Genomic DNA, 54877 nt, shown 5'->3' on the forward strand with positions numbered 1-54877 from the left:
GATTCAAGGCGGCTGACGTGTACGCCCGTTGCATCATACACCTCCTGAAGGGTAAGGTGGCGTTCCTCCCGGACGGCTTTTAGGCGACGGGCTAGCTCGCGCAAAAAAGGAGACTGTTGCTGTACCGGCATGCCGTGACAAAGGCCGGTATTGCCGAGACGGGGCGCAAGGACCGATCGGTCCTTATTCTGCCTCCTGTTGTATATTTGCTCTCTCTTGCTATGGCTTACCTAGTCTAGGCTACTTTTTTATAGTTGCTGAACCTGCTCAGCGTATGAATTCCTGCCATCGCCTTTGTGTCCCCTTCTCTTCCATACCCACATGAGCAACGTACAGATTCAGAAAATAAAAGTGATAATTGAAGTGGAACTGCGTGAGCATGTGCCAAGTATTCCTGTGCTGCCTGCTTCAGATGCGGATGTTAAAGGCCACGAATATGAGCAAGCCTTGTTTGCTGCACTCCGGGCGGATCCCGAGCGCTACGCCGAGTTCGTCAGAACGCTTATTCTTACCAGCGTGGAAGCGTATGGACTCAACCGCATGCTCCCCGAGCTAGCCCAAATTAACGATACGTATACAGCTAGTCTTGAGGTGTTAGAAAGCCTGTTACCACGCTTTTCTCAGCCTGCCCAATTGTATTTACAAGAAGGCATTGACAAAGGCTGGATTACAGAAGGCAAGGATAGCCTTTTCAATACGATCGAAGCTACCCCGGTTCTGTTGACGGTTGAATATCCTTCCAAGGCATCCTGAGAAGAGTCTTACTGGTTCTAAGCAGAGGAGCATAGTCCACTGCGGAATCATTAAAACTACATTCACTTGTACGTGTTAAGAACGAGCAGCAATTTGGATAAGCAAATCGTTCATATTGGCTAGAAGCTGCCGCTCAGCTGACGTCACGTCAACATTCCGTAACAAGTCAGCTAGGCCTTGTTGCGTGCTCAACACAAAGCCTTGACTGGACATTTTGGGCAAGTTATATAAATGAGCTAGGTAGTTGCCTGGGCCTATTTCTTCTTCTTGTTCAACAAATTCGGGTTCCTGACCAGAGTTAAGCAAATGCGGCGCGTTAGGATTACTAAGCAATACATCAGGCGCAGCTGTCCTGCTATCACAAACTGCCTCAGCATGCCGTTGGATAAGCCAATTATCATCTAAATCAAGGTAATTATTAATACTCACTTGGTTCCCGTGACCAAGCCACCGACGCAATTCTTCTATTCCTAGGCCCGCTTTATAGTAGCGAGTGGCTAATGTTGCGCGGACACGGTGACAGTGAATGCGCCCCTTCGTGTCATATTCATTTACCTGTGCTTTACGGCACAGCATAGGAATTAACACCTGGTTGATATAGGTGGCACTAATGCTTCGGCCACGCCATTCGAAGATGAAATGGACAAATTCTCTGGACGTTTTATCTTGGCGCCGACGCCCCGTGGGCCGTAAGGCTTCCCATGCGTCGACTGGCGCTTTCAAGCGATAGTCAATTGGTTTTCTAAATTCACCGCAGGACTTATTCGCTGGTATTTTTAAAATACATATGTTGGTTAATGTGTTCTTTCGGGCCGCTGAGTCATGGTCATAATGAGGAGGTGGTTGGACACACCCACTTTCTAACCGCAAGATTTCGTCTCGCCGTAAACCGCCAAAAATCAAGACACAAGCCAGTGCCTGCACCAGTTCCGAAGGATAAGAAGCCTCATGTTCACTGATTTTCAAGCCGTCGCTTAAAACTCTTATATCTTCCTTGGTAAGGGATATTGCGGCTTGCGTCAGGTTTTCCCAAATCGAATCCTCGATAGCCTTCGGATTAGGCGTAATTTCAGCAATGATTTCCGCTGGAGTTCTTAATTCTATATCTGGATTAAAACGAAGCTTAAACCATTTCTCCCTCTGACCATAGTTGAAGAAACAGCGAATGGCATTGATAAGCTGCGCTTTACCCCTGGGCTTCAGTTCCTCACCAGCACGAGTGATACTTCGCTTATGAGAGGGATTGTTCCACTGGCCTACCTGCATCTTGTCGGCGGTTTTCACTACATTTTGAGCGATACCGGCAGTCCATTGATGCGGCAGATGTTTCGTCGGGTACTTGTCGACAACGTAACGGATGATCTTGGCGATGCGCGAGCGTTGCGACTCAACTGTACGTGGCTGTTTACCACAGTCCTTGCACCACTGGTCGAGACGCTCTCCCCACTCAGGTGGCAAGAGATCCTTGCGCCTTTTAGGAGTGGGTACTTTTGCTTTTCGAGCCGCCAGCTGGAAAGCGCCAGTTAGCGGTGGCAATACTTGGGTAAGTATTCCTTGGCTATAGAGCGCTTCTGAAATTGTCACGCAAGCGTTCCCTAACGCTTTATACAGGTTAGGCTTCGCCGATACCTGTTGCAAAATGTCTATTGTGAGCTTTTCAAGCTCTGGCTTCCGGTTCAATAGCAATGCCAAGCAAATGCAATTCGTCAGGCCCGGAACGTTAAAATAGGCAGATCGTCCTGTCCGATTCATTTCCGCGCGTATCGTCTCAATTGCGACCTCGACGGCTTGGTCCCCCAAAATGCGCCGGGCTGAGGTGCCTATTTGGTAACCCGTGATAAATTGATGAATCGCAACACCTTTGATCAGATAAGCACAGTTCACCAAGATAGGGCGCAAACAAAACGAATTAGGTAGCATAGGCAGCCAATCGGTCTGAAAGTCGCTGTACCGGTCGCGAAAGTCCAGTTGAGTAACACCAACGATTTCCAGCCACGTGGCCTCGTCCCACGCCCACATGGCCGTTTGTCGTTCATGCATTTCCTTCAGCAATAAGGCGCAACAGCCAAAAATGTATTTTTGGCTAGGGTCCGCATACTCACAACCCGCAAAAATTGCTTCGATGGGTTGGATCAGCCGTTGCACCTGTTGCAATTCCTGTTGCCGGTTCCGGTGCGCTATCTTCTTGTCTGCTGGAGCCTGACTAACCCAAGTGGCCAGAAAGGCCTTTTCACGGGTAGTCAAGCCTGCTGCACGGTTAAAGTGCGCAAGTTGGGAGGGCCATTCAATTATCAGCATATCGGTGAATAGCGTTACTGTGGCCTGGGAACAATGGTTTCACCAATAACCCGAGCAAATCCGACAAGCAACTGCTCTGGCATCTGCTGCCGATAGCGTCCCGTGCTATTTTTATTGAAGTGGCCTAGATGGCGTGACACGCGTTCTGGACTATACCCCTGGTCGGCAAAGTGATTGGCGGATAAGCGCCTGATCGTATGCGGCGTAAAACGCGGTAGTTCCGCTCGTTCAGCTACCCGGTCAATAACTTTCCGCCATGCGGAATCAGTAATTGGTTGGCCCCGATTTTGAGTTGCTTCTGATACAAAGAGAGTTTCACCGCCTCTACCGGAAATGTGGGGACGTGTTTTTAAATACAGATCCAACAATTGGCGCGTACGAGTTGAAAATTGTGAGCGCCGGTCGCGCTTCATTTTCGTCTTCTTGGCTCTCAACGTGAGTAAGGTCCCCACTATATCGGTGACTTGCAGAGTACAGAGCTCATTTTTGCGTAAAGCGCATTCGTAGCTCAGCGCTAACATCAGACAGTTGCGTAACGACTCCCCTCTCATGCAATTAAGAAAGTGATGCCACTCCTCATGAGTAGGAATCCACGTTAGTTTACGTTCCACCTGAACTACCCCTCGGCGAGGGTTACCGTGCCGATTCAGGAGAGTATGCTCATCTTGAGTTAATGGTAAGGTATCGCGTATACCTGCCTTTACTAAATGGCGGTAATACATCTTTAATGCTTCCCAATATTTGTGCCGTGTTGCGCTGGATAATCCCACACGATGAACAATAGCACCTTCCACAATTGGGCGTTTCTTAAGATTTGCTAGATAGCGTAGAACATCAGCTTCAGTTGCCGCGATGTAATCGATCTTGCGAGGTTCACAAAACCTGAGGTAGTCCTGTAATGCATATGCGTAAGCTTCTACAGTACTCGCGCACAGGTCACAAATGAGGACCTTTCGAAGCCACTGTTGGATGGTAGGGTGAGCAGCAAGAGCAGTACTAAGGCCAGGGGGAAGGGTTAGCTGATGCATATGGAGAAGCGTAGTACTGGTTACTGAACTCCAAGCAAATGTATATACCTTTTTTATTGGAATTTTGCCAATAAATTTAGTGGCAAAGATTTTCTTTATTTTTTTATATTCATCATTATCATAAAAAGATTTGATGTTATTGACATAATGAAACTATTCCAATCATGGTGCTGTGCCTACATGCCTTAGGCTTAATGGTAGGCTGGGCACAGAACTCTATATTCTGAGCCCAGTTTATAAATACTTGATTTTAAATTGTTTGGTGCATAAATTTGCACTTTTCAATTCGAACTTAACTTATCGCATAAGCAACCATTTTTGCAAACATAGTTTGCCTGAATAATTATAGTTTTTATAGTGGAATTTTATTCGCTTTCGAAAAGCTTGCTCCTGTAAAATCACAGCAAAGCTGCAACGCTTTCTATTTTTCATCAACCACCCACTGATGCTTTTTGTCATCAAGCATTATTTCTAGGTGGTTTATACCTGATATGTCCACGTTTTGTAACGAAATAAGATTTTATGTACAAGCACACCTATTAATGTAGATTACACTTTAATAAGTTTTGCGCCATGTGTTTAAAGAATTTTACTTATATAGTGGCACGACGTAGCAGCCGTTGAACCGACATTTTCCAAAAGGTCTGCCCGCGACGGGTGCGAAACTCAGCCTCATTCAATTCGGTAGCTATTTGCTGCAAGGAAAGTCCTTGCTTGTGCAGTGAGACGGCCAGGCGCTTAGCCTGCCGGTTCTGCGGATTCTCGACCGCATTAACCTGACGCACCTGCAAGCTCTTAGCAATGGCTGCCATCGTCAAATTCTGCGGATTCCCCAACGTCTCTCCTCTCGCCTTCTTAGCTGCGAGGGCATCCTTCGTGCGTTTGGAAATGGTTTCACGTTCGTGCTGGGCGATGATAGCAAAAATGCCCACCGTTAAGGTATTGGCATCGGGCATATCGCAGCAGACGAAATCCACCCCGCTGTCGCGCAAGGCCAGGATAAAGCCGGCATTGCGAGAGAGCCGATCCAGCTTGGCGATGAGCAGGGTGGCCCCGTACTGACGGGCGGCAGCGATTGCGGCCAACAGTTGCGGGCGCTGATTCTTTTTGCCGCTTTCGACCTCGACAAACTCGGTGAGCAGCTGGCCCGGTTGAGGGGCGAAGGCGTGTACAGCCGCGCGCTGGGCTTCGAGGCCTAGACCAGACTGGCCTTGGCGAATGGTGGAGACGCGGTAGTAGGGAACGTAGCGACGCGGAAGCATGCGAGGGAACAGGCTGTTAGAGGCGGCAAGATAGGCAGCGTAACGTTTATTGAAGGAACGTTCAATAAACGTTACGTCCCTCCCCTTTTGCGTAATTTCCTCTCTTTACTTGATGCAACGACTTCCTTTTTTACCGAGACTACTTGGTATAAAACCTGCTAATTCAGTTTTTATACTAGAGTTGATCAGACGGCCACGGCAAGGCGGCTAAGCGACCGCCTTCGACTATACCTTATGCCTCAAACACCCGCTACTGCTAGCTGCTTGGTTGTTGTGGAGAGGCGGATTTCATTTTGCTCTCATCTTAAAAAAGACCGTCGAGTTCCAGTTAAGTCCAGGCTTCTTTGCCTAAGTAGTATTGAGGCCAACAGGTTTCGCTGGTCTACAAATTGCTTTGATACCCTTGTCAGCGTTGTTAACAGACAACCCCACGGACCGCTATTTCGACTTGAAATTACTTCGATCAATTCTTTTGCTAAAGAACACAAATTTAACTTTTCAAATATCGCTTTCCCTGACCTAAATGTGACTTGGTTTTGGGATCACTCCTTATTGTATGGTACTGGTTACAATTAGGGTGTAGCACGTCAACTGTTATTCTGTCCTTCTATGCTTGGTTGTGATGCTGAGAGCAAAGCCATTTAACCGCCTGGTTTAGCACCATGTAAGACTGTCGCAGGTTAGTTAACAACTCGCGGTGAGTAAGCGTTGCCATACATGCGTTGGACCAGCATACGGGAATTGATTGTCTCTTTAACATTGGTGCAAGCAGTGTTCGACCCTACTCTCACCTTACAAGAATTCATTTGCGTTCTTCGCGAAATGGTTACAAACATCGTTCTGATAACAGGTAAAAGATTGGGTTGACAAAGTTAAAACAGGTCAATCCCAACTTCATTTAAGGTAAATTTCTCTGTTGAATGCGGGAACACTACGGCTGATTGCCAATTAATTATACCGCCTCTCCTGCTACTAGCTTGGCTAAGTGGATCTATTTTTCAATGACTTATAAAGCTCTACGCACAGCTATATGATAGCAGTATATCATATAAACTTCATGTGCCAGGTATACTAGATATTCTTGGAAAGTACAGCTAACTCGATAAACCGCGTATGTTCGATATAATCAGTATACTGAGAATTTTTAGAATACCCACCATACTCAATATGGTGCGTGTATTCAATAAGTCGAACCTATTCAGTATGTTTGGCTGAACCAAGATCCTACCATTATGCGCATCCTCACCTTTGCCAACCATAAGGGGGGCGTAGGCAAAACCACTAGCACGCTCAATGTCGGCCAGCAGTTGGCCGAACGTGGCAACCGGGTTCTCTTCGTGGACTGTGATCCGCAGCACAACCTGACTATGAGTTTTGCTACCCCGGTACCTTATCATCTAGGTCACGTTATTCGGGGTGACCGTACGCTCGCTCAAGTAGTCACGCCAGTGAACAGCCAGCAAGCGCTGGTAGGAGCGGCATTGGAATTAACCCAGATGGAGAAGATTCTAGGCCAGCAGCCCGCTTACCAGTTCTTTCTGCGTGACGCCCTGCAGGAGGTAGAAGGCCTCTTCGATTTCGTGCTTATTGATACCCCACCGGCACTCACCAGCCTTACCTATGCGGCCTTAGTTGCGTCGGAAGCCGTATTCATTCCCGTCCAGCCCGAGTATTACGGCTATGAAGGGCTCAACACCTTGCTCGAAGCGTGTAAAGTAATGAGCAAGAATTTCAATGCTAAGCTGAAAGTGGGGGGCTTGTTCCTGACTAAGTACTCCTCGGCCTATCGGTTAACGCTGCACCACGACGTTGTGGCTACCATGCGCGAGAACCCGGTGTTAGGGCAATTAATGATGGCTACCAGCATACGCCAGAACGGGAAGCTCTCGGAAGCACAAATCGAAAAGCAAAACCTGTACGAGTATGCCCCTACCAGCAACGGGGCTGTTGACTACGATCACCTTACCACTGAAATTCTTTCCCGGCTATGAGTCGTCCCCCCAAAAAACGTTTCGGCGCCAATCTCTCCCAGCCTAGCAGCCCCACGCCGGACCAGTTGATGTTTCCGGCTTTGAATGCGACAGCCTCCTCCGTGCCCCCTGAGCCGGCATCAGTCGACGCTAACGAAGAGGAAGACCGGTGGGTACCATTTGGCAGCTACACGCGCCTGAGCACCTATCTACAGCTCAAACAAGCGGAGTTCTGGGAACCTGGCTTCGAAATCCGTGAGTTTGTTGAGCAAGCACTGCACGCCGCCTTGGCTCAATTACCAGCTGCTCAACGGGAACTGCCGCCGCATGTGCTTGAGAAGCTGCGCAAGACTAATCGCAAACTGAACTCTAAGTAGTATATTTTAGCACAACCCGCAATTTCCATTTTGTACTTTTTTATATCATTTCGGTTCTGTCTCAGTTTCACCTTTAATCCTTCAAAAAAAATAAACTACTAGCTAGTTTTATTTGATTAGTAACTTATAGTATTACAGCCGCTATATCTATCTATTAATCAATTGTTTATGGGCTTAGGTTGCTACAAGATTGACGTGAGGTTGCTACAATTATGACGTGAGGTTACTACAGTTATGACGTGAGGGTGTAACAAGATTGACGTCACTAATTATAGGCTGCTACAATTATGACGTGAAGTTGCTACAAGATTGACGTCAGGTTGCTACAGAATTGACGTGAGGTTACTACAACTATGACGTGAGTCGTGAGTAAGCCTAGGTTGCTACAAAATTGACGTTGCCATGAACAAGCCCGAGAAAGCCGACAAAATTGTCACTCAACACAATGCTCTAATCAACGCCCGCTTCAGCTTTGTGCCCCTGCAGATGCGGCTGTTTTTAGCTCTACTAGCCCGCATTGAATTTGACGACACCGACTTTCGGGAACACTTTGTCCCTTTCTCCGAGATTGGCTTTACCGATCGGGGAGGCTCATCTTACCAGTTGCTGGAAGAAGTTTGCGAAAAGCTAACTTCTTTCACCCTTTATATTGAGGAACTGGAGCCCGGTACTCGGCGGCGCCGTAAGCGGCCTAACTACAAGTTTATTTCCCTAATGGATACGGTGGAGTACCAGGGTGACCGGGGTGGGGTACTGGCTTCGTTCAACCCTAGTATCATGCCTTATCTATTGCAGTTGCGGGAGAGCGGCAACTTCACCACCGCTGCCTTGGCCGAACTGCGTAAATTAAAGAGTCCCTACGCACTGCGCATTTATTGGCTGCTGAAGGAATATGCGGATTTCGGGCAGCGCACGCTCAGCTTAGAGCAACTGCGGTTTATGCTCGATATTGCCGAGAATGAGTATCCCCGGTTTTCTAATTTCAAAGCCCGGGTGCTGGATAAGGCGCAAAGCGAGTTAGCCGCTACGGATATGCCCTTTACCTTTGAATTGGAGCGGCAGAATCAAATAGTACAGAAGATCAGGTTTTTAATTGAGCTTTCTGGAAAACCTCAAGATCCTGTGATAAACGAAAATACTGAGGTAACCGAGAATGCCGAAACAACTGAAAATATTCAGCATACTAAAAAATCTGAGAATATTGAACATACTGATATTCCAGCCTGGCATCAGGAGCTTTTGAAGGCTGGCGTCAGCAAACGCAGTGTGCAACAGATCAGCAAACAGTTACAAGCGGGTGAATACCCTCTTGGTTACGTAGACTTCGTGTTAGCTCGCATTACCAAGCAACTGCGACTAGGCAAGGTGAAGAAGCCTGCCGGAGCCATTTACAAGGCTTTAGTTGACAAATATTTGCTAGCGGAATACTTGGAAGCCCAAGCCAAGTCAGCAGCTCGTCCTGTGGCGGTGCAACCAATAGAAACTCTAGAGGAAGTCGCCATGCCCTTGGCAGAAGTTGAACAGATGTATCAGAACCCTGGACCATTCCTGAAAAAGATGATAGGAGAGGAGACGTTCGAGCAACACCTACAACGGCTGTATTTAAATGAAGGCTTCGTAATCGAGCAACGGACTGGGGTTGACTGGTTGGTTAAACGCTAAAAAGAGTAGTACCTCTATACTCACCCAATTGCCTTCTAGTGGCACCTTACGAAGTGAGCTAAGAAGCCGACCGACCTCCGGCAGTTGCAACTCAGATCCCAGAAAGCTTCTACTCAGACGATAGCGTGACCAGTGCTTGAAAAAGCAAAACCGCCGCGTCAAGCGGCAGGATATGGAGAAGAAAATGCGGGAGAAGCTAAAGCTGCTTGGCATTGACTATCGTTTAGCGCAACTAAGTGCTCTGCCTCGCCATTGTGGCTGGACAGTTACGGCGTTGCCCTAGCTATATTGTCACCCGGTTAATGCCGATGGGATAAACAATCTCTAAAACGGAAGAAGCCAAGCCTGGACGCCAGCAGCAGGGCGTCCTCTTTCAGACAATGGGAAGCAAAGGCAACATAAGCAGGGGGGCAGTAGGGAGTAAGGCCGATGGAGAACAGCACAAATGAGCGGAACCAAAACGGCATGTGGGGCCCCACACCAGAATATGGCTGCCTCTGCGTGGGCTTAGCCGCCAATCGTTTTTCAGCTTTCCAAACCGCCGTCTCATGACGTCCGCTGATCACCAAGGTTCTCTTCGCCTTCGGCAACGACATCATATGGGACGAGCGAGTAAAGTTCTGCTGGTAACGGCCTTGCTATGGGCCCTACTTGGGGGCTACATCTGCTTCAGCCCCGTGCCCGGTGAATTCACTTACAGCTTTCCCGGCGTATACTGCATGCTCTTGTACGGCCTGTTGATGCTGGCGGCGTTTCGGGCGCAACGCAATGCTTTTCTCAAGCCTGTCAAACCGTTAGCGACTACTGGGAAGCCCCAAGAACAGGACAGGAATTTGAATCCTTTTTAGGCCCTGCGCCTAACTCATACCGCAGGTTAAGTACTCTCTATGACCATCCGCTTCTACTTACTACTCCTGCTACTCAGTGGGCCGATTCAACCTTCCAGGGCGCAAACGACAATGGCAGCAACTACATCCGCCCCGGCCGGCTCGGAATTCGATCTTGCCAAGCCTACAGCTCAACAAGTCGAGAATTTAACCGTGCTGGGGCAGGTATGGGGCTTTCTCAAGTACTACCACCCGGCCGTAGCCGCTGGGAAGCGGGATTGGGATGCCGAGTTATTCAAGGTACTGCCTACGGTGCTAGCCAGCCGAAACACTACCGAGCGTAGCGCCACGCTCAGTTCCTGGATCACCGAGCTTGGGCCGGTGCCCGCCTGCGCTACATGTGCCGATAAGCCAAGCCAACCGGTTCGGGTGGCCCCGGACTTGCGCTGGCTCGCTGATAAAAAGAACTTTAGTCCCGCCTTATCGCAGCTCTTGACGAACGTAGCAGCGAACCGCTACCAGGGGGAGCCGTATTACGTGGGCCGGGGCAATGCCGCCTCTCCCGCCTTTCCCCATGAGGAAGCGTATGCGGCGCAACTCTACCCCAACACCGGCCTGCGCCTGCTGGCCTTGTACCGGTACTGGAACATAGTAGCCTATTTCTTTCCCTACAAGTACGCCGTGGACACCGACTGGCAACAGATCCTGCCCAAGTACATTCCGCGCTTCCTGGGGGCTGGAAATGCGCTCGAATACCGGCAAACGGCGCTGGCATTGTTTACCGACCTGCACGATAGCCACGCCACGGTCACACAAGACCCAGTATTGAGTCCGCTGGAAGGAGACTACATCGTGGCCGCGGCCGTGCAGTTTATCCAGGCTAAAGCGCTGGTGATCCGCGTGCGCCACGATGGCCAAGTGGTACAACCGCCCCTGGAGCCCGGCGATAGGATAACCGAGGTCGATGGGGTTTCGGTGGACGAATGGGTTACGCAACGCCTGCCCCGAACGCCGGGCTCCAACAAAGTAGCGCAACTGCGCTCGCTAGCCATAGATTTACTACGGGGCAGCACGCCGGAAATGCAAGTGAAAGTGACGCGCGCCGGCAAGTCGTTAACGCTGACCGCGCCGCGCTTCAAGCTCGGGACGGTGCCGCCGGTTAAGCCCGCCGTCGGGGACAGCACCTACCAGTTTTTAACCCCGAAAGTGGGCTACGTGAACCTGGCCACCATCACCCGCGCCAAACTGCCGACGATCATGCAGGCTTTTCAGCAAACGGACGGTATCGTATTCGACTTACGCAACTACCCTGGCGAGTTTGTGACCAACCAACTCCTGTCGTATTTCATCAGCCAACCTACCGTCTTCGCTAAGTTTGCCGCCTTTGATGCGCGGTATCCTGGCCGCTTTGTAGAGTACCAGCCGAAACCAATTGAGCCGGCCGGTTCCACGCCGTACGCGGGGCGGGTAGCGGTCCTAGTGAATGAAGCAACGCTCAGCCAAGGCGAGTACACCGCAATGGCTTTGCGCGCCGCCCCGCGTGCTACCATTCTAGGCAGTCAGACCGGGGGCGCGGATGGCGATATTTCCCGCATCGTATTGCCGGGTAATCTGGTTACCCGCATTTCGGGTACGGGCGTGTACTACCCGGATGGGCGCGAAACCCAACGCGTCGGCATCGTGCCCGATATTGAGGTCCATCCGACGGCCGAGGGCCTAAGGAACGGGAAAGATGAGGTACGGGATAAAGCCGTACAACTAGTAACCGCGACCAAGTAGAAGGTAAGCTCTTACAAGCAGAAATGCCGCTCTTTTCCAAAGGGCGGCATTTCTGCTTGTAAAGAGAAGATCGGTTTAGGTACAGCCTAGTATTGCTTTAACTGCACATCCTGCTTTTTGGTGCACACCCAAATACCTCGGTACGCATAGCCTGCGTCCTGAATAACTTTAGGTTCAATCAACAGGCGGGGGTAATTACCTTCTAGGTTGCCTAATTGCATCAGCGGGGTAACATCCGCTACTCGCTGGTGGTCAGTGGTTAGAAAGACGTGAAAAACCTTGCGCGTCTGTTCATTATAGGTGACAAAAAGAGTTAGCGTGTCCTGCCGAAACGAGCGCTCCCTAGTCGTATAGCCATTCGCCAACACAATAGCGGGTAAGGGAATGTCTTGTTGCGTTGAGGTACTTAAGAGAGCGTTTAATTGATCGATGTTTTTATGAACTAGCTCGGGTACATCGAAAATGGGCTTTAGTGGCTTGCTTGTACCAAATGCTTGACGGCGACTGCAGCCAGTATGCAACAGGACGAAGGCCACAAGAAGGACCCGAATCAATTGGAAAGAACGTACCATACTCTTCTCAGGAATCAAAGAAAATCAATGGGCACAAAGTTGCCATTTGGGCTACTTAGCCTACAGGCCCATTACTTGAGCTTACTATAATCCAACAGTTGCTGAATGGAGCACCGCAGACGCAAGTTGTACACAGCTGGTCTAAACCGCCGCATCAAGCTACTATATAATTCTCTTTCACTAGGAGCTCCAGTGCAATAGATTCCTGAGCTCTATGATCTTACTGAGTGATAAAAGATAGCTTATATACGTTATTGCCCTTAATTCCTGACGTCTTATGGAGGGTATTCTACCGATATAAATAGCCTCTAATTCTGTATTTGGTAAAAAATTTCTGTATTTGGTAAAAATGTATATCTTTGCATTACTGCTCTAACACCAACACATCTTGGATTGCCACCCAAGATGATCCCCATTCCTTTTCCTAAGTCATGTTTCACCTTGCTCAACACAAGGTGGAGTCAACCCCCATGAAAAAACAAACCCTTCATTTCGCTCCGCCCAACACATGCAAGTTTTTGCGAAACGCGTTTTCCGTGAGTATGCCGCACAATACCCTACTGTAGCCGCTGAACTATTCGAAATTTACAATGAGATGCTGGCCTCCTCTTGGGAGATGGGAGCCGATGTACGTGCTTGGGACCCCAAAGCCGACTACGTTGGTAACGACCGTTGGGTCATTAACGTGGGACGAAATCGGCACCGCTTGGTTGTCCGTATTTTCTTTCCAGCTAAACAGGTGTACGTGCGTTTCCTTGGTACCCATGCCGAGTATGACGCCATACCCGACATCACGACCGTATAAGCCTGTGTTCGGTGCTACGGTCAAGAAACTTCTTTCTTAACCGTGAATGAAAATCAATAATGAATCCGAGTACCAAGCGGCAATGCAGCGCTTGGATTACCTCGTTGAAAATGACCCAAACAACCTTGCCGAAATTGTAGCTCTTGGCAATGAGGTCAACGACTATGAAAACGACAACGGTCATGCCCCGGTGCATCCTGATTCGCTCATTGCCCGCATTGAACGCGAAATGTATAAGCGGCACTTGAGCAAAGGACAGTTGGCAGAGCTACTGGAAGTGCCAGCTAGTCGGTTGAGCGAGATTCTGCATGGAAAGCGGAGCGTCAACTTAGACTTTGCTAAGAGGCTCTACAAGAAGCTTGGTATACCTGCTGAATTCATACTGGAGGCGGTATGATTTGTTTATCCGCCTGATACAGCCCTGCCATTGGTGGGGCTTTTTTGTTTTCAGACAGATAAGTTATTTAATAAGCCCCCTGATTTACATTAACTTATGATGCCCAATAATTAAATGATTACCAACCTACCTAACAACCAAGAATTTGAGAACCTTGCCAAAAATTGCTTGGTACAAGCATTCGACCTTGTCTTTCAAACTGACAAAGTCATTTTTGACATTGGTGAGAAATCCTTGAAGGAAGACGTATGGAAGTACTCCCAAGGCAAGCTGAATACCGCTGTAGTTTTAATCCATCAAGCTATAGAATCCTTTATGAAGGCTAGTGTTTGCCTCACTAGCCCATTGTTATTACTAGAAGGTAGACGCAAGGATTGGCCGGTGCTTCCTGACCAAGAGGACAAGGATTTCAACGAGTTCTACACTACTCCTGCGGAGGCGTTACTTCGCACTTATGCAGCCACAGTTAAATCCCCGCTAAGTCCAGAAATTGTTGCGCACATAGAAGCTATGCGGACTTTGCGCAATCAGATTGTACATGGAATTTCACGAACCGAGTTAAATCCAAAGAAGCTAATTGATAGCATTTTAGATACTTTTTTGTTCTTTTTGGGTAAAGATGAATGGTGGCAGGCACTATTAGATGAATTCGTCAACCATCCTTTTGGTAACCACGAAGCGTATCCCTTTGGAATAGAGTTAGCCCGTTTTGCTGAGCGACTAGACTATGTCGAAGCTGTTATTGGGAAAGCAAAATTTGCCAAGCAGTTTACCCAAAATACGAGGGCGAGAAGGTATATCTGTCCCTTCTGCAAAACTCTATGGCTTCACGAAGTAGATGATAATTACCCTTATCGTTGGGCTTTGCTGGACAACTCTAAGACGGACGAGCCTGTGGTTCACTGCGTTAATTGCAGAATAGAATCCCCTGTAACGAGGGAGAGCTGCTACTACACTAATTGCAAAGGAAGTGTACGATTCTATGGTCCTTCTACGGATGAAATCTTTTGCCTAACCTGTGGAGAGCAGCAATACTCAGGTACTCAAGCAGAAGATGAAGCAGCAGAAAAGAAAGAAGCAGAGCAACTTAGAAAACGACTACTTGGCCTTCCTTGATTGCCAGTGTCCAACAGGCAAATCCTTGATAGAACAAAAGAAGCCCTGCTATATGGTAGGGCTTTTTGCTTGCTTAAGTACATGGATAGTAGATGAGGTGGTCGGCTTAGGTGAGACAGATTTAGGCGTTGGTTAGAAGAGGTTGTTCAAAGCTATGCGGGCATTCATAGCCCAAGGCGGAGTGCCGCCGTTGGTGATTGTAATAGTCAAAATACGTCGCCAGTTCTACCTGCGCTTCCGCAACAGAAGCAAAAGCGGACCGACCAAGTAACACTTCGGTTTTCACCCGCGACCAGAGGCTTTCGGCTTGGGCGTTGTCATAGCATTCGCCTCGGCGGCTCATGCTGCGCACCAAGTGCCGCTCCAGGAGCAAGCGTCGGTAAGCCTTGCCGCAGTACTGCCCGCCCCGATCGGAGTGAACCACTAGCCCGGCCGCGGGCTGCCGGCTTACTAAAGCGCGGCGCAAGGCCGTGGTGACCAACGCTTCGGGCATCGTGCCGAGCACCTGCCAGCCCACGACGCGCTTGGTATAGACATCCTGAAACGCGGCTAGATACGCCCAATTGCCATTTTGCAGGGGTAAATAGGTAATGTCTCCTACCCAGATTTGGTCGGGCGCCATGGGCGCTGGCCGCGCCAGCACGTGGTTGGTCGCCACCCGTGGCCCTTGTTCGCTACAGGTGGTGCGCGGCACGAAAGCCCGCGGCTGCAGGGCCACGAGCTCGCGCCGACGTAGTGCCTGTCGGATGCGATGACGTCCTATCCGATGACCTTGGGCGCGCAACTCGGCCCGTAGTCGCCGCGTGCCATAGCGTCGTTTGTGCTGGCCAAAGGTCTGACATAGGGCCTGTTCCCAAGCAGGCACGAGGAGCCGCGAGGCCGATTTCTTCTGCCAGCGGTAGTAGCTGGCCACCTCTACGCCCAGCACCTGGCAGAGCCGACGCACAGGATAGTGCGGCGCTTGCGTCCGGACAAAGCGGAAGCGGCTCACGAGGTCGGTGGCATAAGCCTGCGCCTAGAGCAGGCAACTGGCCAAGGCTTTTTTTAGGATGTCGCGCTCCTGCTGCAACCGCCGGACCTCAGCCTGTAGCTGGCGCATCGCGGCACTTTCCCTTTCCCCACTGCCCACTTCTAGCACAGGTTGCGCGGCTTTTTGCCACTTATAGAGCAGTTTGGCGCTGATGCCGAGCTGCCGGGCAGCGGCTTGCGTGCTGCGACTTTCCGCGGCTAGCCGCAACGCTTCCGCCCGGAAAGCGTCATCCTAGTGGCGACGCTTTCGGGCGCGCTCGTGTTCATTTTCTGAGTCATGACAGAAGGAAGGTAACGCCCTTTTCTGTCTCACTTGGTTAGACCCTCTCAGTATGCCCCCAGAAAGAGTGGGCTTACGAAGAGCTATGGCTGCCCGAACCCTTCCCGCCACCCAGCCGCAAGGTCAAGTGGTCGTTACTGCTTGACGAGTTTGCTGGTACTGCCGGTTAGTTCATTGCGCAGCAGGTAGAGGCCCGCCGGCAGTCCCTGTACATCCAGCCGCTGGGAAGAGACGCGCCCCCTGCGCACGATCTGGCCGAGCTGGTTGAGCAACTGGTAGGGCGTGCCAGCAGGACCGTGCACGATGAAGGCGGTAGTGGTCGGATTGGGGTAGGCCGCGAGAGCGAGGCGGGAAGGGGCTGGGGTGGTGGCGAGCGGCGTAGCGCTAAGCTTGAGGACCCAATAATCCTCGCCGCCCTGACTGGGCTGGGCTTTGTCGCCGCTGATGCCGGAGTTAGAGATCCCCCCCAGAAGGTAGCCCCCGTCACTGGTTTGCTGTAGCGTGGTAGCGTAATCCGCGCCGCTGCCGCCGAAGCTGCGGTCCCACTGCTTGGTGCCGTCGGCACCGAGCTTGACCACCCAATAATCCTCGCCGCCCTGACTGGGCTGGGTTTTGTCACCGCTGGCGTTTGAAGTAGAGTGGCCGCCGAGGATATAGCCCCCGTCACTGGTTTGTTGTAGCGCGTTAGGGTGATCAAAGTTATTGCCGCCGAAGGTGCGGTCCCATTGTTTCGTACCGCTGGCATCGAGCTTGACCACCCAATAGTCAGCGGAACCCTGACTAGGCTGGGTTTTGTCACCGCTGGCGTTTGAAGTAGAGTGGCCGCCGAGGATGTAGCCCCCATCACTGGTTTGTTGGGCATCTGCCAGCCGTTCATCGCTAGTGCCCCCAAACGTTTTGTCCCATTGTCTGGCGGGAACAAGTTGGGCCGCGGCCTGGTGGGGCAGACTGGTGAGAAGCAGGCCCGAGGCTACTAATAAAGAAGGTAGTAGTTTTGTCATATAGTAAGGGGAAAATCAAATATAATGGATAGCATGCAGCTGCCTTGCTACTGCCCGACCAACTACTCGAGCCGTTGAAGTAAGGGAAAGGTTAAAACGCGTGAAATAGCCCCTGCGTCGGCGTCAATAGCCACTTGAGCGCCTAGTACCGTGTTAAAGTTGGTCGCCGGATGGCCGCTAGGGGTTACGACGTTTGAGCAGGTAGTAGTGCCGGCTAGCTTCTATGCCGTGGGGTAGTACTTCCCAGCCCAGCGAGTAGAGATAGTTAAGAGCGGCCGCTTCATCGGCAAAGCGGCGCGCTTTCCCGTTTTCCTGCACGTAGTCCAACTAGCCCGCGGGCTGCACGCCATCGGCCAGGGAGAGCTGACACGAGGAATTGATGAGCAAGATGCGGGCCACCCCGTACATGGGTTGCGGGGCGGCAGACCCGGGTGCTTGCTGGACATAGGCCCGGGGCAGGGCGGCGCCGGTGCAGAGAACGAGCAGCAGAAGTAGATACTTCATATAGTAAGTAGTATGGTGACCCCGGCTAGCCTCCCAGCAGCAGCAACGGGAGGTAGGGAAGTATAGCCTAGTTAAAACGACTGTATTTAGAAGGGGCCGATAACCGCCTGAACGAGTCTGTAGAACAGCTAGGCGCTGGCCCCGACGAGGACGGCCTTCACCGAAGGCGGGATCGCTCTTGATTTCCACAATCCGTAGAAATCCAACGGAAACACCGCCAAGTACAGCACCACCAGCCACGTCTGGCTGTCCCATTTGGCAGCTTCTGGTCGATAGCCGGGGGCCATAGGAGACTAGAGTGCTAAGTCTAGGGAGTGAACTGCAAGGGCAGTGCCTTCGCTGGAAAAGGGGTCTTGCCCATGAGTTTGGAGCGAATGATGGAGGCCTGCCACGTCGTGAAGTTCTCGGGCGCCGCGTGTGGCCACGTCCCAACCGCTTGCTCGATCAGGAGCGGAAATGCCGTAAATCAGGCCGGCCTAAAAGAATCGAAAAGCCCCAGCAGACGCTGAGGCTTTTACTTTACTCAAAACTCTTGGCAAAGCAGTGATACAACTCGTAACCGAGAGTCAATGGCACCCACTGCGCCATTTCGATGTGCGCTTCGCCGTCCTTTAGCTCCAGCGTATAGCACGAGTCAATCACCGTGGCCTCTTCGTCGAGGTAGGCTTGGTGCCGGTCAGCTACTACCCCGACAAGCGTTGTAAACAGTTGGTGGCGTTTAGTGGTAGCAAGGTCTAAGGTAGGAGTAACGAGCGTATTCATAAGAATGGTATAAGTAATACAGATGGATAACAGGTCAGCAAAAACACAGCCAGTTCCTTGGCTACAAGTGGTAGTAAGCTTGACTTGGCCGCTTGTATTCTCGCTGGCAATCCCGGCCCAGCACTTGCATTTTAAATTGATGAAGTCTAGTATGAACTGACGAGCGGCCACGATGCCCGAAGAGCTGCTTACCATTGCTTTGCAACGGGCTTTGCTCGCTCAGCAGCCAACGCCGGGTCTGCTCGTGCACTCGGATCGGGGTGGACCGTACTTCGGCAACCAGTACCGCGCTCTGCTGCACCGCCCCCAGGCCGTACGCTCGCAAAGTCGCCGCGGCGAGTGTTACGACAACGCGCAAGCCGAAAGCCGCTGGTCCCGACTCAAAACGGAGGAATTAGAACGCCGGGAGTGGCCCGTTTTCGCTGACTTAGCCGACGCGCAGGCCAGTGTCGCCGACTATTTTGATTACTATAATTACGAGCGGCTGCACTCCAGTATTGGCTATCAACGGCCGTATCTCGCTCACCAACAGCTGCTTTCATTAACGACCCTAAACTGTCCTGCCTAACTGGACCACCTCATGCCTTGCCCAATCATGAGTCTTAGATCCTCCACTGTGTAGTTTTTAAGAGGCTTTTTCCTGAGCTCAAGACATCTGCTTACTAAAGGATAATCGTGCTGATCTGAATCGAGCATGGGTTCTGCTCCCTCCAACTCATTGATCGATTTATTCAGGGTATCTTTCATTGTGATTGGCAATCTAGCGCAGCAGCCGGCGCTTCTGCTCCTCAAACTCGGCTGCTGTGAGCACGCCTTGCTCAAGCAACCGTTGCAACTTGAACAGCTCGTCGGCCACGGACATGGGCGAACTTGGCTGCTGTACTACGACCGTCTGTTTGGCGGGCCGCAACAACCGCCAGATCGCGGCCGAGATGAGGGTTAGATGTAGGCCCATGATGATGAGCATCTCAGTCACGCTGATACCACCCATGAATAGAAGAAGGGAAGCGAGCGCAAAAGCCTCTGGAGATTACCGAGCGCCAGCAGACGCGGAAGGCATCCTAATTTCAAGATGTTCCGTTGTTGCTACCGCTTGCCCCTGGGCGTTGCGCGCAGGGGCCCAGGCAGGCATGGCTTGAAGTAGCCGCAGTGCTTCCGCGTCACAGCTGGTGCACAACCCTCGGACAATCTGTGGGGTGCGGACGCGGCCATCCGCACCGACCACGAACTTCGCTGTTACATAGCCGCTCAGCTTCTCTTGCTGCATAACAGCAGGTGCACGCTGCTTCTCGCTTAGGTAGGTATAAACGGCCTCCTTGCCTCCAGGGAAGACGGCTCGTTGCGGCACTTCGTATGATTCAAACACGTGAGCGGGTCCAAAGAAGGGAAGCGCTACTGTAAAGCTGACGGCAACAGCACGGCCGCTTTGTTGGCCCGGAATAAAGCGAGGAAGTTTAGCCACAGCCGCTAAGGCTGCTGCATCACAGGCCGGGCTTAGGCTTTTGTGAATTTGATGATTGTAATGAGCCCCACTGGGACCGACGGTAAAGGAAACTTGCACCACTCCGTCTACTTTACCTTGCGCTACTTCCGCCGGCACGACGAGTCGGCGCCGTAGTTCACTCACTAGCTTACTCTCCTTGATGCCGGTAGCCGACACAACGCCATTGCCTACGGGTTCCTCTTCCTTGCCTGGCAAAGCCGGCATTCGCTCCACGTAGAGGTAGACCTTGGTGGAATCATAAGGAGGCAATGGCTGCTGGATACCAGTGGGCAGCTCAGCATTCTGCGGGAAGGTTATGGCCTGGTACATGAGCGTCGGCACGGCTTGGTCGTTAACGCGGCCTGGCTCAAAAGTAGGGAGCAAACTCATGGCCTGTAAGATGGCCCGCTCGTAGCGTTCCCCCATGCTCTTGGTAAAGAAAACGTCCTCGATTTTCCCCTTCTCCGTGACAATAAAGAAGAATTGCTGCGCGGGCGCTTTCCCGCCCGCCGGCAACGGCAACAACCGGCGCTCGATGGCTTGATCCAAGCGCTGCCCGCTGGTCAGATATGCCGGGCTGGTAAGTTGCTGCATAAACACGGGCCAGCCAGGCGCAACACGTTCCTTGGTCGGGGTAGCTGCTGGAGCCGGTGCCTTGTATGGCGCGCTGTAGCCGACCCCCATGGAGATGAATACCGCGACGGGTTTCCCTTCCTGCTTTCCCGGCTCAAAACGGGGGAGTTTGTTCACGGCGGCCAGTAGCGCCTGATCGTAGGCTGGTCCTAACTCGGAACGTACCTTGACTTTGCCTACGCGCCCATCCGGGCCAATGATGAACATCACCAGCCCCCGGTCGAAGCGGCAATCGTCGGGCTTCCAGCAGCGGGGCGGTAGGTCATCCGTTGCCGAATCGCGGCTTCAATTGCTGGCCTATCATTTGCCCCGCCAGGTAAGCGGGGCATCTGCTGGACTTGAGCATACACTAAGTCTAAAATGGGCGCTGCAGCTTCTGACACTTGGCTCCAACCCGAAAAAACAGTCGTCGTGAAAAGGCTAAAGGCAAGGACGACCAGACGCCAAGGGAAGAATAACCGCATGGCGCAAGCTAGCAGTTACCCCGGTAATTTCATTAAAACCCGACAGTGTAATTTCAGGACGACAACATGCTCTCCAACTACTACTCGACGGCACGCTAATCTCGGCTAGTGCTTTAGGGTAAGCACCCACAACAAACGCTTACAGGGCTAGATCAAGCAAAGGGGTGCCCCAAACCTGAAGAGGATAACCGATTATTACTCTGTAACCTGTTAGGTGTTGCTGTACTTGCTTGCCCAGACACAGTTAGTAAGGACTCTTTATTAGGTCTAGGTAAGTCAGCAAATAAGTGGATAGCAAGACATTGATTTATCGGACGTCAGTGTAGGACGAATAATCAGCGGTTATACTGGCTGTATGGTGTCTGGAGTTTTGTCTATGGAAACGCTCAATTTACGAAGCACCAAGCCCGAGTACCTTTCCTGAAATAGATTAACGGTTATCAGATTTATCAACTTATTCCAGGACAAGACAGGAACGTGAACTTGCCGTGGGGTAGACCAAGATGTTTGAGCTGGAACCCTAAGGGAAGTGTTGAATCAGGGTGGCCCACGTATCCGGACCTTTCGACCGAGAAATTCGTGCTTGGCCGTCCGAATTGGTTTGAAATTCTTAAGAAGCGGTTTGATAATCGTTAGTAGCAGGGGAAGGGCTAAAAGACCTTTGCCCCTGCTAACACTAGCCGATTGGTGGTTGCCCCAGCGCTAGGGGAGTGCTCACATTCACTAAGAAACCAGAAGGAGGATGAATTTACTGCCTGAACAATACCTGCATCGCCACGCGCGCACCTGGCTGGTGCTGGGGGCGTTGGCGGCGCTGCCTGTGGCCCCTGGCCATGCGCAGATGGGCAAAGACCCGGCGACGGAGTGGCGCCACTATGCCGGCGACAAAGGAAGCTCGAAATACTCGTCCCTCACCCAGATTGACTCCACTAACTTCAAGCGCCTGCACATTGCCTGGACGTGGCGTTCGGTAGAGCAGGAGATTACCGCCGCCCACCCCGAGCTGAAAAGCTGGGCCTGGGAAACAACCCCCCTGATGGTGGAAGGAGTGCTTTACCTGAGCACCTCAATGTCGCAGGCGGTGGCGCTCGATGCCGAGACCGGCAAGCGGCTGTGGGTGTACGACCCGGAAACCTGGAAAAACGGCACGCCCGCCAACAACGGCTTTGTGGAGCGCGGCGTGATGTACTGGGCCAGCGGCGAGGATAAGCGCATTTTGTTCGGTACCGGTGATGGCTACCTCATCGCCCTGAATGCCAAGACCGGCCAGCCGATTCCAACCTTTGGCAACCAAGGTCGCATCGATTTGGCTCAGGGGCTAGGCCATAGCATAACGCGCAAGCTCTACGGGGTTTCTTCGCCGCCCGTGGTGTGCCGCGATGTGCTCATTGTTGGCTCGAAGGTGAACGACGTGGCCGTGGAGCGGGTGATGCCGCCCGGCTCGGTGCGGGGTTTCGACGTGCGCTCCGGCAAGGAACTGTGGCAGTTTCACACCATTCCGCAGGCGGGCGAGTACGGCAACAAGACCTGGGAAAAAGGCGCCTGGAAAACCACCGGCAGCGCCAACGTGTGGGCTCCCATCAGCGTGGATGAGGACCTGGGCTACGTGTACTTGCCGTGCAGCACGCCTTCCAATGACAACTACGGGGGCCAGCGCCTGGGGGCTGGGCTGTTTGGCGAGAGCCTAGTGGCCCTGGACGCCCGCACCGGCAAACGCGCCTGGGACTACCAGCTCGTGCACCACGGGCTGTGGGACTACGACCCGCCGGCGGCGCCTATCTTGCTCGACATCAACGTAAACGGTAAGCCGGTGAAAGCGGTGGCGCAGGTCAGCAAGCAGGGCTTCGTGTATGTGTTCGACCGGGTGACAGGCAAGCCCGTCTGGGACATCGTGGAGCGCCCCGTGCCGCAGTCGACGGTGCCCGGCGAGCACTCATCGGCCACACAGCCCTTCCCGACCAAGCCCGCCCCTATTGATCGGCAGGGCCTGACGGACAACGACTTGGTGGATTTCACGCCGGCCTTGCGCGACTCGGCACGGGCTATCATCCGCAAATACAACTACGGACCGCTCTTTACGCCTCCGGCCCTGGACAAGCCCACAATTCTGATGCCCGGCACCGCGGGCGGGGCGAGCTGGGCCGGCGCGGCCTTCGACCCCGAGACGGCGACCCTGTACGTGCCTTCGAACACGCTGGCCCAGCAGGTTACCCTCAAGCCCGCCACGGTGCCCGGTGCGGGCTACCAGGGCAGCGCCAACGCGCTTCCTACCCTGCAAGACGGCATCCCGCTGTGGAAGCCGCCCTACGGCCGCATGACGGCCATTGACATGAATACCGGCGACCAGCGCTGGATGGCTCCCATGGGTGACCTGGCCCAGCAAATTCCGGCCCTGAAAAAGCTGAAGCTCCCGCCCTTGGGACGCTCGGCCCGCACGCATGTACTGCTCACCAAAACGCTGCTCATCACGGCGCAGGAAGGCACGACCCAGCGCGAAGCCGCCCTGCAAGGCAAGAAAGGGGGCGGTGGCTCGCATGGCGACACGGCAGGCACGCAGTTTCAAGTGGTTGACCCCAAGCTGGTGGCTTATGACAAAGCCACCGGCCGGCGCATTGGCGAGGTTTCGCTGCCGCGCAACGCAACGGGGGCGCCCATGACTTATCTGCTACACGGCCAGCAATTTATTGCCGTGCCCACGGGTGGGGCGAATCTGCCCGCCGAAATGATTGTATTGCGCCTGTCCGAGTAGGCGGGCTGAAAATCCAACTCTCAACCGAATGAAAACGATGAAAGGACAAGTGGCGTTGGTGACCGGCGCCGGTAGTGGCATCGGATTAGCCGCGGCACAAGCGTTTGCCGCGGCCGGGGCCGCCGTGGTTCTGGCCGACGTGAACGAGCCGGTGGAACAGGTGGCTAAGCTCCTCGCCGTCGGCCACCGGGCGCTGGCCATCCAGTGTGATGTATCAGACGAAAAGGCTGTCGAGGTGATGGTAGCGCAGACCGTCGCCACCTTCGGGCGGTTGGATGCCGCCTACAATAATGCCGGCATCAACAGCCCGGTGATGGAAACGGCCGATGCCAGCAGCGAAGAGTACGACAAGGTGATGTCCGTGAACCTACGCGGGGTGTGGAACTGCATGAAGTACGAGCTGCGGCAGATGCGCGAACAGAACAGCGGTGCGATTGTCAACTGCTCGTCCATGGGCGGCCTCATCGGCATCGCCGACCGGGCCGTGTACCACGCTTCCAAGCATGGCGTGCTCGGTCTCACCAAAAGCGCCGCGCTGGAATACGCCACCCGTAACATTCGCATCAACGCCATCTGCCCGGGCATCATCTCGACGCCGATGGTGGAGGAGATGGTCGCCCGCGAGCCCGAGGCCATGCAAGCGCTGCTGAAAGACGTACCCATGAACCGATTGGGTACTCCGGAAGAAATTGCCGCCGTGGTACTGTGGCTGTGCAGCCCGGCCGCCAGCTTTATTATCGGCCAAGCCATTGCGGTCGATGGGGGCTACACCGTACGCTAGTCGTAAAAGCGACATACGGCGCGTAGAACTGCTATTGCTAAAAAGGGGAAGCACCTACCAGTGCTTTCCCTTTTTAAGGGCGTAAATGACTTAGTTGGCAGGTTTAGTTGAATCCTATTTACTTCGATTTGGCTTCCAGAACGACGGGCACTGTTTCTAGAAGTTCGAGCGACTGAATCATGTCCTTAGTGGACGTCTTGTATTTCTTGAAATGCGGGGTTTTCAGATGAGCCTTATAGGCTTCGGGGCTGGCGTACACCTCGAAAATCGTGAGGGCCGCAGGGTCATTCTTATCAGCTACGGCATACAGGTTCAGCACACCCGGCTCGAGGCGCACGGAGACCTCGATTTCCTCTTTCAACGCCGCTGTGTAGCTGACTAGCTGGGCCGGCTTGATGTGGAGTTTAGCTATTCGTACCACGGTAGCGGGCGACTGAGCAGCGGCGGAGCCAGATACGGATGCAGTCATAAGCAAAAGGCTAAATGCCAGCCACAGCCCGCGTACTAGACCGGGGAGCCGAAGAGTCTTCTCGGTTCCCTTTGTGAGCTTGTTGGCTGAAAAGCAGGGGTGGTGCATAGTGTTGTATAAGCCTGACTTAGCTATTATGAGCGCCACGCTAGCCCGCGTGGCGAAACGCCAGCGGTGCCTTACCGGTGTGCTTCTTGAAGAAATTGTTGAAATACGTAGCATACTCGAAGCCCAAGCTATCGGCAATGTCGCCTACGCTTGAACCGGTGTGCTGCAAGAGGTATTTGGCTTCGCTGATGAAGCGCTCGGCAATGTGCGTGGTCGTGGACTTGCCCGTTACCTCTTTCACCGAGCGGTTTAGGCTGTTGACGTGCACGGAAAGCCGGTCGGCGTAGTCCTGCGCGTTTTTCAGGATGGGCTCGTGGAGCTGGTTCGTTATCGGAAACTGAAATTCCAGCAGGGTCAGGAACAGGTTGGTCACGCGCTCGGCCGCGTTGGTTGGCGTGGCGGGGTAGGAACTCACCGGCTCCAGCCGCGCGGCCTCGTGAATGATAATGGAGAGCTGGTTGCGCAGCAAGTCGTACTTGTGCGGGTAGTCGGTATCGATGTCGTGGCGCATCCGGGCAAAGGCATCGGAGAGGTAGCGCAGCTGCTCATCGCTGAGGAAGTAGACCGGGCTGCCGTCCACCTTGTAGAGCACCGAATCCTTCAGGCTGACGCCGCGCATGGCCGAGAGCATGAACGTCTCGGTGAAGGTGCAGATGTAGCCCTGCTCCTCGGCCGAGCCTTCCATGATTTCCCACGAGTAGGGAATCAGGCGGTTGGTGAACACCAGCGCGGGCTTGTCGACGATGAAGCTGCGGGTGGCGTAGTGCAGCTCATTGGCCCCCTCGACAAACAGGACAGCCTTGAACAGGTCGCGCCGGTTGAAGTTGGCCATGCCGCACCGCACCTCCTGCATGGTCATCACATTGATTTCGCTGCTGGGCGAATCAAACAGCAGGGGGACGACGGCGGGCTTAGGAGTGGAGAGGGGTTCGGCCATAGGGGAGTTTAGCGCCTGTACGAGAAGACGCTGGCGATATAAACCCACAATGGACGAACGTGTTCCAAAATCAGTTGTTTCGGTTGCCACTCTTGGGCAGTAGGGGAGCGGTTTACGCATGGCTCACAGCGAAAATCGCAGCCCTACTTGTAGTTGTTGTACTCCTTATCAGTGACGGGTTGCAGCCACGTCACCACTCCCTTGTCGGAGTTCGGACTGACGGAGATGTGGGTCATGGCCTGCTTGGGCGAGGCGCCGTGCCAGTGCTTCACATTCGGCTGGGCCTGGATGACGTCGCCCTTGTGCAACAGGCGCACGGGCCGGCCTTCTTCCTGGTAGTAGCCTAGGCCGTCGGTTATCAGCAGAATCTGGCCGGCGGGGTGCGTGTGCCAGTTGCTGCGCGCCCCCGGCTCGAAGCTGACGCTGCCCATCACGCAGTTGTAGGGTGGGCCATCCTTCACCAGCGGCGTCAGATAGGCGACGCCCGTAAAATTAGCCGCCGGTACCCGCGTGCCCTTCGGGAAAATGGGCCCCTGCGCCGGGACTGCTTTGGCAACGGCCGGCGTTGTTTGGCCGGCCGGGATGTAGTTCGTGAGGCCGATGAGCAGGGCAAACGCCGCGGCGGCCAGGGTGATGTGCTTCATGTGAGGACGAAAAGGATGCATGAGGAATGAGTGGTCAGCCAGTCGGCATAGCAGGATGCCTCAGTGCCTGAAGGCAGCAGGTTTTCATGGGCGAATTGCTAGCATTCAAACCCAACCCTTGAAACGGTGCCCTGCTTACTATAGGCGTCGTTACTTGCCTTTTGCATTGAGTGCCTTGGTCAATACAGCCCGGCCCGCGTCGGCTTCTTTCTTGCCTGTGCTGGCCTCATGGAGGGCCATGATTTGCCGGAGTTGGGGTTCCGTCAGCCCGGTGTTCATGCCCATACCCAGGTGGGCTTGCAACATCGGCTCTACGCCACCCAGGCCCACTAATGCTGAAATCGTGGCCAGCTCCCGCTCCTGAAACGTCAGCACATCGCGCTCGAAGATGTCGGCGAACAGGTGCTCTTTCAGAAACACGTCGATTTCGGGGGCGAAGGCATTCACGCCGGTCGGCTCTTTTTCCACCTTGCCGGTGAGCTTTCCCAGGTTCTGCTTGCCCCGCTCGTACTTGGGCGCGGTGCTGGTGATGGGCGAGGCGTCCTTGCCCATCACGTCGTGCTTGCCCTGGGTTTTGCGCTCGTCCACCAAGTTCATCAGGATGTCGAGCGCGCCGAGGCTGCGGGGGAAGCCGCAGTAGGCGTAGAGCTGGGCCAGCACTTCCTTTTCCTCGTTTACGGTCAGGCCGGCATCGAGGCCCTGGGCCAGCGCGTCGGGCAGGTGGAGCAGGTCGCCCTTGGCGGTGAAGGCCGAAATGGTGACAATAGCCTGCTGCCGCTTGGTGAGCGGCGCGGATTGCTGGGCGTTGGTCGTCATGATGGTCAACAGTAGCAGGATGGCGGTGTAAACTCCTGCCAGAACAAGAGGGCGTTTCATAAGCCGGGGTTAGTTAGCGCAAAGCGTAGCCAGCAGCTCGCCGGCCGGCTTGGGGCTAAAAGGTGGAGGCATCAATCACAAACCGGTACCGGGCTTTCTTGTCCAGGACGCTGGCCCATGCCTCGTTGATTTGTCCGGCCTTAATTACCTGCACCTGCGGGTAGATTTTGTTGTCGGCGCAGAACTGCACCACTTCCTGCGTTTCGGGGATGCCGCCAATGAGCGAGGCATTAAAATTGACCCGGCTACCAGCCAGGCCGATGTTGCTGACCGTCAGGTTAAAACCGACTGGCATGCCCACCTGGGTGTAGAAGCCGTCCCGTTTCACAACGGCGGCGTAGGCGGCCACGTCGTATTGCGCCGGAATCGTCGCAATCATGTAATCCAGCGTGCCTTTGTACGGGAGCAGCTTGCTCAAGTCGTCGACCACAATGACCTGCTTCGCGCCAAAAGCCAGGATGTCCTTGACCTTATCCGGCGACGTGGTAAAGGCGTACACCTCGGCCCCTTTGGCCACGGCTAATTTGACGGCCAGGTGACCCAGGCCGCCAATACCGGCCACGCCTACTTTATCGCCCTGCTTGAATTTCGCCCGCATTAGGGGCGAATACGTGGTAATGCCGGCACACAGCAAGGGGGCGGCCTGCTCCAGGCTAATGTGGTCCGGGATATGAACGGCGAAATGGTCCCGCACCACGATGTTCGAGGCATAGCCGCCCTGGGTGATGCCGGAAGGAGACGTCTTCTCCGGCGTGCCATAGGTAAACACGGTGGCGTTGTGGTCGCAGTGCTGTTCCAGCCCCTCCTGACAGCTCGCGCAGCGCAGGCAGCTGTCGACCATGCAGCCCACGCCGGCCCGGTCGCCCACTTTAAATTTCGTCACGCTTTTGCCCACGGCTTTGACAATGCCCACAATTTCGTGGCCGGGTACCTGGGGGTACTGCTGCGGCCCCCAATCCCCGCGCATCTGGTGGATGTCGGAATGACAGATGCTGCTGAATTTGACGTCGATAAGGATGTCGTTGTCGCCCACCGGGCGGCGCTCGAAGGTCCAGGGGCTGAGCTTGCCCGACTTGTCGCGGGCGGCGTAGCCCCGGGCCGCGATGTTTTTCGGGGGCGCGGCCAGCACCATCGAGGGCAGGTTGCCCAGCACCAGCGTGGCGGTGCCGGCCATGCCGGTTTGCTTCAGAAAACTGCGTCGTTGCATCATCATAGCGAAGGTTGAGTGGAGGGAGGTTGGGCCAGGGGGTAGGCGGCTCCGGCACGAGCGCCGGCGCGGTGGCGATGAGCGGCCCGGAAGCCGCTAGGCGTGCGCGGTCTGGTATTCCTCGTCCGTGACGGGAGTGCCCCAGTCCGCAATACCCTGGCTGACGTTGGGATTGATGGCGTAGTGGGCGAATAGGCTGGTCTTGGTGGCGCCGTGCCAATGCACCACGCCAGGGCCAATGCTCACGGCCTCACCGGCGCGGAGCAATTGGGCGGGCTGCCCTTTTTCCTGGTAATAGCCGGCTCCGGCCGTTGCAATCAGGAGTTGGCCGGCGGGGTGCGAGTGCCAGTTGTTGCGGGCGCCCGGCTCGAAAGTGACGTAGCCTAGCGAGCAGTCCGTGGGATTTTTGGGGTCCACCAGCAGGCTTACCCAGGCCGACCCGGTGAAGGTGTCGGCCGAGTTCAGCGTGGCAGCGGTTGGGAATTTCGGGGTTTCGGCTTGGTCGCTCATGGCGTTTGAGGCTTAGGATGAGGCAGTAGTGCCGCTTGCACTACGCAATACAAAGGTCCCCCAGCCCGGCAGGGGCGGAAAATGGAAATCAAACAGCTTCCTATAGAAATCAAACAGGTGGCGCTACCGCAGCGCCTCGTTCTTCTGCTCCGTGGCGGGGCAGAACCCTAGCCTTGTCCGAGCGGATGGGCCGACCCACCGGCCATGACGGGCACGGGCGCGGGCGTGCCGTCTTGCAGCCACCGCTCGCGCTGCCACTCCCCAAACCGGCCATAGGGGTAGCCCCCGGCCTGAGGGGCACTCACGGCTTCCAACGCCTGGGTGGCTTTGGCACTCAAGACGAGCTCCGTGGCTCCCAGATTTTCGTGCAGCTGGGCGATGGTGCGAGCGCCAAAAATGGGCGCCGCTACCCCCAACCGGTCAGCCAGCCACCGCAGGGCCACCTGGGTCGGCGTCGCGCCGATTTCCTTGGCGATGCGCACCACCGTGTCGATGGTGCGCCAGTTGCGGTCTGATTTCGCATAGTCGGCCGACACCCACTGGTACAGGTCCTTTTGCGAACCCGCGCGCGTGTCCGCGGTGGGCGTGCTGCCCCGTTGGTATTTGCCCGCCAGAAAGCCCCCGGCCAGCGGCGACCAGGGCAGCAGGCTCAGGCCGTTGTGTCGCGCGGCGGGGATAATTTCCCACTCAATCTCGCGGGACAACAAGCTGTATTGGGCTTGCAGGCTGACCGGCACTTGCACCCCCATGGCCTGCGCGGTGGAAACCATCAGCTGAACCTGCCAGCCGGTGCAGTTGGACAAGCCCACGTAGTGAATCTTGCCGGCCCGCACGGCGTCGTCCAGGAACGACAAGGTTTCTTCCACGGGCGTTTGCATGTCCGAGGCGTGCAGCTGGTAGAGGTCGACCGTCTCGACCCCGAGGCGTTTAAGCGAGGCGTCGAGCGCCCGGTGCAAATGGCGCCGGGACAGGCCCGCGCCATTGGGGTCGGTGCCGCCGCCGAACCGGCCTTTGGTGGTCATCACCACCCGGTCGGTGAGGTCGCGGGGCCGGGCGGCCCGCCAGCGGCCAAGGACCTGCTCGGCCACGCTGCCCACGTAGACGTCGGAAGTATCAATGAGCGTGCCGCCCGCCTCCACAAAGCCGTCGAGAATGGCAAAGGCGTCAGCTTCCGGGGTCTCATCGCCAAAGTACATCGTGCCAAGTGCGAGCTCCGAAACGACAATACCGGTCTTACCAAGTTTGCGATACTTCATCATAGGGTTTCCTTTGTTAGGTGCGCTGGCTTATTAAAGGAAGTGCCATGGCATTGCTTGTTTTCTGTTACGGACAGTAATGTCCAGGCTAGATGACGGGGCTTCGCGCCGCCGGCTATTACGCAAAGCAAGAGCAAGGCCGCTAGTCGAAAGATGGTTAGATGTCTGCTGCTAGGTTGGTTGGCGCAGGACAGCCAGCACTTTGCCTGGGGTCATGGCAACTCACGCAGGTAATACCCAAGACTATTTACTTCCCCGCTCGCCGTAAATGGTAATCTTGGCAAGGGCGGCATCCAGTTGCTGAAGGTCCTGCGGGGTAAACGGCAGGTCGAGTGCCCCTAGGTTTTCCTGCAAATGCGCTAGCTTGGTAGTTCCGGGAATGGGAACAATCCAGGGCTTTTGGGCCAGCATATGCCCCAAGGCAACTTGCGCGGGAGTCAGTCCTCGGAGGTGACCAAAATCGATAAGCACCTTCACAAAAGCCATGTTCCGCCTCATTGCTTCCGGCGTGTAGCGAGGCAGCTCCGAGCGGTTATCGTTGGCCGCGTAGAACGTGGTTTCTCCGTTCATCGCCCCACTCAGATACCCCCGGCTCAGCGGGCTGTAGGCCACGAAGCCGATGCCCAGTTCCTGCAAGGTTGGGAACACATCTACTTCTGGTTGCCGCCACAACAAATGATACTCGCTTTGAATAGCGGTCAGCGGATGCACGGCGTGGGCCCGCCGAATCGTAGCGGCGTCTACTTCACAAAGCCCGTAATGCTTGACTTTTCCTTCTTTGATTAAGTCTTTCACCGTTCCGGCCACGTCCTCAATCGGCACCTTAGGGTCCAGACGGTGTTGGTATAAGAGGTCAATGGTATCGGTTTTAAGCCGCTTGAGCGACTGCTCCACCACTTCGCGAATATGCTTGGGCTGGCTGTTCAAGCCCACCGCTTTCGCATCCTGAATTTCGTGCCCGAATTTGGTCGCGACAACAACATTCTTTCGCATAGGGGCCACGGCTTCCCCAACCAGCTCTTCATTTATTTTAGGACCAAAGCGGTACACTTCCGCCGTGTCAAAAAACGTCACGCCTTGCTCAAACGCCTGGCGAATCAAGGCGACCATTACCTGCCGGGCCGGATTAATACCGCGGTTATGGTTCATCCCCATGCAGCCCAAGCCCAGCGCCGATACATCGAGGCGGTTTTTCCCGGTTCCCAGCGTTCGGCGCTGGAGGCTGGCCGCAGGGCCGAAGCACTCAGCTCCAGGCGTGGCCAGTTGTCCGGGCAGGGCTGCGCCAAAGGCCGGCGCGGCGAGCAGGGCTGCTCCCAGCGTGGCCCCGACCTTGAGGAAGTGGCGGCGGTCGGCGGCGCCAGCGGCGGACAGATTGATGTTTTCTGTTTCGTTAAACATATTTCTGGGTTTTAAAGCAGCTTATGGTAGGAACCAGCCTTTCGGTAAACAGGGAGGCAGATGAGCGGGCAAAAGCTGTTGGCATATTGATGTTTGGCTTCCATCCATCTTTAACCCGCCAGTCTTCGATGCCCCGGTGCTATCCGTCCAGCCTGGCGAAGTCATCCTGTGGTTTCCTGCTCCAGCTAGTGAAGCACGACCTGTGGCTGCGCGCTATCGGCTTGAAGCTGGGGTCTATCCGCTTGGGATGAGGCCCGGTCTAAAGTCCCGCGCCACCCCATCATGGCCAGAGCCAGGACCCCGAAGGCGGCCCCTACCCAGGGCAGGTTTGTGATGCCCTGGGTGGCGATAAACCAGCCACCAATGGCCGTGCCCAGCGAAACCCCGAGGTTGCCGAAGGAGGACTGCAGGCTGTTGGCGAATTCCGGGGCATCGGGGGCCGCCTGAATCATATATGAAATGGCGGTGAGGAAACAGGGGCCGTACATGATGCCCCAAAAGGCGATGACGGCTATCTGGACCGTGAAATTATTGCCCGAATAGGACAGGATGAGGGGCAATGCAATGGTCCCCAGCAGGAAGAAGGCCGTGGTCAGGGGGACATTTTTGGCCAGTAGCCGCCCGGCCAGCCAGTTGGCAACCACGCCGGTTATGCCAAAAAGCAGCAGCATGTAGCTGATTTGCTGCGGGGTCATCCCCTTGGCCTTGCCCAGGTAATCGGCGAAGTAGCTGTAGGAGGAAAACCAGGCCGCAATCAGGAAGACGTTCAGGGCCACGCTGATGAGGAACGTGGGCTTTTTGAGGATGACCAGCTGGCTGCCGTACGACTTCTTTTCCGTGACCGGCATGTCCGGAATGAAGAGGGCAATGCCAGCAATGGCAATAAGGCTGATAATGCTTTGGACCACAAAGCTGATTTGCCACCCATACAAGCTAGCCAGGTACGAAGAAAGCGGGATGATGCTCACCTGCGACACGGCGATGCCACCGATGACAATGCCCATCAGCTTGTGCTGCTCGCCGGGCTTGGCGGATTTTATCACGGCCCCGATGGCGGCGGAGAAAAACACCGGGTGCAAGAAGGCCGGAATTACCCGGAACACGAGCAGCAGCCAGAACGGCGGGGCGAAGGCCGACACGATGTTGCTGACCAGAAAGAGGGAGATGACGGCCATCATCATCTTTTTCCGGTTTAGGCCCGAGGTGAACAGGACCATGAAAGGGCCCGTCAGAAAAATGGTCAGGGCAAAGGCACTGAGCAGGTACCCGGCGTGGTCAATGCTGATGTGATAATGGTCGGCGACTTGCGGCAGGACCCCGATGATACCAAACTCGGTACTAATGATACCGATGACGCCCAGGCAGCCGGCATATGCTATTTTTTTCATTCCGCAGTGGTTTTCGGATGTAGTGAGGGAGGGAATGCTGCAATAGGATTGGGTCACAGCTAACCGGGCTGCTCCTTCACCTGCCCGGCTGCATTTGCCTTCCCTCCGATTTGCCCTGCAAAGTTCCCGTCACTTCATCCCGAAATTCTTATACCAGTTACGGATTCCCCTACCATCTTTACTGATTTCCGAAGCCAACCCTTGCCGGCTGCCTGGGTCGCCTAACTTTGTAGTAGTCAATTACCAAACGCTATGGACGACATTCTGCAATTCGATACGGTGAGTGCGTATGATGCTTTTCACCACCACGAAAACCTGCACCCACTGGTCAGCGTCATCGATTTCACCGAGACCCAGCCGCTGGATTATGCGCCCTGGATGCGGTTCGGCTTTTACGCCATGTTTCTCAAGGACATCCAATGCGGCAACATCAAGTACGGCCGCGACACCTACGACTACCAGGACCGAACTTTGGTGTTTTTTGCCCCCGGCCAGGCGCTGACCATTGAAACCACCAAAGGGTACAAGCCCCAGGGCTACGGGCTGCTGTTTCATCCCGACCTGATTCACGGCACTTCGCTGGGCCGGACGATAGACGACTACGCCTTTTTCAGCTACAATGTCCGGGAGGCCCTCCACCTTTCCGAAAAGGAGCGAAAAGTGGTGCTGGACTGCTTCACCAAAATCGAATACGAGCTGCAGCAGTCGATTGACAAGCACAGCCGGACCCTTATCGTCACCAACATCGAGCTGTTTCTCAACTACTGCGTCCGGTTTTACGACCGGCAGTTCATCACCCGCAATGACGTCAACAAGGGGATTTTGGGGAGATTCGAGAGTCTATTGAGTGACTACTTTAAGTCGGATAGCCCGCAGCTGCACGGCCTGCCGGCGGTCAGTTATTTCGCCGAACAGATGAACCTGTCGCCGAACTACTTTGGCGATTTAATCAAAAAAGAGACGGGCAAATCGGCGCAGGAATACATCCAGCTCAAGATTATCAACATTGCCAAGGACCGGGTGCTGGGTTCGCGCAAACTGGTCAGCGAGATTGGCTACGAGCTGGGGTTTAAGTACCCGCAGCACTTTACCCGGGCCTTCAAAAAGGTGACGGGCTATTCGCCAAATGACTACCGAAGCCTGAATTAGCTAGCGCCCGGCCACGTCATAGCGCAGCCACACCAGGCCGTCGGGCAGCTGCTCCACGTGCTTGAGGCGCAGCTGGGCCGGGCTGCTCGCCCTGCTCGCCCTGCTCGCCCTGCTCGCCCTGCTCGCCCTGCTCAAACACCGCGGCGGAGCTGGCGGCCCCATCCAGCACGGGGTACTGCAACAGGCTCAGCTCATCGACCAGGCCGGCCTTGAGCAGCGAGCCGTTGAGGTGGCCGCCGCCTTCCAGCAGAATGGTTTGGATGGGGAATAGCTGACTTAACTTTTCCAGGACCAGCGCGAAATCCAGCTCCAGGGCGCCGCCAAAACTATAGGACACGCCCTGCCGGCGCAGGTAGGCCAGAAACTCGTCGCTGACTTGCTCACTGAGCACGACCACAATGTGGTCCTCATCAATGTAGGCCGATTTCCAGCCCAGCTTGCCGTGGGCGTCGACGGCTATGGCAAAGGAGGTGGCGGCCGCGTCGGCCACGAAGTCGTGGCGGTCGGGCACGGTGGCGCCGGGCTGCACGTCAGGTGCCAGGCCACCGGTGAAATCCTTTTCAAACGTGACGCGCCCGCACAGCCAGGCTTGGGCATCGAAGTGGGCCGCCGTGGTTTCGTAGGCTTTCGTGTTCGGCTTCTCGCCCCAGCGCTTGGTGATGATGCGACCGTCGAGCGAGGCCACCATGTGGCAGATTACGTGAGGTTTCATACTTGGATTTCTCAGTATGATGGAAGCCGGCTGATGCCTTGGTGATTATAAATAAGCCTTTTTAGCGGTTCTGGCCGTCTTGCGGGCAATGCCATGAGCTTGAAGTTCAAACCAGCTGTTCCCCTTTTATACCTTTGTTTATGCCCACGATACACGGCCGCAGCGGCACCGATGAACCATATCGCACCGACTTACTGCTGGAGCAGGGTCACACCCTGGTAGCCGACGCAACGCGCGAGCAAGGCGGGCAAACGCAAGGCCCCACCCCCAGCGAGTTGCTGCGGCGGCCTTGAGCGCCTGCACCTGCATTACCGTGCGGATGTACGCCGCCCGCAAGCAGTGGCCGCTGCAGGAGGTGGAAGCCGTGGTTTCCTTCGTGCTGGATGAACGGCACGTCATAACCTTACTAGAGTGGGAACTGCACCTGCACGGAGAGCTAAGCCCCGACCAGCGCCAGCGCCTGCTGAAGGTATCCGAGCAGTGCCCCATCCATAAAACGCTGGCCCCAGCCGTGACCATTACCCCCCGCCTGGCCGAGTAAGCCCGTGCCCAGGTTCCGGGCAGCACACGGTCGGCCGCAGGTTACCGTCTAGGCATTAATGGGCGCCTCAATGAGCAGGAACCGCGTGTCGGCCGCGCACGCCAGGCTCACCTGACCCGTTTCCCAGAATCCGATGCTGTCGCGCGTACCGATGATTTGCCCCTCGACGGATACACTGCCGCTGATGACAAACAGAAACAGGGCCTTGTTCAGGGGCGCAAAGCTGTACTCTACCGTTTGGGGCGCCTCATAGTAGCCCAGGGAGAGCTTGGCGTTTTGATTTATCCAGCAGTGGGCCTGGCCTTCCTCGTTGCTCACCACGGTGGTCAGCTGGTTGGCCCGCTTTTCTTCGGGAAACTGGCGGCGCTGGTAGCGTGGGGTGATGTTCTGCTGCTTGGGCTCAATCCAGATTTGCAGGAAGTTCACGTCATCGTCGCCCACGTTGTACTCTTCGTGGCGCAGGCCCGTGCCGGCGCTCATGATTTGCACCCAGTCCTTGTGCACCACCTCCTTATAGCCGAGCGAGTCGATGTGGTTCATGCTGCCGGCCAGCATCACCGAGATGATTTCCATGTTGGCATGTGGGTGAATCCCAAATCCTTTGCCGGGCTCCACGAAGTCGTCGTTGAAGGTGCGCAGCAGACCAAAGCCGTTGCGCTCCGGGTTAGCGTAGGAGCTGAAGCTGAACGTGAAGTTGCTTTTCAGCCAGCCGATGTCCTTGGTGCCGCGCTCGTTGGCGCGGGTGATGCTAAATTTCATGTTATGACAGGTTATTAGTGAGTAAAATCACAGTGTGTGAAAGCCGGGACAGGGTGGCCGGGCAAACTAGAGCAGTAGAACCTCATGCTTGTGTGGGCCTTGAAGAACTAGTTGCCTAGTTATAAGGCGCGCATCGGTTTCTGCTACCGTTTTTGACGTTTGCAGTTGGTATACTGCCTGCGAAGTAAAGAAGATAGGAAAGGCTAGGCCGAAGCAGGCCGGTAACTGCTCACGTAGCCGACCAAGTCACCAACCGTCTGTAGGGGCACTTCGTCGGGAATGGTGAGGTGAAAGCGGCGCTCCAGGGCCAAGATGATATCTACCACGTCAACGGTATCCAAGCCTAGCTCGCCCGCCAGGGAAGTTGATGGCTGGAGCCGCCGCAGCTGAATGTGCTTGCGTTGGCTGATAATATGCCGTACCTCCCGGGTAATAGCTGCGGGGTGAGAAGTTGAAGAAATCATGGCGGTTAAAAAGGAGTTGCGATGACACTGAGCTTTCCAGGTCGGCTCTTATGATACAAACTTAATCAAAAAAACAATGTACCTACATTTTATGTAGGTACATTGTTTTTTTGACAAACCATTATTCTTTAACATTAAGCAAAATACCATCGTCAGAGCAGGGCAAGGGGTGGGTACAGCAAGCGCAGGCCAAGTAGCCGAGCTTACTTTTTAGTCCCGCCCCACCCGTTATAGTAAGCCGCTGGCGACCAGGCCGGGCTGACCGGCTCCGGCTGCGGCGCCAGGCGGGCGAAAGGCCCGGCCCCGTACACGACTTTGCCGTTCACCACCGTCAGCAGGGCCTCAATGGCGGGTATCCGGGCTTCGGGCACGGTCAGGTAGTCGGCAGAGAGCACGGCCAAATCGGCATAATAGCCCTCCTTAATGCGGCCCTTCACCGTGTCTTCGCCCGTGAGGCGGGCGCTGCCGACGGTGTACAGCTGCAGGGCGGTGCGGCGGTCTAGGCGGTTGGCGGGCGGGTAGAGCACGGTGCCGCCCAGGGTCTGCCCGCTCACGAGCCAGTGTAGTGCCACCCAGGGGTTGTAGCTACTCACGCGAGTGGCGTCGGTGCCCATGGCCACGGGCAAACCCTGGGCCAGCATTTTCCTCACCGGTGGGGCCTGGGCTGCCGCCGCCGCGCCATAGCGCCGCACAAAGGTTTCGCCCTGGAAAGCCATGCGGTTCTGAATGGCAATGCCGCCGCCCAGGGCTTTGACGCGGGCCAGGTTGCGGTCGGAGATGGTTTCGGCGTGGTCGAAGTACCAGCGCAGGCCATTGAAGGGCGTGCTGCGGTTGACGTCTTCGAGCACCGTCAGAAAACGCGAGATGCTCTCGTCGTAGGTGGCGTGCAGGCGGAAGGGCCAGCGTTTGCTCACCAGCAGCGTGAGCACCTGCTTTAACTCCGCTTCCATCTCCGCCTTGAGCTCGGGCCGGGCTTGCTCAAAATTCTCGAAATCGGCGGCCGAGGAAACCAGGTTTTCGCCGCCGCCATCCAGGTAATAATGATGCCCTTCGTCATCGGACTGGGGGCCGCGGGGCTGGCTAGCCACCCACTGCACGTAGTCTTGGTACTCGCGGCCGGCCTTTTGCGCAAATAGGTAGTAGGGCATCCGCAGGGTGAGCTGCCCGCGCCGGGCCAGCGTGTCGGCTACGACGTAGTCCTCGGGGAAAGCCTGGAAGCCGCCGCCTGCATCCACGACGCTCGTCAAGCCAAAGCGGTTGAGGTCGCGCATAAACTGCCGGGTCGAGTTCACCTGTTCGGCAAACGAAGGAGGCGGGCTTTTGGCGTTGGTGGCGTAGAGCAGTTGGGCATTGGGCGTGGCCAGCAGCAGGCCGGTGGGCTCACCTTGCGCGTCTTTTTCAATCACGCTGCCGGGCGGGTTGGGCGAGTCGCGGGTAATGCCCGCTGCCTTGAGCGCGGCCTTGTTGAGCCAGGCACGGCCGTAGAGGTGCAGGACGAAGATGGGTACCTCGGCCGAAATGGCGTTCAGCTCGGCTAAGGTTGGGTTGCGCTTTTCGGCAAACTGAAACTCGCTCCAGCCGCCCACCACCTTCACCCACTGGCCGGGCGGGGTGCGCCGCACCTGCTCGCGCACCATGCCCAGGCCCTGGCGCAGGCTCTTCACGCCGTCCCAGCGCAGCTCGGTGTTGAAGAAGCGCCCGCCCCGGATAACGTGGGTGTGCGAGTCGTTGAGCCCCGGCACCACGGTGCGGCCCCCGGCGTCGAGCACGCGGGTCTGGGGGCCTCGGAGCTGAAGCACTTCCGCCTCCGAGCCCACGCGCACGAAGCGCCCGCCCCGAATGGCCACGGCCACCGCACTGGCACGGCGCTCATCGAGCGTCACAAAGCGGCCGTTGCGAATAATCAGCTCGGCCGGGGCAACCGGGGCGGCATTCGGCTGTGCCAGTGCCGGTGCGGCGGCTGTCAACAGCATGGCTGGCAGACTACTTAGGAGAGGCAAGCGCATAGAAGTAAATCAGGAAATTAAGGGGCAGACAGGCAGGCACAAAGTGGAAACGGCGGCCCTGAATCAGGGCTTCGTAAGCCAGGAGCGAAACGTGCGCTCCAGCCAGGGCCCGATGAAATACACGGTGGCAAAAGTGAGCAGTCCCGTGACAATAAATGGGAGCACTGACTCAGGTAAGCGCAAAACGTGCAGGACCCACTTCGCGCCCGTCTCCAAGAGCAGTACCAGCGGTAAAACGCAGGCCCAGTTCAACAAAAACAACTTGAGTTTGGAAAACTTGCGGTGAGAGCCAGGCAGCATCATGGCAAAATGAGAAAAGGAGTACAGCTAGTGCCCCGCTCATCAGAGCTGCCGCCGTAAGCGCTTAAAAAAGGAAGGTCAGGCGTGGGGCCACGTAGGTCAGGTTGCGCCCGGTGCCCGACTCGCGCAGAAAGGGGCCGGCGCGGAAATACGTCACGAACAGCTCCGCCGTGAAGTGACGGTTTACCTGCCACGCCACCTCGATGGTGCGCTGGTCGCCAATGTAGCGGGATGGGGCCCCGCTAGGGGAACGGGTCAGGACGTAGGGCACGGTGTAAAGCCCGTCGGCGCGGCTGGCGCGCCAGAAAAACACCCAGTCGACGGTCAGCGTCACATCCGGCGTGGCCAGGGGCCGCAGGACCACAATCGGATGCAGGTCGAGCAGATTCGCTGGCCCAATCAAGGCTACTTGCCCGAAGTAGGCGCCCTTGGGGAAGAGCGGATTAAAGGTCTGCAAGCTGGCTTGGGCCGAGTCTCGGTCCCCGCTAATCGCCTCCGTGCGCAACGAGAAGTGAGGGTGCAGCGGTAGCGCGGGCGGGTCATATTCCAGCTCCGCCGAGGCCGTGGCCGCCTGAATCCGGCCCTGGTCAAACTGCCCAAACTGGTAAACGGCCTCGGCGTTGAAGCGAAAGGACCCGGCTTGACTCCAGTACCGGGCCCCCACCGAATGCCGGCGCTCCCGCCCCAGGCCCTGCGCAAACTCAGCTGCATTATTGGCAAAACCAAAGTAGTACACATCCAGCCCCCCCTGGAGCTTGGGCAGGGAACGTGCGCCGTACACGCCCCAAAACCACTGGTCCGGGTTCGGCCGGTCGTCGAATAAGCCGCGCTCCGTGGTCACGGGCCGGGTCACGAACCCATCTACCCGCCAGCGCGGCAGCTGCCAGATAAGGCGGCCGCCGTCGAAGGTCTGTCGCACGTTGGGACCCTCGCGCACGGAAACCAGGCGGGAGGAACCGTAGCTCATTTCCTGCCGGCCCAGCCGCAACGTCAGCGCCGCGCTGTCCTCCCGCGTGGCGAAGTCAACAAAGGCCTGGTGAACATCCAACCGGTCCTCGTCGGGCGGCTCCGGTCCGCCACGTTTGCCCGTCGCAATCCCGCTTTTAAATTGGCTAAAAAAGCGGACGTGAAGCCCCAGGTGCAGGTCGGCATGGCCCACGTAGCGCTGCAGCAGATAGCCGTTGTTGTCCTCGGGGCCTTCGCCCCAGTTCGTATTATGGAAGTACTCGTACTGCTGCCGGACTTCCCCGCCCAGCGTCAGGTAGCTCTTGTTGGTAGACGAAAGCGCGATAAACTTCAGCGGGTCAAACACGCTGGGGCGCACTGCCGAATCAGGGTTGGCCAGGTAGCGGTAATCTTCCTCCGCGCGCAACTGCTCGAACTCCGGGGGCGCCGCCGCCGCAGGGACCTGTCCCTGCGCGCTACTACCCCGGAGCAGTAGCCAAGCCAGCCAGCCCAGCAGCCCGGCACATCCGCGGCTGGGCAATAGCTGATACGATGAGCGCAACGGGTTCGGGGACGCCGCCATACCTCAGGCCTTGACCGGCACGGCCGCCGGCTTGCGGGCGGCCACCACTAGTAGCACCAGCCCAGCCAGCGCCACGGGCCACAAACCGAACTGGCGAGCGACCAGCGCGCCGCTCAGGCAACCCAGCAGAAAGGCACCAATGACCAGCAGCTGCACCCGGATGGGCACGCCTTTACCGGCTGTTTCAGCCGGACCCGTGAGCCGGGCGGCGATATCCAGCGTGGCTTGCGTGACGTTGCCGGTCATCACCGTGGTGGGCCCATACGTTTCCTTGGCGAAGAGGCGGCCAAACGCATTCTGCATCCCCATGGCGAACACCACCAACATGGCCGCCCAATGAATTCCAGAAGGCAAAATTCTCCCGTTGTACTGCAAAAATAACACCAGGGCTCCGCTGACCAGCAGCAACACCCCGGCCACGCCCAGCATGGCGTAGCGGCTGGTAAAGGTGTTGGCCACCCACCGCCCGGTGGCCACGGCCGCGATAAATACCGGAAAGCTCAGCAGCTTCGACCAATTCGCCGTGGAGGCGTCCTGCACCAGGTGGTAGGCAAAGACGATGAAGTTGCCCGTCACGTGGGCCGAGAACAGCTCGTCGGCGGCTAGGAAGGTCACCGTATCGCAGTAGCCCGCCACCAGCGTCAGCAGCAGGGTCAGGCTCAGCATTTGGTTGTTATTCATAGTCTAGGGAAAATGCAAAGCTGCCTTAACGGCTCAGCCAGGACCAGAGATAGTGGTCCACGGAAATCGTACCGGGCCCGAGTAGCAGCACCAGCAGAAAGCACAGCGTGTACATGTAAGGCACGTCGCGCACGACTGCCGAATCATTGCGGTGTACCACAAAGTAGCCCACCGCCGTCACGCCCAGCGTGGGCAGCACGGCCAGACGGGTCGCCACGCCGAGGACAACCAGCACCGGAACCACGGTATCGGATAGGGTAGCGACCAGCTGGTTGAGGCGCACCGGCAACCCCAGTGGGTTGGGAACGGCCTCGGCCGGCGCCCCAGCCTGTGGCCGAAACTTGGGCAGCCCGTGCACCCGGAACAGCTCCACGGCCAGCAGTACCCGGAAACCGAGCAGCGCCCAGTTGTTAAGGGAGCTGCCGGCGTCGGAGTAAAGCAGTGTTTTTAGGAGGTCGAGCATGGATAGTGGGGTTGCAAGAGGAAGCAAAGCAGCCAAGGCCGAATGGGCTCTTGGCCGCTTGTTAATCCGCTAGAAGGCAAAGCAGGAGCAGCCCAGGGCGCCCCAGAAAGCCGTGTAGTTTGTTGTGGGCACGTTGCTGAGCCGCGCATTATCGTGGGCGTGGCCGTGCACGTCGCAGCTGCCGGCGCAGCAATGCACCTGCGTGAGCAGCTGGTGCTGAGCCGCCGCTGCGGCCGAATTTACCGCCGTGGCCGGCCGGCCTGCGGGGACGCGGTAAGCGGGGTTGGCGGGGTAGTAGCCGTTTTGCAGGGCCGTGGGCGACCAGTCGGGCAGGATGGGCAGCGGCTCGGGACCAAAGCCGCCAAAGCCGCCCTTGGCGTACACGATGTTGCCGCCTACGATGGTCAGCTCCGCTTCAATTTCCTTGATAACCGCTTCGTCCACCGTAAAGTAGTCCTGGTCGAGCACCGTCAAGTCGGCTAGCATGCCGACCTTGATGCTGCCCTTTTTCTCCTGCTCGTTCGAGAACCAGGCGCTGCCGCGGGTATACAGCTCCAGGGCCGTTTCGCGGCTCAGGCGGGTTTCGTCGGAGTAGATGCGCAGGCCGCCCATGGTCTTGCCGGCGGTCATCCAGTAGAGCGCCACCCAGGGGTTATAGCTGCTTACGCGGGTGGCGTCGGTACCGGCGCCCACGGGCACGCCGGTTTCCAGCATGCGCTTGATGGGGGGCGTGTGCTGCGCAGCTTCGGCGCCGTAGCGCTCCGTGAAGTACTCACCCTGGAAGGCCATGCGGTCCTGCACGGCAATGCCGCCACCGAGGGCTTTCACCCGGTCGATGTTGCGCTCGTCGATGGTTTCGGCGTGGTCAAATATCCAGGGCAGGCCGTTGAAGGGCACGTCCTGGTTGATTTTCTCGAACACATTCAGAAAGCGCGTGATGCTTTCGTTGTAGGTGGCGTGCAGGCGGAAAGGCCAGCGGTTTTCCACTAGCAGGCGCACCACCCGCTCTAGCTCGGCGTCCATGTTATCGGGCAAATCGGGCCGGGGCTGCAGGAAATCCTCGAAGTCGGCGGCCGAGAACACCAGCATTTCGCCGGCCCCGTTGTGGCGGTACATGTCGTCGCCCTGGTACAGTTTCACCGACTTGGTCCAGGCGTCGAAGTCCTCGTATTCCTGCTTGGGGCGCTGCGTGAACAGGTTGTAGGCAATGCGCACCGTGAGCTGCTTCTTGTCGTTGAGCTCCTTGATAACCTCGTAGTCGTCGGGGAAATTCTGGAAGCCACCGCCCGCGTCAATCACGCTCGTCAGGCCAAAGCGGTTGAGCTCGCGCATGAAGTGCCGGCTGGAATTAACCTGGTACTCGAAGCCCAGCTTGGGTCCCTTGGCCAGGGTCGAATACAGAATCATGGCGTTGGGCGTGGCCAGCATCAGGCCCGTGGGCTCGCCGCGGCTGTCCTTCTCAATCAGGCCGCCGGGAGGTGCTGGTGTGTCGCGGGTGTAGCCCACGGCGCGCAGCGCGGCCCGGTTGAGCAAAGCCCGGTCGTAGAGGTGCATGATGAACACCGGCGTGTCGGGCGCAATGGCGTTGATTTCGTCGAGCGTGGGCATGCGCTTTTCGGCAAACTGCTGTTCGGTCCAGCCGCCCACCACGCGCACCCACTGCGGGGTGGGGGTGCGGGCCACCTGCGCGGCCAGCAGGCGCATGGCGTCGGCCAGGGAGGGCACGCCGTCCCAGCGCAGCTCCAGGTTGTAGTTGAGCCCGCCCCGGATGAGGTGAATGTGCGAGTCGTTCAGTCCCGGAATCATGCGCTTCTGCTGCACGTCGATGAGCTGCGTGCCCTCGCCCGCGAGCTGCATGATGGTGGCGTCGTCGCCCACGGCCACAAACTTGCCGTTTCCGATGGCTACGGCCGTGGCCGTGGGCTGCGCGGCATCCACCGTGTGAATCTTCGCATTGTATAAAATCAGGGAAGGACTCATGATTATGAATAAGAGGATGAAGGGGAAAGTAAAAGGCGGGCCTGTTGCCAGACCCGCCCCATCACTTTAGGCCTTTGGAGCAGGTTCTGCCTCCGCCGTGGCGTGATGCAGCATGCGCGAGGCGTACTGAATGCCCAACCCGTAGGCGCCGCCGTACTTCACGGCCAGCGAGGTCACCGCTGCGTAGGTTTCGGTGCGGGCCCAGTCGCGCTGCAGCTCCAGCAGGTACTGCATGGCCGTTACCGGGCGCACGCCGGCGTGAATCATGCGCTCCATGGCGCGCTCATGGGCCTCGGCCGACACATCGCCGCAGGCATCGGCCACCACGTACACCTCGTAGCCTTCGTGCAGCGCCGACAAGGCCGGGCCGACAATACACACGCTGGTCCAGAGCCCGGCCATCACGATGCGCTTCTTGCCCAGGCCGGTGATGGCGCGGTACGCGCCTTCGTCCTCCCAGGTGTTCATTGACGTGCGGTCCAGGTAATTGGACGTCGCCTGCGGATAGAACTCCTCAATTTCGGGGAACACCGGCCCGCTGAAGCTTTCCTCGGCCACGGTCGTGACAATGGTGGGCACGTTGAAGATGCGGGAGGCGCCGGCAATCAGGGCCGTGTTGTCGCGCAGCTCGGCCATATTGATGCTTTTGGTAGCAAAGCCCATTTGGCCTTCGTAGTCAATCAGCACCAACGAGTGGTTATCGGGGGCGAGCAGAAGGGGGGACGGTTTCATGTAGTGAGATGGTTAGGGATGAGAAAATGAAAAGGGACTTGGCCACTTTAGGCGACCCAATTAGTGAATGTGCCCTTAAGACACCGTAGAGCATTGGGTAGTTACCGCTTATCCGGCCCATGATATGTCCTAATCACGGGTGGGTATGTCTCGTTTCGGGATTAGACCAGTTCCTCCTCTGGCCAGACAAGAATCAGGGACCGGTAAGCGGGCGAAGCAGCCCTTGGAGTGCGGTAAAGCCCGGTGGAAACCGCTGGCTTCTGCCTGTTGAATTGACAGAAGGCTGCTGGCTGTTTCAGCCTTGGCAGGTTATGCTTTGAGACGTGGGGAGAGCCGCCTCCCTTGCTCTTCGGGTTCACGCGATGCTAGCCGCGTGTGTGCTTGCCGGGACGTTTGGCAGCGTGGCAACCCTGCCGGCGGGTCCCGTTGAATTCAACGGCGCTGAGGGCCTAGCCTACAAGCTCGCCGGCCGGTTCCCGTAAAACGCGTGTCGCAACAACGCTCGCAGGCTGGCCGCCTCCACGGGCCGGGGGTTATAGCCGGGTGGGTCAAGCGTAAGCTGGAGGACCCGCTCCAGGTCCGCTTCGTGCATACCCAGCTCCTGAAGGCTGACGGGGTTGTTGATGCGCTGGTTGAAATCGAATAGCGTGCCGGCCGGGTCGTCGGTAGCCAGGGCCCGGCGCAGGCGCTGCATGGCGTCCGGAATGTAAGCGGCATTGTACTGCACGACGTGCGGCAGAATGACGGCGTTGGCCTGGCCGTGGCCCAGCCCGAAGGTGCCGCCCAGCACGTGGCAGATGCGGTGGTGCAGGGCCATGCCCACGGCGGCCAGCGCGGTGCCCGCCAGGTAGGCCCCGTAGAGCACGGCTCCCCGGCCGGCCTCGTCGGTGGGCTGGGCCACGGCCAGCGGCAGGTCCTGGTACAGCACCCGCACGCCTTCCTCGGCCAGGCTGGACGTGACGGGGTTGGCCGCCTGGGCATACATGGCCTCCACGCAGTGAGCCAGCGCGTTCAGGCCGCTGGGGCCCGTTTCGGTGGGGGGCAGGCCCAGCGTGAGGCGCGGGTCATAAATAACGGTGCGGGGCAGCACGGCGAGCGAGCGGCCGGTGCGCTTCTGCCCCTCGCTGGTGATGCCGTAGATGGGGGTCATCTCGGAGCCCGCGTAGGTGGTCGGAATGGCCAGAATCGGCAGGCCCGTTTCCAGGGCCACGGCTTTGCCCAGGCCCGTGGCCGAGCCGCCCCCAAACGTCACCAGGCAGTCGGCGGCTAGTACCCGGGCCTGGGCGCGGGCGCGCTCCACCGTGGCGATGGGGACGTGCGGGGCCACTTCGGCAAAAATACCGGCCAGCTGCGCACCCAGCGGGCGCAGCAGCTCGGCAAACTGAGCTTGGTGCGCGGCCTCACACAGGCCCAGCACCCGCTGGCCGTTCAGCCGCTTGACTTCGTCGGCCAGCTGGTCGACTGCGCCCGCGCCAAACACAATCCGGCCCGGCAGCGCCTCGTACACAAAGTGAAGGGTTTGCATGATATATCAAGAAGGGAAAACGTGTACAGGCGGGCCGAAGCTGCCCGCCCCGCCGGCCAACTGCTGCTGGCACGGCCGGACTAATAAATTGTTTTACAGGCTAATGCGTAAGCTGTTCCCGAAAAGCAGCGGTGGTTTTGGCGCGTACTTCCGCCAGGGTGGCGCCGGGCATCAGTTCTATCAGGGTTAGCTGCTGGTCGGGGTAGGCAAATACCGCCAGCTCGGTAATAAGCAGGTCGACGGCCCCAAAAGCGGTGACAGGCAAGGTGCAGGCGGGCACTATTTTGGAGCTACCATCGGGGTTGGTATGGGTGAGGGTGATGATGAGCTTCTTGGCGCCCGAGGCCAGGTCCATGGCGCCGCCCACACCCAGCAGGGGCTTGCCCGGCACGGCCCAGTTGGCCAGGTTGGCGGCCTCGTCCACCTCCAGGCCGCCCATGATGGCCACGTCCACGTGCCGGCCCCGAATCATGCCAAACGAGTCGGCGCTGTCGAAATACGAGCTGCCGGGTAGGGCCGTGACGGGCACCTTGCCCGCGTTGACGGGGTAGTCGAGGGCCCCGCCCCCGTCGGCCGGGGCGGGGCCCACGCCCAGCATCCCGTTTTCGGTGTGCAAAATGAGGCCGTCTTCGGGCGTGATGAGGTCGGCTACCAGCGTGGGAATGCCAATGCCCAGGTTCACCACGTTGCCGGGTTGTAGCTCGGCCAGGGCGCGGCGGGCCATGTGCAGGCGGGCCTCGTCGACGCGCCGGGCGCTGCCCACCGAGGCGGAGGTGCCCAGGTCGGCGGCCGTGAGCTGGGCCACCACCAGGTAGTCGACGAAGCAGCCGGGCGTGTGGATGTGGTTGGGGTCCAGCTCGCCCACGGGCACGATTTCTTCTACTTCGGCAATCACCAGGTCGGCCGCCGTGGCCATGGCCCGGTTGAAGTTCTGCTCCGTCATGCGGTAGGTGAGGTTGCCGGCCGTATCGGCCCGCCAGGCCCGGATGAAGGCCACGTTGCCCCGGATGCCTTTGACGAACACCTGCGTCACCCCGTCCAGCACCTTGGTTTCCTGGCCTTCGGCAATGAGCGTGCCGGCGGCCGTGGGCGTGTAAAACCCGCCGATGCCCGCCCCGCCCGCCCGGATGGCTTCGGCCAGCGAGCCCTGCGGGAGCAGCTCGTACGCCACGGCTCCGGATTGCGCAGCGGCCACGGCATCGGGGTTGCTGGTGAAGAACGAGCCAATCATCTTTTTAATCTGGCCGTTGCGCAGCAGGCGCCCCCCGCCGATGCCCGGCTCGCCCACGTTGTTGCCCACAAAAGTGAGGTTGCGCGTGCCGGTTTCGGCCAGCGCGTGCATCAGGTGCACGGGGTTGCCGGTCATCCCAAAACCGCCCTGCAGCAGCGTGTCGCCATCCTGCACGAGGGCAGCGGCGGCTTCCGCCGTAAGCTGGGGTACCTGTTTCATAAACTATTTAAAAAGCTTAATGGAGTGAAGAAGAGGGGCGAGGCTAGCGGCTGGCTAGGCCCGCTCCAGCACCACGGCGTAGCCCTGCCCCACACCGATGCACATGGTAGCCAGCGCGTAGCGTTTTTGCTGGCGGTGCAGCTCGCGGGCGGCGCCGTACAGGATGCGGGTGCCGCTCATGCCCAGCGGGTGGCCCAGGGCAATGGACCCGCCGTTGGGGTTGAGGCGCGGGTCGTCGTCGGCCAAACCCAGCTGCCGGGTGCACGCCAGGCACTGCGCCGCAAACGCCTCATTTAGCTCAATCACGTCGATCTGGTCCAGGGTGAGGCCCGCCCTGGCCAGGGCCAGCTGCGTGGCCCGCACCGGCCCGATGCCCATCAGGCGGGGCTCGACGCCCACCACCGCCGAGCTGACGATGCGGGCCAGCGGCTGGAGGCCATACTGCCCAACCGCCAGCTCCGAGGCGACCAGCACGGCGGCGGCCCCGTCGTTGAGGCCGGCGGCGTTGCCCGCCGTTACGGTGCCGCCTTCGTCCGCCTTTTTAAACGCGGGCCGGAGCGTGGCCAGCCCCTCCGGGGAGGTAGCCGGCTTAATGAACTCGTCGTGTTCGAAGACCAGCGGCGCGCTTTTTTTCTGCGGTATCGGCACGGGCGTAATCTCCTCCGCCAGCCGCCCAGCCTGTTGGGCCGCCGCCGCTTTCTGCTGCGACCAATGCGCGAATCGGTCCTGGTCGACCCGGCTGATGTGGTACAGCGCGGCCAGGTTCTCGGCGGTTACGCCCATGGCATCGACGCCGTACATTTCCCGCATGCGGGGGTTGATGAAGCGCCAGCCAAAGCTGCTGTCGTACAGCTCGGCATCGGTGCCGAAGGGCTTGGCGGATTTTGACATCACCCAGGGGCCGCGCGTCATATTTTCCACGCCGCCCGCCAGAAACACCTCGCCCGCGCCGGCCTGCACGGCCCGCCCGGCCTGCACCACGGCCGACATGCCCGACGCGCACAGGCGGTTGACAGTCTCGCCGGGAACCGTATCGGGCAGGCCGGCCAGCAGCAGGGCCATGCGGGCCACGTTGCGGTTGTCGTCGCCGGCCTGGTTGGCGCAGCCCAACACGACGTCGTCGTAGGCCGCCAGCGGGATGTTGGGGTGCCGGGCTACCAGCGCCTGCAGGGCGAGGGCGGCCAGGTCGTCGGCCCGCACGGGGCCCAGGGTGCCGCCAAAGTTGCCGATGGGCGTGCGGGTGCCGTCAATTATATACGCTTGCCGGTCGGGCATAAAGCAAAGGGCCTACTGGCCTAAAAGGTGGGTAATAGCCGCCGCCAGCGCCTGGTGGGCATCGGGGGCTACCGTGAATTGCCGCCAGGCCACGTGCAGGTCGGGCCGGATGAGCAGGCAGCCGCTCTCCTCGATTTCCCGCAGGTCGGCCCACTCGCCGTAGAGGTCCTCGTAGGGGCAGCCCGGCCCAATGAGGCAGGCCGTTAGGGGCAGGCCGCGTGCGGCCGCAATGGCCTGCGCGGCCGCCACCCATGCCTCGCCCCCCAAGCCAGTGAGCAGCGTGAACTGGCCGTGCCCAGCCAGGTCGAGCGTCGAGACGCGGTTGTTGTGGTGGCCCAGCCAGGCGTGGGGCAGGCGCGCCCCCGGCCAGGTTGTGGCCTGGTAGTATAGCTCCTCGTCGCGCCGCCAGGCCGGCGGGGCCGTGCCATCCGCCACGATGGCCGCGGAGGCGTAGCGCTGGTTCAGCTCCACGCCGTGGCAATTGAACTCGTAGGTCTTGGCCTGGATGGCCTGGTGAAGCCGGGCGCGCTGCTGCGCGGCCGCGGCGCCCGGGTTTTTGCGGGCCGCCATGTTGGCCTGCATCTGGGCCGGGTCGGCGGTATTGGTCAGGCCGAGGGCGTCGAAAATGGGCCCGAACTCGCCGATGCTCTTGTTGGCCCGCTCCACGATTTGCCGGGCCACCGGGGCGCGCTCGGCCTGGTAGCTGGCCAGCTGGGCGGGGCTGGCCAGGCCCTTAAGCACGTAGGCGAGCTTCCAGGCCAGGTTGAAGGAGTCCTGCACCGATGTGTTGGAGCCCAGCCCGTTGGAGGGCGGGTGCCGGTGGATGGCATCGCCCACGCAAAAGACCCGGCCGTGGCTTAGCTCGGTCGCGTAGCAGTGGTTGACGGTCCAGGCAGAGGTCGAGCGAATGGTAACCGGAATTGTGTCGTCGCCAATCAGGTTGTGCACAATCTCGATGGCCTCCCGCTCGCTGAGCTGGGGCGGGCCCTGGGCAATGTCGTAGCCCCACACAATCAGCCACTCGTTCCAGGGGCGCACCATGCGCACCAAGCCCATGCCGATGCCGCCCACGTTGGAGCCGGGCTGCAGCACCCAGTAAAGCACGCTGGGCCGGTGGGCCACGTAGCGCGCCAAATCCATGTTGCACACGATGTTGATGCTGCCGCCCACGCCCATTTGGCCCGCCAGGGGCAGGCCCACGTCGGCGGCTACGCGGCTGTTGCTGCCGTCGGCCCCGACCAGGTACTTGGCCCGAATCTGGTAGACCTCGCCACTCAACCGGTCGCGCACGGTGGCCGTCACGCCCGCCTCGTCCTGCACCAAGCTCAAATATTCGGTATCGAAGCGAAACCGGGTGCCCCGCTGACCGGCCGCGGTCAGCAGGATGGGCTCGACCAGCGTTTGCGGAATGTCGCAGATGCTGGTGGGGCTGGCCAGGGTGTAGTCGGCCAGCCGGCTTGGGTGCGTGCCCCACGAGTGCAGCCGGCCCAGCTCTTCGCCGGCCAGGCTTTCGCAAAAGACGTTGTTGCCCATCAGGGCCTGCGGCACGGCCTGCGCCATGATGTCGGCTTCGATGCCCAGGTCCCGGAACACCTCCATGGTGCGCTGGTTGGTGATGTGGGCGCGGGGGGTGTTGGCCAGCCAGCTATACTTGGTGATGACGACGTTGCGGATGCCATAGGTGCTTAGCAAAGCCGCCATGGTGGAGCCGGCGGGGCCGCTGCCGACAACGAGGACATCGGTTTCAAATTTCCAGGGGAGGCTGGTATCGGACATGAGTAGGAGCCGTGGGTGGGGATTGGGGCAAGCAAGAAGAGCGGGGGCGGCGTAGGCGCGGGCTTTAAGCCGGCACAGGCCGGAGCTTGAAGTCGTAGGACACGTCGTAGAACGGCGCGCTGGTGCCGTAGCGCTGCGCATCGGCCAGCGAGTGGTTGAGCACGAAGGGCAGAACCAACGACTCTTTCACCCCGAAGACGGCATCCGATTCCAGGAACTCGTCGCCAGCCACGAAGAGGTGGGTGACCACCGGCTCGTAGCCCGGGGCCGTGAGCATGAAGTGGATGTGGGCCGGGCGCATCGGGTGCCGGCCGGCCGTGCGCAACAGGTGGCCCACCGGCCCATCGTCCGGAATCGGGTAGGGGGCCGGCTTGATGGTGCGAAACCAGAAGTAACCCGCCGCGTCGGGGCGCAGCAAGGCCCGCAGGTTTTCGTCGGGCTGCCCGGGGTCCTGCGTGTCGTAGTAGCCCAAGTCATCCGACTGCCACACGGCGATAGTTGCCCCCGGCACCGGCTGACCGGCCGGGTTGGTCACCGTGCCCCGTACCACGGTGGGCTCGCCGCGCTCCGCCTCGGGGCCGGTGGCAATAAGGCTGCCCAGCGGCAGGTCGCGCGGAGGCACGTAGAAGGGGCCCGTTACGGTCGTTTCGGTGGTGCCGTCAGTGGTGCGGTGGTTGATGGCATCCACCAGCATGCTCACGCCCAACACATCGGAGAGCAAGATAAATTCCTGCCGCTTGTCGGAGCACATCTGGCCGGTGCGGGTCAGGAACTGCACGGCCGCCAGCCACTCCGCTTCGGTGGGCTCCACCTCGCGCACGAAAGCGTGCAAATGCTTCACCAAGCCGGCCAGCAGCAGGTGAGTACGGGCGCTAGTGGGACGCATGCTGGCCAGCACCGCGTTGGTGATGTTTTCTTCGGTTATGGTCTGCATGGGTGGGAGTTTGCAGCGGCGATAAGGACAAGTCGCGCCAGAGCGACAATCCCTTTTTATCCCGTAAATCTCCTGCTTATCCTAGCCCCGCGCGATAGCCAAACTACGGGAGTGTATGGACATTTCACGGGTGCCGCTGCCTATTCGTCCGGCCCACTGCTCCTCCCGGATGAGGTCTCTGAATTTCAAGAAACCAACGCTTCAGGGCGGGGCTGGCCTAGGCATCTAGTGCCGGCTGCTAACGGACGTCACCGGCCAGTCGGCCTTGGGAGAAGGGTCTACCCCAGCCTTGCCCGTCATCCCCAGTTCCCGCAACTCTACCAGTTGAAAAGTCCTGTACACCTGGGGGCGCACGGCCGCTTGGCTCTGCTCAAGGACGCCGCCCACGTGGTCAGCTCCATCACCGGCAGCGGCTACCGCCACGCTTTGCTCGATGCGCAGGCGCTAGTTGATGCTTTGACCGCAACCAGCTCACCCGTAGTCAGCCGACTGCTGGCTTGCGAGCTGGCCCGCCTCGGCCCGGCAGCTGGGGCGCACCAGCCAGAGCCTTGGTGCCGACTACCTGCGGTACGCGGGTAAGTAGTAAGCCTATACCGTTACGCGGGGGGGCAAGTGCGGACTATAGCATTCCTTGCGTTTGGCAGGGTCTGCCTCGGAACATGAAAAGGCCAGCCTCCGCATAGGAAGCTGGCCTTTTGCTCTGCGCTAAAGCGTCATGAAATTAGGCTCGGGCGAGCTTGCTGGCAATCTCGGCGGTGTACTTGCCTTGGTGGCGGGCACCTTCGAGCTCGTTTTCGCTGGGCATCCGCTCCCCCTGGCCGCCGGTCACGGTGCTGGCGCCGTAGGGCGTGCCGCCGGTCACTTCCTCGTGGCCCATCTGGCCCTGCCAGGCGTAGGGCAAGCCCACAATCACGAAGCCATGGTGCAGCAATTCGGTGTGGAAGGAGCGCAACGTCGTTTCCTGGCCCCCGTGCTGGGTGGCCGTGCTCACGAAAGCGCCGCCTACTTTGCCCACCAGGGCGCCCGTGGCCCACAGGCCCCCGGTGCTGTCCATGTAGGCCTGCATCTGGCCGCACAAGTTGCCGTAGCGCGTGGGCGTACCGAAGATGATGGCGTCGTACTCGGTAAGCTCATTCGGCGTCGCCACCGGAATGTGGGCAAACGCCTGCTGGGCCCCGGTGGCTCCCACCTTGTCCAGAATGTCCTGCGAGAGGGTTTCGGGCACGCGTTTGATGACGACTTCATTGCCGGCTACCTGGCGGGCACCTTCGGCAATGGCTTCGGCCATTTTCCAGATGTGACCATAGGTGGAATAAAACAACACGAGGGTCTTCATGAATTTGGGATTAGATGAAACGGGGGATTCTCGGCAAGAAAATTAGCCGGCTTGTTTTGTGGGTGAGCTGATTAGGACAGCTGAATTGTTTACGCAAGGACGCGCCGTATGGCCCGCCCAAACAAGCCTCGCAAGCGGCCTTTCGATGGCTACATTACGGCTCTCGAGGTAGATATCACGGGTACCTGGCCCGCCTTAACGCAGCAGCGGCTCCGACCCCACTTCGGCGGCGACTGCCTCCCCGTGGTGCAGGTGCTTTTTGAACTCCATGAAACTGACGCCATTGCACCGCTTGAAGAACTTACTGAAATGGGCTACGTCTTTGAACCCCAGCCGAAAAGCAATTTCTTTCAGGGACAGATGGCTAAAGTAGGCCAGCCGCTGCGCTTCGAGGGCGATGCGCCGACCAATATGGTCGCGGGCGGGCAGGCCGGTTTCCTTCTTTATCGTTTCGCTCAGGTGGTTGGGCGTCACGTTTAGTTGCTGGGCGTATTCGCGCACGGATTTGGCAGTCGTGTACTGCCCTTCCAGCAGGTTGCGGAATCGGGTATAGAGGCTCGGGTGCTCGGGGTTACTAGCATCTGCGTGCTGTTGCTGCCGGACGCGGAGGCAGTAGATGAGGAATCCTTTGAGCAAGACGCGCAGCAGCGATTCGTGCAGCAGGCCCGTGCCGGGGCTGGCAAACTCGTGCTGCAACTGCTGGAGCTGCCAAAACATATCAGCGTGGTGCGCCGGGTGTATCACCAATTGGTTTACCTGGGGCTCGGCATTGAACAGGCCGCACTGTAAAAGCAGGTCTTTTTCTTCGCCGGTTAGGCAGAAGAACTCGTCCGTAAACATGAGGGCCTGCCCCTTGGCCCGGGCAACCAACGCTTCCGAAGCCAACTGACCGGGGCTGATGAAGTGGAGCACCAGCGAACCGCTCTCGGCCCCAATGCTTTGCCTTACCGCATCGGCTTCTACGGCCAGAATAGTGTAGCAGTAGGGCTGGCTGTTGCGCAACGGGCGGCTCTGCGGCTGGTCCCGCACGAGCACGTCCTGCAGCGGTTGTATCGTGAATAGCGTGTGCAACAGTTTATCCATGGCGCAAGAGCTTAGTAGAGGAAGGCAGCCTAGGTTTTGGTGACCGAAAGCACCAGCGGCCGTTGTTATATATTACGCCGTGAATACCGGCAATTCATCCAAGGCAACTTCGTACAAGCGGTGCAGACCTTTCTTGCCCTTGAGCGGGGTCAGGAAGCCCTGCCGCACTACCAGGGCGTCGCCCAGCTCATCCACGACGGCTTGCGAGACCAGCAAAGAAGTACCGCACTCCTTGTTGGCCGCTTCGATGCGGGCCGCCACGTTCACAGTGTCGCCGATGGTGGCCAGCTTGCGCATGTCCGGGCCGCCGATGTGGCCCACCACCACGTCGCCGTAGTGCACCCCAATACGAACGTGAAATCCACACCCGTACATGCTGCGCAGGTAAGGATTTAGGCGGTCAACGGCCAGGAGCATGGCGCGGGCGGCGGCCACGGCATCTGCGGCTGCCGTAGCCTCATCCTCCATCCCAAATACCACCATTAACCCGTCGCCAATAAAGTCGCTGATGCGGCCGCGGTGGGCCCGCACCACTTCGCTCATGAGCTTGAAATACCGATTGAGCACGTGAATGACGTCGTAGGCGGGGAGAGACTCCGCGAAGACGGTGTAATCCGCAATGTCCGAGAAGAGCACGGCCAAGCGCTTTTCCTCGCCTAGCTGCTGGCCGGCGTGTTCCAGCCCCTGGAGCGCCAGCTGCGTATCCAGCTCGTCGATGACGGGGCGACGGAAGCGCACGGTTCCTTCCGCAATAGTGGTTTGGCAGGCCAGGCGCATATTGCCCGGTAGGTGAAGGCGCTGCGCGAGGGCTTGCTCCAACTCGTTGCGGGGCGACAGGTGCTCCAGGCCATCCAGTAC

At 57.9% G+C, this 54877-nt stretch carries 56 protein-coding genes and 1 pseudogene (1 of these 57 cut by a window edge); 16 read left to right on the forward strand and 41 right to left on the reverse strand.

Annotation, left to right across the window (positions count from 1 at the left end):
* The first annotated feature begins 321 nt into the window (after positions 1-321).
* Positions 322-753: a hypothetical protein gene (locus ACFE7X_RS06835; RefSeq protein WP_375434924.1), complete on the forward strand. Its 432-nt coding sequence runs from the start codon at positions 322-324 to the stop codon at positions 751-753.
* 75 nt (positions 754-828) lie between these two features.
* Here ACFE7X_RS06835 and ACFE7X_RS06840 read toward each other — a convergent pair whose 3' ends face one another.
* From ACFE7X_RS06840 to ACFE7X_RS06850, 3 genes are all read right to left on the reverse strand, one after another.
* Positions 829-3051, reverse strand: a complete 2223-nt coding sequence (locus ACFE7X_RS06840) for a tyrosine-type recombinase/integrase (protein ID WP_375434925.1) — start codon at positions 3049-3051, stop codon at positions 829-831.
* A gap of 14 nt (positions 3052-3065) precedes the next feature.
* On the reverse strand, positions 3066-4079 hold the full coding sequence (locus ACFE7X_RS06845; RefSeq protein WP_375434926.1) for a tyrosine-type recombinase/integrase: 1014 nt from the start codon (positions 4077-4079) through the stop codon (positions 3066-3068).
* A 593-nt stretch (positions 4080-4672) separates the two neighbouring features.
* Complete coding sequence (locus ACFE7X_RS06850; protein ID WP_375434927.1) at positions 4673-5341, reverse strand: recombinase family protein; 669 nt, start codon at positions 5339-5341, stop codon at positions 4673-4675.
* 1232 nt (positions 5342-6573) lie between these two features.
* Here ACFE7X_RS06850 and ACFE7X_RS06855 point away from each other — a divergent pair.
* From ACFE7X_RS06855 to ACFE7X_RS06875, 5 genes are all read left to right on the forward strand, one after another.
* Positions 6574-7332, forward strand: a complete 759-nt coding sequence (locus ACFE7X_RS06855) for a ParA family protein (RefSeq protein WP_375434928.1) — start codon at positions 6574-6576, stop codon at positions 7330-7332.
* Positions 7329-7688, forward strand: a complete 360-nt coding sequence (locus tag ACFE7X_RS06860; RefSeq protein WP_375434929.1) for a hypothetical protein — start codon at positions 7329-7331, stop codon at positions 7686-7688. The genes ACFE7X_RS06855 and ACFE7X_RS06860 overlap by 4 nt, the downstream gene beginning before the upstream one ends.
* A 402-nt stretch (positions 7689-8090) precedes the next feature.
* Positions 8091-9350 (forward strand): replication initiation protein, encoded by a 1260-nt coding sequence (locus ACFE7X_RS06865; protein ID WP_375434930.1) that lies wholly within the window; start codon positions 8091-8093, stop codon positions 9348-9350.
* A gap of 136 nt (positions 9351-9486) precedes the next feature.
* A complete protein-coding gene (locus ACFE7X_RS06870) occupies positions 9487-9633 on the forward strand; it encodes a hypothetical protein (RefSeq protein ID WP_375434931.1) in 147 nt (48 codons plus the stop codon).
* A gap of 604 nt (positions 9634-10237) precedes the next feature.
* Entirely contained in the window at positions 10238-11956 is a 1719-nt protein-coding gene (locus ACFE7X_RS06875) for a S41 family peptidase (RefSeq protein ID WP_375434932.1), read from the forward strand.
* 86 nt (positions 11957-12042) lie between these two features.
* On the opposite strand, the gene ACFE7X_RS06880 is transcribed toward ACFE7X_RS06875, so the two are convergent.
* On the reverse strand, positions 12043-12492 hold the full coding sequence (locus ACFE7X_RS06880) for a hypothetical protein (protein ID WP_375434933.1): 450 nt from the start codon (positions 12490-12492) through the stop codon (positions 12043-12045).
* A gap of 544 nt (positions 12493-13036) precedes the next feature.
* Between ACFE7X_RS06880 and ACFE7X_RS06885 the strand changes: the two genes are divergently transcribed.
* From ACFE7X_RS06885 to ACFE7X_RS06895, 3 genes are all read left to right on the forward strand, one after another.
* A complete protein-coding gene (locus ACFE7X_RS06885; protein WP_375434934.1) occupies positions 13037-13333 on the forward strand; it encodes a type II toxin-antitoxin system HigB family toxin in 297 nt (98 codons plus the stop codon).
* Positions 13334-13379: 46 nt separating this feature from the next.
* The gene (locus ACFE7X_RS06890) at positions 13380-13730 is read left to right on the forward strand and encodes a helix-turn-helix domain-containing protein (RefSeq protein WP_375434935.1); all 351 of its coding nucleotides are present in this window, start codon (positions 13380-13382) and stop codon (positions 13728-13730) included.
* A 114-nt stretch (positions 13731-13844) separates the two neighbouring features.
* Positions 13845-14846: a hypothetical protein gene (locus ACFE7X_RS06895; RefSeq protein WP_375434936.1), complete on the forward strand. Its 1002-nt coding sequence runs from the start codon at positions 13845-13847 to the stop codon at positions 14844-14846.
* A gap of 121 nt (positions 14847-14967) precedes the next feature.
* On the opposite strand, the gene ACFE7X_RS06900 is transcribed toward ACFE7X_RS06895, so the two are convergent.
* From ACFE7X_RS06900 to ACFE7X_RS06930, 7 genes and pseudogenes are all read right to left on the reverse strand, one after another.
* Positions 14968-15837, reverse strand: a complete 870-nt coding sequence (locus ACFE7X_RS06900) for an IS3 family transposase (protein ID WP_375434937.1) — start codon at positions 15835-15837, stop codon at positions 14968-14970.
* A gap of 24 nt (positions 15838-15861) precedes the next feature.
* Positions 15862-16092, reverse strand: a pseudogene (locus ACFE7X_RS06905) (transposase); the annotation flags it as partial.
* Positions 16093-16289: 197 nt separating this feature from the next.
* Positions 16290-17156, reverse strand: a complete 867-nt coding sequence (locus ACFE7X_RS06910) for a T9SS type A sorting domain-containing protein (protein ID WP_375434938.1) — start codon at positions 17154-17156, stop codon at positions 16290-16292.
* A 177-nt stretch (positions 17157-17333) separates the two neighbouring features.
* Positions 17334-17483 carry a hypothetical protein gene (locus tag ACFE7X_RS06915; RefSeq protein ID WP_375434939.1) on the reverse strand — a complete coding sequence of 50 codons (150 nt, stop codon included), beginning with the start codon at positions 17481-17483 and terminating at the stop codon, positions 17334-17336.
* Positions 17484-17660: a hypothetical protein gene (locus tag ACFE7X_RS06920; protein ID WP_375434940.1), complete on the reverse strand. Its 177-nt coding sequence runs from the start codon at positions 17658-17660 to the stop codon at positions 17484-17486. It abuts the gene before it with no gap.
* 128 nt (positions 17661-17788) lie between these two features.
* Positions 17789-17947 (reverse strand): hypothetical protein, encoded by a 159-nt coding sequence (locus tag ACFE7X_RS06925; protein ID WP_375434941.1) that lies wholly within the window; start codon positions 17945-17947, stop codon positions 17789-17791.
* Positions 17948-18179: 232 nt separating this feature from the next.
* On the reverse strand, positions 18180-18422 hold the full coding sequence (locus tag ACFE7X_RS06930; protein WP_375434942.1) for a hypothetical protein: 243 nt from the start codon (positions 18420-18422) through the stop codon (positions 18180-18182).
* Between the two features lie 172 nt (positions 18423-18594).
* On the opposite strand from ACFE7X_RS06930, the gene ACFE7X_RS06935 reads away from it, so the two are divergent.
* Entirely contained in the window at positions 18595-18990 is a 396-nt protein-coding gene (locus ACFE7X_RS06935) for a transposase (protein ID WP_375434943.1), read from the forward strand.
* On the opposite strand, the gene ACFE7X_RS06940 is transcribed toward ACFE7X_RS06935, so the two are convergent.
* The 3 genes from ACFE7X_RS06940 to ACFE7X_RS06950 form a co-directional block, all read right to left on the reverse strand.
* Positions 18987-19169 carry a contact-dependent growth inhibition system immunity protein gene (locus ACFE7X_RS06940; RefSeq protein WP_375434944.1) on the reverse strand — a complete coding sequence of 61 codons (183 nt, stop codon included), beginning with the start codon at positions 19167-19169 and terminating at the stop codon, positions 18987-18989. The two genes, ACFE7X_RS06935 and ACFE7X_RS06940, sit on opposite strands and share 4 nt — an antisense overlap.
* Before the next feature lie 13 nt (positions 19170-19182).
* Positions 19183-19377 carry an SHOCT domain-containing protein gene (locus ACFE7X_RS06945; RefSeq protein ID WP_375434945.1) on the reverse strand — a complete coding sequence of 65 codons (195 nt, stop codon included), beginning with the start codon at positions 19375-19377 and terminating at the stop codon, positions 19183-19185.
* Between the two features lie 75 nt (positions 19378-19452).
* A complete protein-coding gene (locus ACFE7X_RS06950; protein ID WP_375435036.1) occupies positions 19453-20745 on the reverse strand; it encodes an energy transducer TonB in 1293 nt (430 codons plus the stop codon).
* A 999-nt stretch (positions 20746-21744) separates the two neighbouring features.
* Here ACFE7X_RS06950 and ACFE7X_RS06955 point away from each other — a divergent pair.
* Positions 21745-23751 carry a pyrroloquinoline quinone-dependent dehydrogenase gene (locus ACFE7X_RS06955; protein WP_375434946.1) on the forward strand — a complete coding sequence of 669 codons (2007 nt, stop codon included), beginning with the start codon at positions 21745-21747 and terminating at the stop codon, positions 23749-23751.
* A complete protein-coding gene (locus tag ACFE7X_RS06960) occupies positions 23729-24532 on the forward strand; it encodes a glucose 1-dehydrogenase (RefSeq protein WP_375434947.1) in 804 nt (267 codons plus the stop codon). Before ACFE7X_RS06955 ends, ACFE7X_RS06960 begins: the two co-directional genes overlap by 23 nt.
* 118 nt (positions 24533-24650) lie before the next feature.
* On the opposite strand, the gene ACFE7X_RS06965 is transcribed toward ACFE7X_RS06960, so the two are convergent.
* From ACFE7X_RS06965 to ACFE7X_RS07005, 9 genes are all read right to left on the reverse strand, one after another.
* Positions 24651-25001, reverse strand: coding sequence for a putative quinol monooxygenase (locus ACFE7X_RS06965; protein ID WP_375434948.1), 351 nt, complete (start codon positions 24999-25001; stop codon positions 24651-24653).
* A 148-nt stretch (positions 25002-25149) separates the two neighbouring features.
* Positions 25150-26046, reverse strand: coding sequence for a helix-turn-helix domain-containing protein (locus tag ACFE7X_RS06970; protein ID WP_375434949.1), 897 nt, complete (start codon positions 26044-26046; stop codon positions 25150-25152).
* A gap of 143 nt (positions 26047-26189) precedes the next feature.
* Positions 26190-26690 carry a cupin domain-containing protein gene (locus ACFE7X_RS06975; protein WP_375434950.1) on the reverse strand — a complete coding sequence of 167 codons (501 nt, stop codon included), beginning with the start codon at positions 26688-26690 and terminating at the stop codon, positions 26190-26192.
* A gap of 150 nt (positions 26691-26840) precedes the next feature.
* Positions 26841-27566, reverse strand: coding sequence for a carboxymuconolactone decarboxylase family protein (locus tag ACFE7X_RS06980; RefSeq protein ID WP_375434951.1), 726 nt, complete (start codon positions 27564-27566; stop codon positions 26841-26843).
* 55 nt (positions 27567-27621) lie between these two features.
* Entirely contained in the window at positions 27622-28779 is a 1158-nt protein-coding gene (locus tag ACFE7X_RS06985; protein ID WP_375434952.1) for an alcohol dehydrogenase catalytic domain-containing protein, read from the reverse strand.
* Positions 28780-28869: 90 nt separating this feature from the next.
* Positions 28870-29283 (reverse strand): cupin domain-containing protein, encoded by a 414-nt coding sequence (locus ACFE7X_RS06990; protein WP_375434953.1) that lies wholly within the window; start codon positions 29281-29283, stop codon positions 28870-28872.
* A 167-nt stretch (positions 29284-29450) separates the two neighbouring features.
* The gene (locus ACFE7X_RS06995; RefSeq protein WP_375434954.1) at positions 29451-30542 is read right to left on the reverse strand and encodes an aldo/keto reductase; all 1092 of its coding nucleotides are present in this window, start codon (positions 30540-30542) and stop codon (positions 29451-29453) included.
* 240 nt (positions 30543-30782) lie between these two features.
* Positions 30783-31937, reverse strand: a complete 1155-nt coding sequence (locus ACFE7X_RS07000; RefSeq protein ID WP_375434955.1) for an aldo/keto reductase — start codon at positions 31935-31937, stop codon at positions 30783-30785.
* A gap of 185 nt (positions 31938-32122) precedes the next feature.
* Positions 32123-33325, reverse strand: a complete 1203-nt coding sequence (locus ACFE7X_RS07005) for an MFS transporter (protein ID WP_375434956.1) — start codon at positions 33323-33325, stop codon at positions 32123-32125.
* 252 nt (positions 33326-33577) lie between these two features.
* Here ACFE7X_RS07005 and ACFE7X_RS07010 point away from each other — a divergent pair, with 252 nt between their 5' ends.
* The gene (locus tag ACFE7X_RS07010) at positions 33578-34474 is read left to right on the forward strand and encodes a helix-turn-helix domain-containing protein (RefSeq protein ID WP_375434957.1); all 897 of its coding nucleotides are present in this window, start codon (positions 33578-33580) and stop codon (positions 34472-34474) included.
* A 16-nt stretch (positions 34475-34490) separates the two neighbouring features.
* Here the strand turns inward: ACFE7X_RS07010 and ACFE7X_RS07015 are convergent, their stop codons facing one another.
* A complete protein-coding gene (locus tag ACFE7X_RS07015; RefSeq protein ID WP_375434958.1) occupies positions 34491-35186 on the reverse strand; it encodes a RibD family protein in 696 nt (231 codons plus the stop codon).
* A gap of 140 nt (positions 35187-35326) precedes the next feature.
* On the opposite strand from ACFE7X_RS07015, the gene ACFE7X_RS07020 reads away from it, so the two are divergent.
* Together ACFE7X_RS07020 and ACFE7X_RS07025 are read left to right on the forward strand one after the other, a co-directional pair.
* Entirely contained in the window at positions 35327-35479 is a 153-nt protein-coding gene (locus ACFE7X_RS07020) for a hypothetical protein (protein ID WP_375434959.1), read from the forward strand.
* The gene (locus ACFE7X_RS07025; RefSeq protein WP_375434960.1) at positions 35476-35727 is read left to right on the forward strand and encodes an OsmC family protein; all 252 of its coding nucleotides are present in this window, start codon (positions 35476-35478) and stop codon (positions 35725-35727) included. The genes ACFE7X_RS07020 and ACFE7X_RS07025 overlap by 4 nt, the downstream gene beginning before the upstream one ends.
* A gap of 48 nt (positions 35728-35775) precedes the next feature.
* Here ACFE7X_RS07025 and ACFE7X_RS07030 read toward each other — a convergent pair whose 3' ends face one another.
* From ACFE7X_RS07030 to ACFE7X_RS07095, 14 genes are all read right to left on the reverse strand, one after another.
* Positions 35776-36486: a pirin family protein gene (locus ACFE7X_RS07030; RefSeq protein WP_375434961.1), complete on the reverse strand. Its 711-nt coding sequence runs from the start codon at positions 36484-36486 to the stop codon at positions 35776-35778.
* Between the two features lie 203 nt (positions 36487-36689).
* Complete coding sequence (locus ACFE7X_RS07035) at positions 36690-36950, reverse strand: acyl carrier protein (protein ID WP_375434962.1); 261 nt, start codon at positions 36948-36950, stop codon at positions 36690-36692.
* Between the two features lie 203 nt (positions 36951-37153).
* Entirely contained in the window at positions 37154-38956 is a 1803-nt protein-coding gene (locus ACFE7X_RS07040; RefSeq protein WP_375434963.1) for an amidohydrolase, read from the reverse strand.
* Between the two features lie 63 nt (positions 38957-39019).
* Complete coding sequence (locus tag ACFE7X_RS07045; protein WP_375434964.1) at positions 39020-39259, reverse strand: hypothetical protein; 240 nt, start codon at positions 39257-39259, stop codon at positions 39020-39022.
* A 61-nt stretch (positions 39260-39320) separates the two neighbouring features.
* Positions 39321-40763, reverse strand: coding sequence for an alginate export family protein (locus ACFE7X_RS07050; RefSeq protein WP_375434965.1), 1443 nt, complete (start codon positions 40761-40763; stop codon positions 39321-39323).
* Positions 40764-40787: 24 nt separating this feature from the next.
* Complete coding sequence (locus tag ACFE7X_RS07055) at positions 40788-41465, reverse strand: YoaK family protein (protein WP_375434966.1); 678 nt, start codon at positions 41463-41465, stop codon at positions 40788-40790.
* 25 nt (positions 41466-41490) lie between these two features.
* Positions 41491-41928 (reverse strand): DoxX family protein, encoded by a 438-nt coding sequence (locus tag ACFE7X_RS07060; protein ID WP_375434967.1) that lies wholly within the window; start codon positions 41926-41928, stop codon positions 41491-41493.
* A gap of 69 nt (positions 41929-41997) precedes the next feature.
* Entirely contained in the window at positions 41998-43908 is a 1911-nt protein-coding gene (locus ACFE7X_RS07065) for an amidohydrolase (RefSeq protein WP_375434968.1), read from the reverse strand.
* Positions 43909-43974: 66 nt separating this feature from the next.
* The gene (locus ACFE7X_RS07070) at positions 43975-44640 is read right to left on the reverse strand and encodes a hydrolase (protein ID WP_375434969.1); all 666 of its coding nucleotides are present in this window, start codon (positions 44638-44640) and stop codon (positions 43975-43977) included.
* Positions 44641-45094: 454 nt separating this feature from the next.
* Positions 45095-46165, reverse strand: coding sequence for a maleylacetate reductase (locus ACFE7X_RS07075; RefSeq protein WP_375434970.1), 1071 nt, complete (start codon positions 46163-46165; stop codon positions 45095-45097).
* Between the two features lie 100 nt (positions 46166-46265).
* Complete coding sequence (locus tag ACFE7X_RS07080) at positions 46266-47615, reverse strand: 3-oxoacid CoA-transferase (protein WP_375434971.1); 1350 nt, start codon at positions 47613-47615, stop codon at positions 46266-46268.
* A gap of 54 nt (positions 47616-47669) precedes the next feature.
* Positions 47670-48890 (reverse strand): acetyl-CoA C-acyltransferase, encoded by a 1221-nt coding sequence (locus ACFE7X_RS07085; protein WP_375434972.1) that lies wholly within the window; start codon positions 48888-48890, stop codon positions 47670-47672.
* A gap of 12 nt (positions 48891-48902) precedes the next feature.
* Positions 48903-50666 (reverse strand): FAD-dependent oxidoreductase, encoded by a 1764-nt coding sequence (locus ACFE7X_RS07090; protein WP_375434973.1) that lies wholly within the window; start codon positions 50664-50666, stop codon positions 48903-48905.
* 64 nt (positions 50667-50730) lie between these two features.
* Complete coding sequence (locus tag ACFE7X_RS07095) at positions 50731-51600, reverse strand: dioxygenase (protein ID WP_375434974.1); 870 nt, start codon at positions 51598-51600, stop codon at positions 50731-50733.
* A gap of 324 nt (positions 51601-51924) precedes the next feature.
* On the opposite strand from ACFE7X_RS07095, the gene ACFE7X_RS07100 reads away from it, so the two are divergent.
* Complete coding sequence (locus ACFE7X_RS07100; protein WP_375434975.1) at positions 51925-52179, forward strand: hypothetical protein; 255 nt, start codon at positions 51925-51927, stop codon at positions 52177-52179.
* Positions 52180-52321: 142 nt separating this feature from the next.
* On the opposite strand, the gene wrbA is transcribed toward ACFE7X_RS07100, so the two are convergent.
* The 3 genes from wrbA to ACFE7X_RS07115 form a co-directional block, all read right to left on the reverse strand.
* On the reverse strand, positions 52322-52936 hold the full coding sequence (wrbA, locus tag ACFE7X_RS07105) for an NAD(P)H:quinone oxidoreductase (RefSeq protein WP_375434976.1): 615 nt from the start codon (positions 52934-52936) through the stop codon (positions 52322-52324).
* A gap of 195 nt (positions 52937-53131) precedes the next feature.
* On the reverse strand, positions 53132-54019 hold the full coding sequence (locus ACFE7X_RS07110) for a helix-turn-helix domain-containing protein (protein WP_375434977.1): 888 nt from the start codon (positions 54017-54019) through the stop codon (positions 53132-53134).
* A gap of 72 nt (positions 54020-54091) precedes the next feature.
* A protein-coding gene (locus ACFE7X_RS07115; RefSeq protein WP_375434978.1) for an adenylate/guanylate cyclase domain-containing protein crosses the window boundary here: on the reverse strand, positions 54092-54877 show its 3' portion. 144 nt of this gene lie beyond the right edge of the window; only the last 786 of its 930 coding nucleotides appear in the window; its start codon lies off the right edge, out of view — the gene reads right to left on this strand; its stop codon occupies positions 54092-54094.

It is taken from the genome of uncultured Hymenobacter sp. (genome assembly GCF_964242765.1).
Taxonomy (GTDB): Bacteria; Bacteroidota; Bacteroidia; order Cytophagales; family Hymenobacteraceae; genus Hymenobacter.

What these genes read in the sequence shown, in the direction of transcription:
- ACFE7X_RS07075 (WP_375434970.1), bottom strand. Translation starts at nt 46,165, where the DNA reads ATGCAAACCCTTCACTTTGTGTACGAGGCGCTGCCGGGCCGGATTGTG.
- ACFE7X_RS06970 (WP_375434949.1), bottom strand. Translation starts at nt 26,046, where the DNA reads ATGGCCGAACCCCTCTCCACTCCTAAGCCCGCCGTCGTCCCCCTGCTG.
- ACFE7X_RS07090 (WP_375434973.1), bottom strand. Translation starts at nt 50,666, where the DNA reads ATGTCCGATACCAGCCTCCCCTGGAAATTTGAAACCGATGTCCTCGTT.
- ACFE7X_RS07035 (WP_375434962.1), bottom strand. Translation starts at nt 36,950, where the DNA reads ATGATTTCTTCAACTTCTCACCCCGCAGCTATTACCCGGGAGGTACGG.
- ACFE7X_RS06980 (WP_375434951.1), bottom strand. Translation starts at nt 27,566, where the DNA reads ATGAAACGCCCTCTTGTTCTGGCAGGAGTTTACACCGCCATCCTGCTA.
- ACFE7X_RS07030 (WP_375434961.1), bottom strand. Translation starts at nt 36,486, where the DNA reads ATGAAATTTAGCATCACCCGCGCCAACGAGCGCGGCACCAAGGACATC.
- ACFE7X_RS06850 (WP_375434927.1), bottom strand. Translation starts at nt 5,341, where the DNA reads ATGCTTCCGCGTCGCTACGTTCCCTACTACCGCGTCTCCACCATTCGC.
- ACFE7X_RS07085 (WP_375434972.1), bottom strand. Translation starts at nt 48,890, where the DNA reads ATGCCCGACCGGCAAGCGTATATAATTGACGGCACCCGCACGCCCATC.
- ACFE7X_RS06895 (WP_375434936.1), top strand. Translation starts at nt 13,845, where the DNA reads ATGATTACCAACCTACCTAACAACCAAGAATTTGAGAACCTTGCCAAA.
- ACFE7X_RS07005 (WP_375434956.1), bottom strand. Translation starts at nt 33,325, where the DNA reads ATGAAAAAAATAGCATATGCCGGCTGCCTGGGCGTCATCGGTATCATT.
- ACFE7X_RS06875 (WP_375434932.1), top strand. Translation starts at nt 10,238, where the DNA reads ATGACCATCCGCTTCTACTTACTACTCCTGCTACTCAGTGGGCCGATT.
- ACFE7X_RS06835 (WP_375434924.1), top strand. Translation starts at nt 322, where the DNA reads ATGAGCAACGTACAGATTCAGAAAATAAAAGTGATAATTGAAGTGGAA.
- ACFE7X_RS06955 (WP_375434946.1), top strand. Translation starts at nt 21,745, where the DNA reads ATGAATTTACTGCCTGAACAATACCTGCATCGCCACGCGCGCACCTGG.
- ACFE7X_RS06855 (WP_375434928.1), top strand. Translation starts at nt 6,574, where the DNA reads ATGCGCATCCTCACCTTTGCCAACCATAAGGGGGGCGTAGGCAAAACC.
- ACFE7X_RS07080 (WP_375434971.1), bottom strand. Translation starts at nt 47,615, where the DNA reads ATGAAACAGGTACCCCAGCTTACGGCGGAAGCCGCCGCTGCCCTCGTG.
- ACFE7X_RS07020 (WP_375434959.1), top strand. Translation starts at nt 35,327, where the DNA reads ATGCCCACGATACACGGCCGCAGCGGCACCGATGAACCATATCGCACC.
- ACFE7X_RS06885 (WP_375434934.1), top strand. Translation starts at nt 13,037, where the DNA reads ATGCAAGTTTTTGCGAAACGCGTTTTCCGTGAGTATGCCGCACAATAC.
- wrbA (WP_375434976.1), bottom strand. Translation starts at nt 52,936, where the DNA reads ATGAAGACCCTCGTGTTGTTTTATTCCACCTATGGTCACATCTGGAAA.
- ACFE7X_RS06865 (WP_375434930.1), top strand. Translation starts at nt 8,091, where the DNA reads ATGAACAAGCCCGAGAAAGCCGACAAAATTGTCACTCAACACAATGCT.
- ACFE7X_RS07065 (WP_375434968.1), bottom strand. Translation starts at nt 43,908, where the DNA reads ATGAGTCCTTCCCTGATTTTATACAATGCGAAGATTCACACGGTGGAT.
- ACFE7X_RS06985 (WP_375434952.1), bottom strand. Translation starts at nt 28,779, where the DNA reads ATGATGATGCAACGACGCAGTTTTCTGAAGCAAACCGGCATGGCCGGC.
- ACFE7X_RS06935 (WP_375434943.1), top strand. Translation starts at nt 18,595, where the DNA reads ATGCCCGAAGAGCTGCTTACCATTGCTTTGCAACGGGCTTTGCTCGCT.
- ACFE7X_RS06995 (WP_375434954.1), bottom strand. Translation starts at nt 30,542, where the DNA reads ATGATGAAGTATCGCAAACTTGGTAAGACCGGTATTGTCGTTTCGGAG.
- ACFE7X_RS07040 (WP_375434963.1), bottom strand. Translation starts at nt 38,956, where the DNA reads ATGCGCTTGCCTCTCCTAAGTAGTCTGCCAGCCATGCTGTTGACAGCC.
- ACFE7X_RS07110 (WP_375434977.1), bottom strand. Translation starts at nt 54,019, where the DNA reads ATGGATAAACTGTTGCACACGCTATTCACGATACAACCGCTGCAGGAC.
- ACFE7X_RS07055 (WP_375434966.1), bottom strand. Translation starts at nt 41,465, where the DNA reads ATGAATAACAACCAAATGCTGAGCCTGACCCTGCTGCTGACGCTGGTG.
- ACFE7X_RS06840 (WP_375434925.1), bottom strand. Translation starts at nt 3,051, where the DNA reads ATGCTGATAATTGAATGGCCCTCCCAACTTGCGCACTTTAACCGTGCA.
- ACFE7X_RS06950 (WP_375435036.1), bottom strand. Translation starts at nt 20,745, where the DNA reads ATGTTCATCATTGGCCCGGATGGGCGCGTAGGCAAAGTCAAGGTACGT.
- ACFE7X_RS06990 (WP_375434953.1), bottom strand. Translation starts at nt 29,283, where the DNA reads ATGAGCGACCAAGCCGAAACCCCGAAATTCCCAACCGCTGCCACGCTG.
- ACFE7X_RS06930 (WP_375434942.1), bottom strand. Translation starts at nt 18,422, where the DNA reads ATGAATACGCTCGTTACTCCTACCTTAGACCTTGCTACCACTAAACGC.
- ACFE7X_RS06920 (WP_375434940.1), bottom strand. Translation starts at nt 17,660, where the DNA reads ATGAAGTATCTACTTCTGCTGCTCGTTCTCTGCACCGGCGCCGCCCTG.
- ACFE7X_RS06910 (WP_375434938.1), bottom strand. Translation starts at nt 17,156, where the DNA reads ATGACAAAACTACTACCTTCTTTATTAGTAGCCTCGGGCCTGCTTCTC.
- ACFE7X_RS06975 (WP_375434950.1), bottom strand. Translation starts at nt 26,690, where the DNA reads ATGAAGCACATCACCCTGGCCGCCGCGGCGTTTGCCCTGCTCATCGGC.
- ACFE7X_RS06860 (WP_375434929.1), top strand. Translation starts at nt 7,329, where the DNA reads ATGAGTCGTCCCCCCAAAAAACGTTTCGGCGCCAATCTCTCCCAGCCT.
- ACFE7X_RS07045 (WP_375434964.1), bottom strand. Translation starts at nt 39,259, where the DNA reads ATGATGCTGCCTGGCTCTCACCGCAAGTTTTCCAAACTCAAGTTGTTT.
- ACFE7X_RS06945 (WP_375434945.1), bottom strand. Translation starts at nt 19,377, where the DNA reads ATGGGCCTACATCTAACCCTCATCTCGGCCGCGATCTGGCGGTTGTTG.
- ACFE7X_RS07015 (WP_375434958.1), bottom strand. Translation starts at nt 35,186, where the DNA reads ATGAAACCTCACGTAATCTGCCACATGGTGGCCTCGCTCGACGGTCGC.
- ACFE7X_RS06965 (WP_375434948.1), bottom strand. Translation starts at nt 25,001, where the DNA reads ATGACTGCATCCGTATCTGGCTCCGCCGCTGCTCAGTCGCCCGCTACC.
- ACFE7X_RS07060 (WP_375434967.1), bottom strand. Translation starts at nt 41,928, where the DNA reads ATGCTCGACCTCCTAAAAACACTGCTTTACTCCGACGCCGGCAGCTCC.
- ACFE7X_RS06940 (WP_375434944.1), bottom strand. Translation starts at nt 19,169, where the DNA reads ATGAAAGATACCCTGAATAAATCGATCAATGAGTTGGAGGGAGCAGAA.
- ACFE7X_RS07070 (WP_375434969.1), bottom strand. Translation starts at nt 44,640, where the DNA reads ATGAAACCGTCCCCCCTTCTGCTCGCCCCCGATAACCACTCGTTGGTG.
- ACFE7X_RS07000 (WP_375434955.1), bottom strand. Translation starts at nt 31,937, where the DNA reads ATGTTTAACGAAACAGAAAACATCAATCTGTCCGCCGCTGGCGCCGCC.
- ACFE7X_RS06925 (WP_375434941.1), bottom strand. Translation starts at nt 17,947, where the DNA reads ATGGCCCCCGGCTATCGACCAGAAGCTGCCAAATGGGACAGCCAGACG.
- ACFE7X_RS06845 (WP_375434926.1), bottom strand. Translation starts at nt 4,079, where the DNA reads ATGCATCAGCTAACCCTTCCCCCTGGCCTTAGTACTGCTCTTGCTGCT.
- ACFE7X_RS07095 (WP_375434974.1), bottom strand. Translation starts at nt 51,600, where the DNA reads ATGCAGACCATAACCGAAGAAAACATCACCAACGCGGTGCTGGCCAGC.
- ACFE7X_RS07010 (WP_375434957.1), top strand. Translation starts at nt 33,578, where the DNA reads ATGGACGACATTCTGCAATTCGATACGGTGAGTGCGTATGATGCTTTT.
- ACFE7X_RS06890 (WP_375434935.1), top strand. Translation starts at nt 13,380, where the DNA reads ATGAAAATCAATAATGAATCCGAGTACCAAGCGGCAATGCAGCGCTTG.